This window comes from Paenibacillus sp. Pae15 (genome assembly GCF_024519685.1).
Taxonomy (GTDB): domain Bacteria; phylum Bacillota; class Bacilli; order Paenibacillales; family NBRC-103111; genus Paenibacillus_G; species Paenibacillus_G naphthalenovorans.
In genome coordinates this window covers 57672-115342 of the sequence record NZ_JALJRM010000008.1, presented here as the reverse complement: position 1 = coordinate 115342, position 57671 = coordinate 57672, and the positions used below count along the sequence as shown (strand labels likewise).

Below are 57671 nucleotides of genomic sequence, written 5' to 3'. Positions count from 1 at the left end.
GCTGTACAGCCGGGCAGAGCAGCTCTTGGATACTTGGGGGCTTGCGGACCGGAAGGACACCGTGGTCAAAAAGCTTTCCTACGGAGAGCAAAGGCAGGTCGAGATTATGCTGGGCATTGCGACGGAGCCCAAAGTACTGCTGTTGGATGAACCGACCGCCGGCATGTCCAACACGGAAACCCAGCATATTCTGAAGCTGCTGCAAAATATGCCCAGAGACCTGACGCTGCTGATCATTGAGCATGATATGGAGGTCGTATTCGGGCTGGCTGACCGCATTTCGGTTCTATATAACGGAAATATTTTCCTGGAAGGCGATCCTCAGATGATTAAGACGGATCTCAGAGTATATGAAATTTATTTTGGAAAGGAGGGGGCATAAGATGCTTCAGGTGGATAATATTCATTCCTATTACGGAGACAGCCATGTGCTGCAGGGCGTTTCCGTAAACGTGAAAAAAGGCTCGCTTTCCGTGCTGCTGGGACGTAACGGCATGGGAAAAACGACGACCATCCGCTCTATTATCGGTTTTACCCCTCCAAGACAAGGGAAAATCCGGTTTCAGGGAAACGAGATTCAGAAGCTGCCCTCGTACCGGGTGGCGCAGTTGGGAATCGGATTGGTTCCGCAGGGAAGAGGCGTGTTTCCCAATCTTACGGTAAAGGAAAATCTGACGATCGCCGCCCGGAACAGCTCCAGAAGAGGCTGGACATTAGACAGGATTTATGAACTGTTTCCCCGTCTGAAGGAACGGGCGTCCTCCATGGGAGGAAACCTCAGCGGGGGCGAGCAGCAAATGCTGACCATAGGCCGTGCGTTAATGACCAATCCCGATCTATTGCTGCTGGATGAACCGTCGGAGGGCTTGTCGCCGCTGATGGTGCAGGAGGTCGAGAACATTATCTCCGCCTTGAAGCAGGAAGGCCTTTCCATGCTGATGGTGGAGCAGAATATATCCATGGCTTTGCATGTAGCCGATTGGGTATATGTGATGTGTAAAGGGGAAGTCGTATTCGATGGGTCCCCCGATGATTTAAAGCGGAATGACGCAGTAAAGCACAAATATTTAGGCATGAGCAGTTAACCGGACGAGGAACGATGGGGAAGATGGTGTTCATCAGGACTTTCGCTGCTTTACCGCAGCCATAAAATAGGTTAGCCCATCATCGGAGGGATGTACTTGAATCAGCTGTTAGCCCATTTCTGCGCCATAGCGCCTTTTTGGAATTCTCTTTCGCAGGAAGATACGACGATCGGCGTATCGGATACCGAAAAGTTTCTGGAGTATATTCCTGGCCGAACCTTTACTTTAGGTCTTAAAGCCGGCGACCCCATTAAGCCGGGAGGCATTACCCATCGAACCCTGACCAGCGGGACGCGGCAAATCGGGTATGTGCCCAGGGAAGTGTTTGGCGTGCCCACCATTGCGATCGGCCTGCCTGTTTATGACGGGGACCGCCTTGTCGGGTGCATATCCACGGCGATTACACGCGAAAAGCAGGAGCAGTTATTTCATGCCGCTGAACGATTGTCGTCGTCCATGCAGCATTTAGCCGCCACTTCGCAGCAGTTCAGCGCCTCCTCTGCCGAAGTGGAACGGATTATTTCGCAAATCGCGGACCAAACCGTACGCTTAAGCCAAAATATTGACGGCATTGAAAGCATCACCAACCTGTTAAAGGAAGTATCGGTTCGGACTCATCTGCTGAGCATCAATACCAAGATTGAAACCGCTCACTTGGGCGACAAGGGCAAGGCGATGGGCGTAGTAGCCCAAGAAATCAACAAACTGTCCGCCGATACGAAGGAATCTTCAACATCGATTGCACATATGCTTGCTGAAATTGCGTCGGCCGTACAAATGATCAATGACCGAATGCAGATGGTCCACAAGATTGTATCCGAACAGCTGGATGGAATTGTAGACATCGCCAGAACGACAAGCGATTTAGCGGAGCATGCCGAGAAACTGCACCGGTTGTCCGAATTTGTTGCCGCCGACTAATGTGGGCTGTGCTCTCCACAGCTTCACGGTAAAGGGGGAAGGTAACCAGTGGATAAAACAGAAAAAAACGGGTGCACAGTATATCCGATCACCGTTTCAACGCCGTATGACGTGGGATACGTAAATATGTATTTAATGGAAGAAAACGGTAATCTTACCTTAATCGATGCAGGTATGGATTCCGATGAATGCTGGAATGCGTTCCATTTGACGCTGTCCCAAAACGGTTATTCCTTAAGCGATCTGTCACAAATTTGGATTACCCATAACCATCAGGACCATATCGGATTGGTCAATCGCATAACCGCACGGAGGGAAATCCCTGTTTACGCGCACCGGGAATCGATTCCCCGGCTAAAGAGAGACCCCGAATTTCTGTCGCTGCGCATTCGTTTTTTCGAAAAATTATATCGGTCGATGGGCTGCGGTGCGGCCGGAGATCAGCATATTCTCAAGCTGCAGGAGGCCGTCCGGCGGAATGAACAGTTTAAAATCCATGCGGAAATCATTCCGCTTTCCGATTCAGAATATCTGGGAAATGTTCAAGTGATAGAAGTTCCCGGACACGCTCCGGATCACATTGCTTTTTGGGATGCCCAAAGGCAGTGGTTGTTTGCCGGCGATCATCTGCTGAAGACGATCTCCAGCAACGCCTTCATTGAGCCGGACCTGGAAGGAAACCGGAAATTCACCTTGGTTGAATATACCCGTTCATTAAACAGATGCTTGTCTCTCCATGCGGACACCGTATTTCCGGGACATGGGGAGCTGATTGACGATCCCAAGGACCTGATTGAAAGAAGATTAACGCGAATCGGGCAAAAAGCAGAGAAAATACGGGAAATGATTCAAAGCGGCGGTTCGACGGCCTACGAGCTTGCTCAAAGCTATTATCCAACCAAGTATATCCACGTCTTTGCTCCAGTCATGTCCGAAATCATTGGCTTATTGGATTATTTAGAAATGAACGACCGTATTAAAAAGATATTGAAAAATGGCGTGTGGCATTATGAACTTCAGACCTCTTAAGTAAGAATAAATCCTTATTTAAGGGGTTTTTTTATGGGATAAAATGATCTTGACAGCGAAAAGAGTATATTATATTATTACGTTAAACGAACGAAAAATAAAAAAACATAATGAGGTGATAGTGATGCAGCAAGCTACATTGTTAAAAGAAAAGGTCAATGCGGGCTTCATGGTCGAACGGATAGAAGATATGGATGAGGAATATCTCAAAGCTTTGAAGCAGACGCTGGTGATTGTCGGCGACACGGAACTGCTTAGTGTTCCTCCTTTGTTAACCGTTTACAAACAAGCGCCTACGCTGAATAACAAAATTACGGCGCTGGCTATAATGCAGGATGAAATCGGCCACGCGCATATCGCTTACCGTTTATTAAAGGACCTTGGCGTAGATGTGAACGAGCTGCTTTATGATCGGCCGGCGAATAAATGGAAGAATCCTTATGCTTTCGACTTCAAGCTTTCGAACTGGATTGAACTGGGAGTCTTCAATGCGTTGTTCGACCGCGCAGGCTACACGCTCCTTGGAGATGCGTACGAATTTACATCCTATGGACCGTGGAAGCGGGCGCTGGTCAAGGTAGATAAAGAGGAATTGTTCCATCTGCGCAACGGGGAAATTATTATGAGAGCCGCGATGGATAACCCGGAAACCGCCAAGCAGGTACAGAAAGCCGTGGATTGGATGTTCCTGATGGGGCTGGAGTTCTTCGGTGTAGCGGATGAATTGAAGAGCCGTTCGGCTCAGCTGGATTATCGGCTCAAAGGCAGATCGAACGATGAGCTCAGGCAAAAATGGCTTTCTACCGCCGTTCCATTTTGCGAATCGATAGGGGTTAAGATACCGGCCCGCTGGAATGAGCAAATGCAAAAGTACGAGATTACCGTGCCATTTCCCTGTAAATTTGATGTTGAGAACAAAACATGGCTGCTGGATCAACCGGATACATGGGAAGGCGTCATCGCACGATTTAAAAAGAGAGGCCCGCAGAATGTGGAGTTCGTATCGCGTATCCAGCAAGGCGCCCACAAGATGGCGGCTCTCCGTAAAGAGGTGGGGTAGCATGCAGGATGTAAAGCAGGAGGTCAAGCGTTATTGGGAAGCTTTGAAAGAGGTAATGGATCCCGAATTTCCCGTTAGCGTCGTTGATATGGGGCTTATATACGAAATAGAAGAAACGGATGCGGTCGTCTCCGTTACCATGACGTACACGGCCGTCTCCTGCGCCTGTATGGAGTGGATCGAAGCGGATATCAAAAAAAGACTGCTGCAGGAACCGGGTGTGCGGGAAGTGCAAATCCATGTCGTGTGGAATCCGCCGTGGACCGTGGACCGTTTAAGCCCGGAAGCGCGCGAGAGAATGAAAAAATGGGGGGTTAGCGCCCGATGAGCCAAACAGGAACCCGATTTGAATATGAAGTGTTTACGCGGATCAAGAGAGGAGACAACCTGATCCATGTTGGAACGGTTGAAGCTCCGACGGATGAATTGGCCAAAGTATACGCGGGCTATATCTACGACGAGGAAGACTGGGTGGAGATGTGCGTCGTTCGCAGAGACAGCATCAAGTGGGTCATCCAGCCGGAGGGGCTACTTGTTAAAGAAGGAGCAGTGCGATATGAGTAACAAAACAGCCGGATTGGCCTCATTTATCGAAACCATCGAAACGATAGCGGATAATAAATACATTCTGGGAGATCTGTTGGTCGAAATCGGAGTCAGCGGCCCGGATCTTGAAGCGACCCTATCTACCATTGCCATGGCTCAAGGAGAGCTGGGACATGCGAGACTGCTTTACAACTGGGCGTTCGATTTGAAAGGAATCAAGAAACAGGAGATCGAACGCCAAACTGGTAAAGCGTTTACATCCGTGGTTGCCGTCGACAACTGGATTGACTTAATCGGTTCTTTATATGTGGTGAATGTAGGGCTGGAGCTTGTGCTTAAAGCCATGCTGAATGGACGCCATACCGATGTGGTTAACCGCATCAACAAGCTGTTGAGGGAGCAAAAAGAGCATATTATGTATTCCAGAGGCTGGGTGGAACAGCTTCTCAGGGATCAAGGCGCAGTCCCGCGCAAAATGGACGAAAGCATAAAAAAGGTATTTCCGGAGGTACAGGCTTGGCTGAAGGGGCTGGAGGATTCCAGTGCTTTGATTGAAGAGGGGTATCTAAAGCCCGGAGTCAGACTTGTGGCTCCCTTTCAGTCGCAAATCGGGAGTGTGCAGGCGCAAAGGGCTGAATCCGATGTCGTCTAAAGATGAAAAACAACCCCATTGTTCCTTTTGCAATTCGACGAATGTCGTGCTGTTATCCCGGTTTGGGACGGCGCAGCTGGTCAGGCAATATTACTGCAACGACTGCCGCAGCGCTTTTGAATATATCCGGTGGCAAAATGAGGATGCCCGGTGACGCGAGGTGTAAAGCCCGATGAAGGTACAGACGGTCGGAGTGGTTGGTTCAGGCACGATGGGCGCCGGTATTGCGCAAATCATCAGCCAAAACGGTTTTAGCGTTCTGCTGTACGATATCAACAAGGAGATTGTTACGCGGTCCTTAACACGCATTTATTCCCAGATTGATAAATTATTCGAAAAAGGCAAGCTGACCGAGTCGGAGTCACATGATGTAAAAACAAGAATTCGTACAACGGTTCAGCTGGCCGATCTGCAGGTGTGCCAAATCGTGATCGAAGCGGCTCCGGAAATCATGGAAATTAAACAAACTATTTTTCAGGATTTGGACCGGCACTGCCCGAACGAAACGATATTGGCTACGAATACGTCATCCTTCTCCATCACTGAAATTGCAGGGTTCACGGATCATCCGGAACGGGTTGCGGGATTGCATTTTTTCAACCCTGCCCCCTTGATGCCGCTCGTCGAGGTGATCAGCGGACTGCGGACCGGAGAGGACGTGATGGAGCGTCTTGCAGATTTTGCGCGGAGCATCAACAAGAGCCCTGTCACCTGTAAGGATACCCCGGGATTCATTGTTAACCGGATTGCACGCCCTTACTATAACGAAGCGTTGCGGATTATGGGCGATCAGATGGCATCCCCGGCACAGATCGACCGGATTATGACCAAAGCGGGGAAATTCCGTATGGGTCCTTTTGAATTGCAGGATATGATCGGCGTGGATATTAATTTTGCCACAACGGAATCTTTACACCAGGGATTTTTCGGCGATGCCCGATTTCGCCCGCATTATTACCAGCAAAGAATGGTACAGTCGGGACAGCTGGGCAGAAAGTCGGGGGGAGGGTACTACGAGTATGACAGATAGGCAGTACGTCGCTGTTGTAGGCACCAATTCACTTGCCGATGCGCTGAGAAAGCAGCTTAGTCCTGTGAACGGAGTGGAGGTCCTTGATCTTCAGGAGGCGAAGACGCGCTCCATTCCGCTCCATATCGTGATAGAAACATCGAACCTGGAGCTTGCGGAGAAAAAAGCCGGGCTTCAGAGCTTGGAAAAATACATTGCCGGCGATACGCTGATTTTGTCCTCGGTACTGGGGGCTACAGCGACTCAAGCGGCATCATGGCTGTCTCATCCTTCCCGGCTTGTAGGGTTTGCGGCGTTTGCCAACCTGGAACAAACAGAATTGATCGAGCTGTGCGCGGCGCTTCAGACGGATGCCGGGTACGCCAAACAAGCGGAAGCCTTCTTTACCGCCATCGGTAAAGAAACCGAGTGGGTGGAAGACGAAGTCGGATTAGTGTTCCCCCGCATATTGTCGATGATTGTGAACGAAGCCGCGTTTGCGTTGATGGAGAAAATCTCCTCGGCAGAAGAGATTGATACGGCAATGCGTAAAGGTACGAATTATCCGATGGGGCCGCTGGCTTGGGCGGATGAACTGGGATTGGATGACATTTATGCCGTGTTGTCCGGACTCCACCGCGATATGGGCGAAGACCGGTACCGGCCTGCTCCCCTGCTGCGTAAGCTCGTTCACGCCGGGTGGCTGGGGAAAAAGACAGGCAGAGGATTTTATGTCTATGCCAATCAAGATGCAAAGGAGTCGATCGTATGAGGGAGGCCGTCATTGTTGACGCTTTGCGTACCCCGATCGGTAAATATAACGGCTCGCTGCAACATGTGCGTCCGGATGACCTGGCCGCCATTGTGATTCGTGAATTGCTCAAGAGAAATCCGCTCGACCCCTCTTTGGTGGAGGATGTATTCTTCGGCTGTGCGAATCAGGCGGGGGAGGATAACCGCAACGTAGCCCGTATGGCCGTCCTGCTCTCGGGGATGCCGGAATCCGTGCCGGGCGTTACCGTCAACCGGTTGTGTGCTTCAGGATTGGAAGCGATTAACCAGGCGGCGGCTGCGATCCATTCGAACATCGGCGATATCTTTATCGCGGGAGGTACGGAAAGCATGTCCCGTGCGCCTTACGTCATGCTGAAGCCGAATTTGAGCGGCGAACGGGGCAACCAGACGATGTATGACACCACGCTGGGCTGGCGCATGGTGAATTCTAAACTGGCGGAACAATATCCTCCGGTCAGCCTGGGGGAGACAGCGGAAAATGTGGCCGAGCGTTATGGCATTTCCCGGGAAGAACAGGACGAATTCGCATTATCCAGCCAGCTTAAGGCGCAGGCGGCCATCCAAAGCGGCCGGTTTAAGAGCGAGATCGTTCCGGTCGAGGTGAAGCAGGGCAAACAAACCGTCATGTTCGATACGGATGAACATCCCAGAGGGGACACGACCCTGGAGAAGCTGGCTCAGCTCAAACCTGCTTTTAAAGTAAATGGAAGCGTAACCGCGGGTAATTCTTCGGGCATCAACGACGGGGCAAGCGCTCTGCTGATCATGGAGAGGCAAACCGCGGAAGGCTTGGGCCTGACCCCAATCGCCAAAATTGTGACCTGGGCGGCATCCGGAGTCGATCCGGCCTACATGGGCATCGGCCCGATACCCGCCGTAACCAAAGCGCTGAAAAAAGCGAATTTGACGGTGAGCCAGCTGGATCTGATCGAAATCAATGAAGCGTTCGCATCCCAATCGGTCGCTTGTGTCAAAGAGCTTGGCCTCGACATGAGCAAAGTCAATGTGAACGGGGGAGCGATCGCTCTAGGGCATCCGCTCGGATGCAGCGGCGCCCGGATCGTGACTACCATGGTGCATGAAATGACCCGCACCGATTGCCGCTATGGCTTGGCTACCATGTGTATAGGGGTAGGACAAGGACTCGCCACGGTGATCGAAAAACTCTGAGGAGGATTACGATGTTGAAAGAATACTATCCGCTCTTTATTAACGGCAAGTGGGAAGACAGCAGCAATGGCGAGGTATTTGAAACGCATAATCCCGCGACGGGAGAAGTGCTGGCGAAAGTGGCGAAAGCGACCAAAGCCGATGTGGACAAAGCGGTGGCGGCGGCCCGGGAGGCATTCGAGAACGGCAAGTGGTCCAAATTTTCTGCGGCCAGACGCGCACGAGTGCTGAATAAGATCGCCGACCTTCTGCGCGGCAGATTTAATGAATTGGTTCAGCTTGAGGTGCTCAACAGCGGCAAGACGGTAGACGCCGCCAAAGGGCAGATTAACCAGGCGATCGAAGACTTTGAATTTTATGCCGCCGCCGCCATTACGCAGAGCGGTCAAGTGAACCAGGTACCTAACGGATTTTTTAACTATACGGTAAAAGAACCGGTCGGGGTATGCGGACAAATCATCCCGTGGAACTATCCGTTCATGATGGCGGCCTGGAAAGTGGCGCCTGCTCTGGCTGCAGGATGTACGGTGGTGCTCAAGCCGGCCAGCTTCACTCCGATAACCGCGTACGTGCTGGCAGAGGTTTGCCATGAAGCGGGAGTTCCCGAGGGTGTCGTGAATGTCCTGACCGGCAGCGGCTCGGAAATCGGGCCTTACATGACCGAGCATCCCGGGATCGACAAGATCGCATTCACAGGCGAGACGGAGACCGGTAAAGATATTATGGCCCGCGCGTCCGTCACGTTGAAACGTGTGACGCTGGAATTGGGCGGCAAATCTCCGAACATCGTATTCGAAGATTGCGATATGGACGGCGCTGTGGACGGCTCGCTGTATGGGATTTTTTACAATACAGGTCAATCCTGTGAAGCCCGTTCCCGGTTGTTCGTTCATGAATCCATTTATGACAAGTTCATGGAGAAGTTCATTGAAAAGGCAAAGAAAATCCGCGTCGGTGACCCGTTTGCCGAAGGCGTGCATATGGGTGCGGTTATCTCCGCAAGCCATGAGAAGGTCATTGACGGCTATGTGAAGCTGGCTGTGGAAGAGGGAGCCGAAGTGCTTTATGGCGGTAAGCGCCCTGAAGGCCCCGAGTTTGACAAGGGACATTGGTATATGCCGACGATTATAGGCAATGTTCGAAATGACATGAGAGTCGCCCAGGAAGAAATCTTCGGTCCGGTCGTCGTCGTGATGAAGTTCAGTGATGAAAAAGATGTGATCAAGCAGGCGAATGATTCCATCTTCGGACTGGGGTCCGCGGTTTGGACCAAGGATCATGGAAGAGCCCATCGGGTTGCCGCCGCTATGCGTGCAGGCATTGTCATGATCAACTCTCCGATCTCCGCATTCCCGGGCACTCCGTTCGGCGGGTACAAACAATCCGGCTTCGGCCGGGAGCTATCGCTCGAAACGATGAATTTGTATACGGAAACCAAAAGCGTTGTCTCTTACGTAGGAAGCCGTCCGCTGAATCTATTCGGAATTCAATAATTTAAACCAACCTTTAGGAGGAATTCAAATGTCCAATTTGACGCTTAAAAAAGAAAACGGAATTGCAGAAATTCACCTTCATATCAATAAAACGAACTCTTACGGCCTGGAGTTCTACAAAGAGCTGAACGCCGCGATTGACGAAATCCGTTTCGATTCATCCATTAAAGTTGCGATTCTCATGAGCGATGTACCGAAGTTTTTCTCTGCGGGAGCGGATATTAACTTCTTGAAGGCGGCTGAACCCCGTTACAAAACCCAGTTCTGCTTATTCTGCAACGAGACACTGGATAAAATGGCGCGTTCTCCACAAATTTTCATTGCTTGCCTTGAAGGGCATACCGTTGGCGGCGGTCTGGAGATGGCGCTCGGCTGCGACCTTCGCTTTATGGGGGATCAAGCAGGTAAAATCGGTCTGCCGGAAATCTCGCTCGGGGTGCTCGCCGGAACCGGCGGGACGCAGCGCTTGGCGCGTCTGATCGGCTTCTCCCGCGCGCTGGACATGAATATCACAGGCAAAACGATCTCGCCGCAGGAGGCGCTTGACATCGGGCTGGTCAATGACGTATTCCCGCAGGAGCAAACGCGCGAAAAAGTGCTTGAGTATGCCGGAAAAATCGTCAACAGCGCATCCTACGCTGCAGCCAACATCAAGCTTTCCATCATGAATGGGAAGGAAATGCCGCTGAATGTGGCGATTCGTTACGAAGGCGAGCTGCAAAATCTGCTCTTCCGTTCCGACGATGCCAAAGAAGGCTTGAGCGCTTTTCTGGAAAAACGGGAAGCCAACTGGATTGGTGCATAGAACGAATTCAACTTGTATTGCGATATCGGCTGCCGTATGGCCGATATCGCCATTTTTTTAAAGGCAGGTGTTCCACTTTGATTCTGGCATTTAACGGGAAACAACCGAAGATCGCGGGCACTGCGTTTATTGCTCCTAATGCAACGATTATCGGCGATGTTACGATTGAAGACGGAGCGAGCATCTGGTTTGGCGCCGTGCTCCGGGGGGATTGCGGGCCGATCGTGGTAGGGGCGGGAACCAGTGTGCAGGATAACTGCGTCATCCATATGACCAATAGCGGTACCTTCATCGGGGAGGATGTTACCGTCGGACACGGCGCTATACTGCACAACTGCCGTATTGGCCGTAAATCCGTTATCGGGATGAATTCGGTCGTCCTGGATGATGCGGAGATCGGGGAAGAATCCGTTGTCGCGGCGGGCAGCATTGTGACCCCTAGAACCGTATTTCCGCCGCGTATTTTGATTACCGGCAATCCCGCCCGGAAGAAAAAAGACATTGAAGGCTCTTCTCTCTGGTGGGTCCAGGAAGCGTCGAAGGTGTACAAGGACTTGACGAAGCAATATCACAGCCAAGGAATCGGCATATGGAAAGAGGAGGATCAAGGATGAACCCAAAGCCAATCGTATGGGAGCAGCATGGACATATCGGCTGCATCAAACTGAACAGGCCCGATGAATTAAACACATTTCATTATGAAGCGCTCGTCAGTCTGGGGGAGATCATTGAAGAAATCGAGCAAAATCCCCGGGATATACGTGCGGTTATCGTTTCGGGAGAGGGCCGCGCTTTCTGTGCCGGAGCCGATTTGAAGGAGCGCCGAACCTTAAATGAGCAGCAGGTTCGGCGAAATGTAAGAAAAATCCGCGACGTTTTTTCGGCGTTGGGGCGATTGCCGCAGCCGACCATTGCCGCCATCAACGGTTTTGCTTTCGGCGGCGGGTTTGAACTGGCGCTGGCCTGCGATTTTCGATTCGCTGTCAAAGGCGTGCTCATGGGACTGACCGAAGTGAGCCTGGGGATCATTCCCGGAGCGGGAGGAACGCAGCGTTTGCCCAGGCTGATCGGACCGTCCAAAGCGAAAGAACTCATCCTTACCGCCCGCAAAATCAGTTCCGAAGAGGCGCTGGATTTAGGTATTTTAAACGGTCTCGCCGAGGATCGGGAGCAGCTTCTGGAGCTGTGCGAGCGGCTTGCAAACGAAATGCTGGCCAATGCTCCTCTTGCCGTTTATCAAGCTAAATATGCAATCGACCGGGGCTTGGGCGTTGACCTGCAGACCGGTCTGGATCTGGAATCCAAAGCGTACGAGGTCATCATCCCGACCAAAGACCGGATCGAGGCGCTGGAAGCGTTCCGCGAGAAGAGAAAGCCCAGGTTTACCGGTGAATAATTCAATATACAAGAAGCATTGAGGTGTATCCATCATGTCCAGAGCCAGGGTTAGCGGAGTGGGATCTTATGTCCCGGAAAACATACTGACGAATAGTGAGCTGGAGAAGATCGTAGATACTTCAGACGATTGGATAGTGGAGCGTACCGGCATCTCCGAAAGAAGGATTGCATCGCCTGATCAGGCTACTTCGGATCTGGCCTTTTTTGCGGCGGCGGAGGCGATCGGGGATGCCGGGCTGCAGGCCTCCGACATCGACCTGATCATTGTGGCTACGGAAACTCCTGATCATCCTTTCCCGCCGGTCGCTTGTCAGCTTCAGCATCGGTTAGGGTGCCGCAGCATTGCAGCGTTCGATGTTCATCTCGCCTGTACCGGATTTATTGCCGCTTTGCATGTTGCGGAGAAGTTCATCAAATCCGGGTCATGCAGGCATGCTCTGGTGGTCGGCGCCGATACGTTATCCAGAATTACAGATTACACGGACCGCTCCACTTGTATTTTGTTCTCCGACGGCGCCGGAGCTTTTGTGCTGTCTGCCGGCGATGAAGCCTCCCCGGATGGCATTATTCATTCCGCGATTCATTCGAACGGAGAATATTTTGATGCGGCGATCGTACCGGGAGGGGGCAGCAGGCATCCTCAGCCGCACAGTGAGGAAACCAAATACAAGATTTTGATGAACGGCAACAGGATCTTCCGGCTTGCCGTAACACTCATGAGCCAAAGCATTAAAGAGACGCTGGAGCACAGCGGCTTGACTTTGGATCAGGTGGACTGGGTGATTCCTCATCAAGCCAATCAGAGGATTATTGACGCCGTCGGAAGAACCCTGGACGTTCCGCACGAGAAGATGATCAGCACGATCCGATATTACGGAAATAACTCGGCGGCTACGGTCCCGCTGGCTATGGATCATTCCGTCAAAACGGGCAAAATCAAACGCGGCGATATGGTGGCGATGGCCGCTTTCGGCGGAGGATTGGGCTGGGGGTCCGCGTTATTGAAATACTAGAGGTGCGGCGGGCATTCGAACGTTATCATTCTTCATCACATGCCGGTGAAGAGATATACTGATTTAAGGCGGTGGCGGATTCTCTGTTACGCTGAAAATCAGCGTAACAGAGATCTGACGGCGATGGCCTTGGCAAGGGTTCCCAACCCTTGTCATATAGTCGTTTTTTTCATAGAACACAAGAGCCGTCCCTCGGTCATCCAGTTACTCCATCAGGTTGACTTATGGGACAGCCCCTTCTTCCTTTCTTTTTATGCGCCTTGAACTTGTCTGATTGGAAGCTTGTTCATTATATAGGCTCCGTCCTTCATGACCACATGGAGTTTGTCATGATCCTGGAGTATGGAGATATTATCGAGCGGGTTACCGTCTACGACCAGAATATCGGCAAGCTTACCCGCCTCAATCGTTCCGATTTTATCCTCCATCAGCATAACCTGGCCGCCGTATTTCGTGGCGGAGACAATGGCATCCATGGGCGTCATCCCGACCAGTTTGACAAAGTGTTCGAGATCCCGGGCATAGCCGCCGTGAGGGCACCATTTAAATCCATAGTCGCCGCCCGGCAATATTCGAACTCCGGCTTTGTAAAGGCGATTCATATTCGACAAGGCAATTTCCAATCCTTCCTTGTATCCGGTTGCATCTATAGCTTCCTGGCCGAAATATTGGGCCCCATGCTCTAATGTGGAGACAAGCCAGTTCAATGCGGGGACTACGAATAAACGGTCCTTATGTTCAACAAGCATTTCAAACGCTTCATCATCGATGAAATCGGCATGTCCGATAATGTCGACCCCGGCTTCTACACAAATCTTCACGGAATCGGATGAACGCGCATGAGTATATACCCGTTTTCCTCTGGCATGCGCTTCTTCGACCGCTGCCCGTACTTCCTTCAACGTATAGAGCGTCATTTCACTCCGGGCGTGCGGAGTCAGACTCTCGCCGCTTACATTCAGCTTAACCAGATCGGCTCCTTCCTTGAGCAAGCTTCTTACGGTTCGCCGAACCGCATCCTCGCCATCGGCAAAAATAGAGAGACCGGAAACATGGACATGATTCGGATGCAGATCGACAAAGCTTCCGGTTGCGGAAATCTCGGCTCCATTGGCCAGCATCCGGGGCCCGACAATCAGCCCCTGATTAATGGCATCCCGAAGGGCAATGTCTACCCGTCCTCTCGCGGCAGCGCTTACACAAGAAGTAAAACCGCTTTTAATCATCGTTTGAGCGTTTAAATAACAACCAAGCATGGTTTCCTCAAGAGGTTTGAAATCGATATCTTGAATATAAAGGGAGTTTTGCCATGTGAAGTGGGTGTGGGCTTCTGTCATACCGGGCATGATGGTTTTGCCGTCCAGTTCAATCACGTCGACATCGGCCGGATCGTAATGGGCGGGAAGAGAAAGATGAGTGCCTATCGAGGTGATTTGATGGCCTTCAATCAGGACATCCATTCCCGCCTGCGCATCTTTTCCCGTACCATCGATTAATAAACCGTTGCGGAGCAATACAGCTTTCATATTTGTAACCCCTTTCATGAAATGGAATAGCATGCGAATGAGATTTTATTCTTACAATCAGGGAAACCGGCATTAAAGTGTGGACAGGAAGTTGAGAAGGCTTTTGTTGACGGCATCCGGCATTTCGATCGTAGCCCAATGTCCGCAATTCGGTATAATTTCCAGCTGCGCTCTGGGGAAACGCCGGCTCATGAGCTTTGACATCGAAAGAGGACTCACCTTATCCTCATCACCGACAATAAGCAGAACGGGGGCCTCGACTTTGGAGTGGTCGATCGCCTGCGCTTGGGCAAGCGCTCTGCAGGAAGCCGCATACGCTTCCGGATGATTGCGCAGCAGCAGATCCTTGGCCAATCCGATTAAAGCGTTGTTCGTATGCTTGGAATAGGAAGAGAAACCGCCTTCGATAATGGCATCGGCAACAGCGTCCATTCCATTGGTACGGACCACATCGGAGCGATCGTAAATTCCTTTCCTGACCGCCTCCGAGGGCTCGGTAAGACCTCCTATGAGCGTCAGGCTTTTGACCATGTGCGGATAGGAGACCGCAAAATGCTGAACAACAAGGGTTCCCAGCGAATGGCCTGCCAAATGTGCCGCCTCAATGTTTTCGCGCAGCAGCAATTCCTTTAGATCAGAAACCCACAGCTCGATCGAATACTCGCACTGTGAAAGACCGGTTCGCCCGGACCCGCGCAAATCGTAGGAAAGCGTTCTATAATACCTGGAGCAAACCGTTGTCTGGCTGTTCCAGATATGGAGACTGCCTCCCAGGCCGTGGACGAAGACAATGACGTCACCGTCGCCTTTACTTTCATAGTTAACTTTCAAATCATTGACCTGGCCTAACATCTCATACCTCCCCGAAATCGTATTTTTCAAAATTGGTTATTCCAAAACAACAAATTGGTTTAACCAATATCTACCCCTATAGTAAACGACGCCTATCCTTCCGTAAATAAAAAAATAAAAAACAAGCTCCATGACAGAGACATGGCAGCTTGTTTAAGTGAAAAGCTATTGTTCCAGCATATTGCTTCTTACCGTTTTTAAATGCTCCAAAGCGACAATTTCCGCTCTGCGGGCATCACGTTCGCTTATCGCTTGATAAATTTCAAAATGCTGTGCACTGTATGTTTTCATTCGCTCCGGATTTAAGCTCTTTTCTTTCAATGTTCCCCATAGCTTTTCCGAACGAACGTTATTCACGATGTTCATAATGTAAAGGAGAAATGAATTTTTGGAGGAGACGGCGATCATATGATGAAATTGGCCGTCCAATTGTTCAAATTGGCGAATATCGGCATCTTCTATCGCTTGATTCAACTGATCCATATTTTGTTTTAATTGCTGTAGATCTTCTTGCGTGGCGCGAAGTGCAGCCAAATGTGCGAGATAGGGTTCGAAGGCCATTCGGACTTCAAACACCTCGGAAGGACTCGTCTGCTTCGAGATCTCGGCGAATAAGCCATCCATGCTTGAAAAATTGGCGTTTTTAACGAAGGTTCCTTGTCCGACATGGCTTTCAATGACACCGATGATTTCAAGTGCGCGCAGGGCTTCCCTGACTGTTGCCCGGCTGGTTTGGAATTTCTCTGCCAGCTCCCGTTCGGAAGGCAAGCGGTTTCCCACTTTTAGCGCGCCTTTTTCTATGTGATCTCTGATTTGATTTGCAATTTCAAGAAAAGCTTTATTTTCACCTACAGGAAAAAAGGCAAGTTCAAATTCCGCCATTACATAGTCTCCCCTCATGGTCTTACCAATGATGCTTTCAAATGAGTCCGGTTATTGAAATAATTATTAATTATATCTATAGTATGATCCTATCGTCAATTCGCTATAAGCAGCAAACGATTTGAATTTATATAAAAGACGCTTGACTAAAAGCGGGGGAATGCTCTAAGATATGAATACATTATTGGTTAGGCCAATTGTACGATTGGCCGCTCGACTATGATTAAAGACCAGGGAGGATTTAGCATGTACTTAACATCATTTACTCACGCCGGGCAATTAAAGTATGGCTTTCTAACGCAAAACGGACAATCCGTCGTGGATGCGCAAGAAGCGGAAAAGCGGCTTTTTGAGGAAACTTTATTGCCCGGAAGTTTAATTGAAGTGATTGAAACCGGGGAGGCCTATTCCCGTCTGAAAGAAATCAACCGTCTGCTCCAAGACGGCGGGGACCATGCCTTACCGCTCTCTGACATTGTGCTTGAAGCTCCTATTCCTTTCCCCAGACGAGATATCATTTGCCTTGGTCTAAATTATAGGGAGCATGCGCTTGAGTATACGGACGCTATGGAGGAAGCGAAACATATTCCTCAGCATCCGATTGTTTTCAGTAAAGCGACGACAACCGTCATTGGACCGAACAAGCCAATCAAAAGCCATTCGGATGTGACGAAACAAATCGACTATGAAGCCGAGCTTGCGATTGTGATCGGAAAGGAGGGCACGAATATTTCCGAAGCCGACGCCTATGATTATATTTTCGGCTATACGATCATTAACGATGTCACGGCGCGTGACCTGCAAAAAAAACACAGTCAATGGTTTTTGGGAAAAAGTCTCGATACCTTCGGACCTATGGGACCTTATTTAGTTACCGCTGACGAAATTCCGGCTCCCGTCAAATTGGATATTCAATGCAGAGTCAACGGAGAAATAAGACAACATTCCAATACCGAATATCTCATTTTTGACATTCCTGCCATGATTAAAACGCTCTCCAGCGGAATAACGTTAAAACCGGGCGATATTATTGCCACGGGAACCCCGAAAGGCGTGGGCCTTGGCTTTCAGCCGCCAAAATTTTTGAATCCGGGCGATCGGGTAGAAGTGGAAATTGAAAAAATCGGGGTATTAAGCAATGTCATATCTTAAAGAAAGGTGAATGTCATGTTGGATACGATTCTGCTTGCCGAAATGACCAGCGGTTACTCGGATGAGGAACTGCAAGCCATCGCAAAGGGCTTTTGCCCGAAGTGCTCGCCGTATAATATCAGGTACCGTATTCTTGAAACCTGTTATAGAGAAAAGCAAGGCATGGATGTACATCGGGTGAAATGCAGTAACATTGTTCAATGTGATTGGGATGAAAGCATACCCGCAGCGCGAGTTGATAATGGATTGGAAGGCTTCTTTGAATTATAGCCCGGAAGCATTTGCCAATGCATCGTACAATGAATCCGTTGGAAAGCCCCTCTTACGGCATAGGCCAAGAAGAGGGGCTTTTTGCCGCCCCTATGTCCCCGCCGCGGGGCAAAAATGGTATAATGGTTTTTGGCACCAGCGTTTCCGGTTTGAAGCAGTGAAAAGGGGGGAATATATGACCGTATTGCGCCGTTTGATGAGCCGTTTTTTCCATAGGAGGAGTATGCAGTATCAGCTTTTCATCACTTATTTAGGCATCAATCTGCTTCCTCTTCTTATCGTGGGAGCGCTTTCTTACCAAATTGCTTCTTTGGCGATCGTTCAGGAAGCGAGACGGAATAACGATCTTTTATTAGAAGCGATAAACAGAAACATCAACTTCTATATAAGAGAAATAGAGGATAAATCCACGATATTTTCCTCTGCTTTATTACAAAATTATATATTAATGGATAAATATGATAATTCCTGTGATATTTTCAGTCCGGAGAATCTGCTCAAGATCAGAAGGTATGTTACCTCCACCGTGGCATCGGGCGATGAGTATGTCAGTATAAGAGTTTATTCGGACAATGGCCGGCTTATTGACAAGGCGCTCCATAAAAATACATACACACATGCCTATAGTTCACCGGCAGAGCTGGCATGGCAGCAAAGAATGAAGGAAAACACAAGCGATGAGCTTATTTTCGATTTGCATCAGCTGGATATTAACGGGATCTACAGCTTCACCGCGTCCAGGGCGATTATGGATCCCAATACGAACCGGAGGATCGGCTATATTAGCTATGATAAAACGTTATCCTCCTTCTCATCCATGTTCAAACAAATCGAATACCGAAGCGGAGGCGTAACGCAGGTCATCAAGAAGGATGGGACCCTTCTGTATCATTCGAACAATGCTTTAATCGGCAAAAAGGCGGACAGAAGCCTGTTGGAACGCTTTAATCGAATCAGCGCCGATACCTTTATTGAACAAATAAAGGGCCAGGATGTTGTCGTCACCTTTAACAGAGCGGCGGGCGGCAGCTTGTACGTGGTAGGTTCGGTCCCGCTTTCTGCGCTGACCGAGGCGATCAAGGATTTACGCAATATGACGATCATCGTCAGCTGTCTGTCCATGCTTCTGGTGCTGATCCTGTCTTATTTCCTTTCCATTTACATGATCAAACCGATCAAGAAGCTGAACAGTTTAATGTCCAGGGTGGAGCGGGGAAACTTTAATGTCCGTACGGAAAACATGGTGAACGTCAGTAAAGAAATCAATCAATTAAACAACAGCTTTCATACCATGGTAGACACCATCAACCATTTGATTAAAATTCAATACGAAACGGAGCTTCATAAGAAGGACGCGGAGCTTAAGGCTTTACTGATGCAGATCAATCCCCATTTTCTCTACAATACGTTGGAGGTGATCAATGGGATTGCCGATTATGAAGGGGTAACGCAAATCTCTGAGATTACCCAATCGTTAAGTAAAATGCTGCGCTATAACATCGATTTGAATCGGGAGCATGTTCAACTTTCCGCCGAGTTGGAACATTGCCGGCATTTCTTTCTGATTTTGAAAAGCCGGTTTGAAGACCAATTGATCGTGGACTGGGATGTAGATCCGGAGGTAGGCTCCTACATGATCGTCAAAATGGTCCTGCAGCCGTTATTGGAAAACTCGATTAAGCACGGGGTGGAGAAGAAGCTGGGAAAAGGGTTTATCAAACTGTCCGCTAAAAAATACGAGAAACGGATCGAAATCGAAATAACGGATAATGGCGTCGGTTTTGATGCCGATAAATTGAAAGATTTTGAACAATATAAACGCCAGTCGTCCAACACTTATGCTGACTTTACTTCGGCAAGACATTTGGGACTCAAGAACGTATACACGAGACTGCGCATTGTTTTTGGGGATGAGGTTACCTTTCATATTAACAGCATACAAGGAGAAGGAACAACGATCACGATCAACATTCCGGCGGTGAAGCGCATCGATGACGGGGGGAAACTTGATGACGGGACAAAATAATCAGCATATCAACGTATTTATTGTAGAGGACGAAATTGCGGTCAGACGGAGTTTAATCGGTAAAATTCCATGGGGCTATTTGGGAATGAATCTGATGGGGCAGGCACAAAATGCTGAAGAAGCCTATGAGGCCATCCGGCTGGAGAGACCCGATATTATCCTGCTTGATATGCGGATGCCCGGTATGGGCGGTATGGCGTTTCTGGAAATATTGAAAAGACAGTTTCCGGCGATCGAGGTGATCGTATTAAGCGGATATTCCGATTTCGAATATGTGAAGCAGGCATTAAGGTGCGGAGCAACCGATTATTTATTAAAACCGATCATAAAAGAAGAGCTGGAGAAAGCGCTGATCCAGGCCATGGACAACATCAAGGCTGACAGGCAAAAAAAACAGGAGAGGATGCAGCAAAATCTGCTGCTCAATCAAAGCATCCCCTATTTCAAACGCAATTTGTTAAACACACTGGTACGGGGCGTTTATATGGATTGTTCGGAATTGCTTAAAAAACTGGCTTTATTGCATGTCAAGCTGCCATATCCTCATTACGTGCTTGCAATGATTAATATCATCGATTTCGAACAAATCAAGCGGCATTATCGAAGTGACGTTTCGCTTGTTTTTTTCGCTCTGGAGAACGTGATGACGGAAAGTACGGGATATGCTCAACGCTTTATCGGCTTTAAGAGCGAGCTGAGAGAAAACGAATATATTTGCCTGCTCGGATTCGAAGAAAAGGAAAACATTCGCCATCAAGTACAGGAAATATTCCGGAATACCATCTTGAATATTGAAAAGTACAATAAATGGCATATTCATATTTCGGTCAGCCAAGTGTTCAGCGAAATCACGGAGGTTCATCAAATATATAACCAACTCTCGTACGTATGGCATGAACAACAGGACGGTAAGGCATCGCGCCTTCTCTTTTATGAGGATCTTCAACCGGAGGCAGCCGATGCGGAGTCAAGCCTATGGAGCTCTGAAGCGGCTTTGGAATGGGACGAACTCATGGCGAAAAGGGATTGGAAAGGATTGATCCGTGCGATTCATCATCTTTTTTTGCAATTGAAGTCCCGGTATAATGACGATCTTCGGATGTATAAGAAAGCGGCCGCACGGATTTACCGGATGATGGAGGAAAAAGTGCAGCGGATGCCGCTTCGTTCGCATGGCCAAGCTGCTCCGGATCATCCGTCCTTTAACGAATGGGTGTCTAAGTATACGAATATTGACGATCTGAAGTACGGTTTGATCGCCTTGCTGAATGATGCGGATAGTCCGAAAAATAAAAACGGTCAAACCAAAAAGCTGATTGAACAGGCAAAGGAATATATTGATCACTACTTTTATGAAGATTTGTCGCTCGATTTTATGGCCCAGAAATTTTATATGAACCGTACCTACTTTAGCGAACTGTTCAAACAGGAGACGGGTTGTTCGTTCAAAAAATATTTGATTCAAGTCAGGATCGATAAGGCTAAGGAGCTTCTGGCGGGACAGAAAATGAAAGCGGTGAATGTGGCTTTATTGGTCGGGTTTAAGGATCCCGTTTATTTTTCGACCGTATTCAAGAAGTCGACGGGACTTTCCTTTAAGGAATATGCAGACCAAATATAACAACCGAAAAAATTCAATGTTTTTTCCGAAGTTTCTACATGTCCATATCGCGGAATTGAACATATAATCAAAATATCCTTAAACAAGGAGTGAAGAGCGATGGATGAACATCAATACGTTCTGCAAATGAAAAATATTTGCAAGACATTCCCGGGGATCGTAGCGCTGGACCAAGTCTCTTTACATATAAAAAAAGGCGAAGTGCATGCTCTGATGGGGGAGAACGGGGCGGGCAAATCCACCTTGATGAAAATCCTGGCCGGCGTGGAGCAGCCCGATAGCGGAGATATTATCCTGAACGGCCGAAAAGTGTTTTTTAACCGGCCGTTGGATGCGATGAATCACGGAATCAGCATGATTCACCAGGAATTGAATTCCATTTTGGATATGACTATAGCGGAAAATATTTTTATCGGGAGAGAACCGTGCTATAAGCTGGGCATTGTCAATACCCAAGAGCTGAAGGCCAGAACGCGCGAGCTGTTCCAGTCCGTGGGTATGGATATCAATCCGGATAAGAAGCTGGTCGAGCTGAGTGTAGCGGAAATGCAAATGGTCGAAATTGTGAAAGCGATATCATATAATGCAGACATTATCATTATGGATGAGCCGACATCGGCGATTACAGACCGCGAGGTCGATAAGCTGTATGAGATCATCAGGAAGCTGACCGGCCAAGGCAAATCGATCATTTATATCTCCCATAAAATGAACGAGATTTATAAGGTTTGCGATGCGATTACCGTGTTAAGGGATGGCCGGTATATCGCGACCCGCCCGACGGAGGAATTAAACCAGCAGCAGCTGATCTCCCTGATGGTCGGCAGAGATCTAAAGGACATGTATGTCAAGCAGTCTTCGCGTATCGGCGAAACGTACCTGGAAGTGAAGGGTTTGACCCGCAAAGGGAAGTTTAGCAATATCCATCTTCATGTACGACAGGGAGAAATCTTGGGCATCGCCGGATTAATGGGAGCGGGAAGAACGGAACTGGTGGAAACCATCTTTGGAGCTTATAAAGCCGACGCAGGCGAAATTTATGTCAAACAAAAGAAAGTCGATATGTCTAACCCCGGCAGTGCCATCTCCAACGGTATCTCGCTGGTAACGGAGGACCGGAAGCTTTTCGGGCTTAATCTCAAGTTTTCCGTCAAGGATAACACGACCTTGGCGAATCTGAAAAAGTTTACAAGGTTCAGGCAAATTATAAATTTCAAGGAAGAAAAGCAAACGGTTGATCACCTGATGAAATATTTAAATATTAAAGCCTCAAACCGCAATACCATGGTCAACACGTTAAGCGGAGGCAATCAACAGAAAGTAGTGCTGGCGAAATGGCTTTTGTGCAATCCGGACCTTCTGATTCTGGACGAACCGACAAGGGGAATTGATGTAGGATCGAAGGCGGAGATTTACAAAATCATCAGCCAACTGGCCAATGAGCAAAAAGCCATTATCATGATTTCGTCGGAAATGCCGGAATTGCTCGGGATGAGCGACCGCATTATCGTTCTTCACGAAGGAAAAATAACAGGAGAATTTCTGCGGGAGGAATTCGATCAGGAAAAGATCATGGCCTGTGCCGCAGGCTTTGAAAAAGAGCGAAGCATCGTTTGATTATCGTTAGGGGGAAGTCCGGTATGGTATTGAACAGGGAGTATATGGGCAGATTTCTGGCCAAATACGGTATTTATGCAGCCTTTTTATTGTTGGTTATCATCTTATCCATCACTTCATCGTCTTTTTTGACCGTGCAAAATATTTTCAATATTTTGAGGCAGGCATCCATTAGCGGAATTATAGCGGTGGGTATGACCTTCGTCATTATTCGAGGCGGGATCGATCTATCTGTAGGTTCGATTCTTGCCTTTTCGGCTGTGATCGCCAGCAGCTTTGCACAAGGCGATGCCTATCCTCTCATTGTGCCTGTTGCCTTAGGTTTATTGGCCGGGCTGCTGCTTGGAGGGATTAACGGAATCATCATTTCACGTTGGAATGTCGCTCCTTTTATCGTTACCCTGGGGATGATGACGGCTGCAAGGGGACTGACCATGGTGTATACCGACGGCCGACCGATCATCAATCTTAATGACAGCTATAACCGGATGGGGGGAGGATATGTGGCCGGGATTCCGATTCCGGTACTCATCTTTATTCTTGTGATTCTGCTGGGCATTTTTATCCTGCATATTACCAAGTTCGGGCGCCATGTGTATGCGGCCGGGGGCAACGAGCATGCAGCCAGATTGTCCGGCGTCAATGTGAATTATGTTCAAGTCGCGGTATATGCGGTCTCGGGTTTGGCTGCAGGGCTGGCCGGCATTCTTCTCTCCTCGAGGGTCATGACGGGTTCGCCTGTATTGGGAATAGGCTATGAATTGGATGCCATCGCCGCCGTCGTTATTGGAGGCACCAGTCTCGCCGGCGGAAGAGGAACAATCGTAGGGACAGTTATCGGTGTGCTGATTATCGGAATTATGAACAATGGGTTGGATCTGCTCAATGTGTCTTCCTATTACCAGCAGATTGTAAAGGGCGTTATTATTGTGCTGGCCGTACTTTTGGATAAGAAAAGCCATTAAGTGTATACGCGTCGCATGACGGTATAAATAAAACTTTACTGAATAATGGGGGTATAACGATGAACAAGATGAAAGCTTTATTCCTTCCGATGGTTCTGCTGGCCGGTGTATTGTCTGCATGCGGAGGGGGCGGTGGATCCGCATCAGGCGGAGCGGGCTCCGATGGAAACAGCGGAGAAAAGAAATTGACGATAGGCGTTTCCTATCAAAACCTGCAAAATGAATTTGCCATCAACATTCAAAACGCAGTGAGGGATAAAGCCAATGAGAAGGGAGTAGAGCTTCTGGAAGCGGATGGTCAGGGGAAATCCGAGAATCAGATTGCCCAAATTGAAAATTTTATCAACAGACAAGTCGACGCCATCATTCTTAACCCTTATGACAAGAATGGCGCCGCCCCTGCCGTAGATCTTGCGGTAGCTGCCAAAATTCCGGTGATTGTCGTCAACTCCCAAGTATCCAATCTGGATAAAGCGACAGCCTTTTCGGGATCGGACGATGTGGTCGCAGGTAAGCTTCAAATGCAGTTTATCGCCGATCAATTAGGCGGTAAGGGAAATGTGGTGATTATTCATGGACCGAATGGCAACTCTGCGGAGATCAGCCGGACGGAAGGCAATAAAGAAGTGCTGACCCAATATCCGGATATTAAGGTTCTTGCGGAGCAGACAGCGAATTGGGACCGTGCACAAGCGTTAAATCTGATGGAAAACTGGCTGCAAACGCATAAAGACATCGATGCGGTTGTCGCACAAAATGACGAAATGGCTCTGGGCGCATACAAAGCGATCGAGGCGGCCAAGAAAGCAGACGATATTCTGGTGGTAGGGATCGATGCCATTCCGGATGCGCTCAAATCTGTCGAAGCGGGGCAACTGGCCGCTACGGTATTCCAGGATTCGCACGGTCAAGGCAGTAAGGCGGTAGAACTGGCGATCCAGGCGGCTAAAGGCGAATCCGTCGAACACATGAACTACATTCCTTTCCAATTGGTGACAAAAGAGAATTTAAGCGAATTCAAAAAATAAGGGGATAACCAGTGAGGGTGGAGCAGAATGCAGGGGAAAATGAAAGCGGCTGTATTGGTAAAGCCCGGAAAGATTGAAATCCAGGAATGGGATATCCCCATTCCGTCCAAAGACGAGGCGCTGGTTCGGATCAAAGCGGTTGGCCTGTGCGGGTCGGATGTCCATTACTATGAGCATGGAAAAATCGGTCCCTATGTGGTGGGAAAGCCAATGATCCTCGGACATGAAGCGGCCGGTGAAATCGTTTCGTTAGGCAACGACGTCCGTCATCTAACGGTAGGCCAGAGGGTAACGATAGAGCCGGGGGTCACCTGCGGACGCTGTCATCATTGCAAATCGGGCCATTATAATTTATGTCCCAAGGTCGAATTTTTAGCTACACCTCCTTACGACGGCGCTTTTTGTGAATATATCGCGATCCGTGCCGACTTTCTGTATCCGGTACCCGATCACATGAGTTATGAAAGGGCCGCCCTCATCGAGCCTTTCTCCGTAGGCCTGCATGCTGTACGAAGAGGCCGTTTAAAGCCCGGAGAAACCGTTGTGATCATGGGTATGGGGCCGATCGGCATTCTTGCTTTGGCAGCAGCCAAAGCCGCCGGCGCCAAACGGATTATAGGCGTGGACCTGGAGCCGTTTCGTTTGGAACGGGCGCTGCAGATGGGGGCGACGGATGTGGTTCATCTTCGGAAAGAGGATGCGATCGAGGCGATCAACCGGATCACGCATGAACAAAAAGCGGATCTGGCGATTGAAACGGCGGGGAACGGAAAAGCGGCACAAGCTGCGCTGCGCTCCGTCCGCCGTGGCGGCCGGGTCGTTCTGGTGGGTCTTCCGCAGGAAAGCGAAACGCCTCTGAGCATCCCTTATATTGTTGATAATGAAATCGATATTTACGGCGTTTTCCGTTACTGCAATACGTATCCGACCGGCGTGGCCTTACTGGCCGATGATGATATTGATCTGGGGCCGGTCATCACCGATTATATGACTCTGGAGCAAACGGCTGCGGCTTTTGAAAAAGCGATCAAAGAGAAAAACAGCACGTTAAAGATCATCATTTGCCCATAATTGTTTTATATCGAAAGGGGATGCCCGATGAAAGCCGTTTATTATAATAAAGCTATGGATTTTTCCGTTCGTGAAACAGCCGATCCTGTGGTGAAGGATCATCAGGTTCTGCTTAAAGTTCATTCCTGCGGTGTTTGCCGCACAGATATTCACCTCCATCATGGGGAGTTTATGGCAGGCTTTCCCCTGATTCCCGGTCATGAGTTTGTGGGTGAAATTGCAGCGGTGGGCAAGGATGTGACCGGGTTTAAGCCCGGGGACAGGGTTTGTGCGGACAATACGGAGCTGTGCGGGCATTGTTATTACTGCAGGCGCAACCAGCCGCTTTACTGCGAGAACTTTTACTCGTTAGGCGTAAACGGTCCCGGAGGGTTTGCCGAGTATGTGGCGGTCAACCATGATAAAGTATTTCACTTAGGCGATTTGTCTTATGACCAGGGCGTTCTGGTCGAGCCGACGGCATGCGCCGTACACGGTTTGGATATGATGGATGTCAAACCGGGGGATGATATCCTCCTGTTCGGAACGGGACCGACGGGCATTATTTTGGCGCAGCTATTAAAGCATGCGGGCGCGGCAAATCTCGTTGTGGTGGCATCGGATGAACGAAAATTGGCCGTAGTCAAGGAACTGGGCGCTGATGAGACGGTTGTGATGAACCGCAGCGACTATGCGGCGCATGAAAGCAAGCTTTTTGAGAAATTTCCCAAGGGCTTTGATATGGTGATCGACGCTACAGGGGCAAAGGAAGTGATTCAGCAAATGCCCAAGTTCGCCAAAATGGGAGCCAAGATTGTCATTTACGGTGTAGCTTCTGTCAGCGATGAGATCACGATTAGTCCTTACGAGGTATTCAGGAAAGAACTGAAAATCATCGGATCCTTTGCGCAAACGCATTGCTTTGACCGTGCGATCGCCTTTATCCGTAACGGGATCGTGAAGACTGACGGATTGATTACTCACCGGTTCAAGCTTGAAGATTTCGGCAAGGCGATTGAGCAGGTCGAAACGGGAAGAGGCCATATCAAGGTTGTAGTCGATGTCCAATGATGGGATAGACGTTCATCGCATGTTGTTTTCCCGGTAAATCTGGAGAGCCACTGATCGGTAATTTTCAGTTGGCTCTCTTGTTGTTATCCGGCGATTCGAAGGCTACCTGCCGATTACCATTTTCTGCTGCCCAGCAATTTTTCGCCTAATGGTGTAAGTACAGCCCGGTCATATTTGGTCCGCTCCCAATGGCGGGGATCTCCCGGGAAGGCATATCCTTCAGGCGTCAGTCTTTCGCTCCAGGAAGCGATTCTCGATTGAATCAACGCTTCATTATGCTCCTGTGCAGGGAACATGGAAATGTATTGGGCCAGACGCGGTTTGGTGGAATGGTTTGGACGGATGCCATGCGGCTGCATGCTGTTGAATATCAGCAGATCACCGGCTTTGGTCACCACTTTGGTCGGGGTGTATCCGGTTGTATCCGGTTTATACGGATCCCGGTCCGCAGGCTGTGTTTTTACCCATTCATGAAAATCCCTGTATAGTTCGGGAATGCACTGGAAACCCCCCATTTCAGCGTCCGTGTCGACAAGGGATAGAACCCCCTGCACATTTACGGGAATCGGGTTCAACGAAGTGTTGACGTCCCAGTGAATGAAGCTTTTGTACTCATGCCCCGGTTTTATCGGGAGATTGAGGTTGCAGCGGTCAATGCTTACCCATAATTTTTCCGTACCCCATATATCGACAAAGGCGTGGTATACTTTTTCATACATGCGGTTGTCCCACAAATACTGATGATTATAGAGCTCCACCATACCGGTATTCATCAGTTCTTTCATTTGCATTTCCCGCCGGGGAGCGGTGTACCAGGTAGAAGGATCCTTAGGGTCCTTTTCTTCAAACTCCCAAATCAGATCGACTAAACGATCGATATGCTCCTTCGGGACGGCTTCTGAAACAATCACGTAACCGTTTTCTTTCCAGAACTTCCAATCCTCTTCACTGAGCACTTTGAGAGGCTCGTTATTCACGCGTTGATTCAATGGAATGGTAATTTCAAGGATATTGTTCAGCACTTCTTCTTTTTTCATAGCGTTATCCTCCTTCATTTGGGCTGCATTGTGAAATGCTCTTGCAGTGTCAGGTTAATGTATGAAACGCATTTCATGTCAAGGGGAAAATTTTAAAAATGTTAAAATGAATCTGGGGGGAGGGAAGTGGCTGATGCCGAATATTAAACAAATTGCTAAAATCGCCGGGGTTTCCGTATCTACAGTTTCCCGTGTAATCAATCATCATGCGTATGTAAGCGAAGACAAACGCAGGGCTGTCATGGAAGCGATCGTGCAGTTAAACTATTCGCGCAATCTGAATGCCGTTCATCTCAGCAAAGGAAAAACGAATATTATAGGCGTCATGGTGCCGAGTATAAATCACGCGTATTTTTCCAGATTGATGGAGGGCATCTCGAGCGAAGCCCTCATGAAAGATTACCAGCTCATGGTTTGCCAAACCAATTATAACCCCATCAGCGAAGGCAAAGTTCTGGACATGCTGAAAATGAAACAGATGGACGGCATTATCATAGGCTCGAAAACACTTGCGTGGGAACAAATCGAACCCTTTACCGAATACGGTCCCATTGTAGCGTGTGAGGATGCGGGCACGTCAGCGATCTCCTCTGTTTATCTGGATCATTACGATTGTTTCCGGCAGGGAATGCGTTATTTAATAGAAAGAGGACACCGACAGATCGGATTCTGCCTGGGCAGGGCCGACAGCGCTAACAGCCTGAAGCGCCGGAGAGCATATGAGGATGCGTTGGCAGCGATTCACGAGGCCGTTCGGGAAGAATGGATGTTTTATCAATGCTTACGCATTGAAGACGGTTTGGCCGTAGTGCACCAATGGCTTCGGATGAGAGAACGGCCGACGGCGCTTTTGGTGACAAGCGACCAAGTGGCGGCAGGGATTATTACGGAGGCCCGAAAGAATGGGATCAGAATACCGGAGGATCTTGCTGTCATAGGATTTGACAATCAGCCGATCGCCCAAGTGTTTGATCTGACGACGATAGATAATCAGCTGTTTGAAATGGGGAGTGCAGCATTTCAGATGGCTTATGATCACATCACGAAGAAAAGAACAAAGCCCGAAAACAGGGAGCTCGGGTATCTATTGATTGAGCGTTCTACCGTTTGAACTTGTCATCGCCACAAGGAAATACGAACACACATTTGTATCCAATAAACACAAACGTGTGTTCGTAAATAAGCCATCGTGTAAAGAACGCCAACCAGGTTGTCACCCATGAGGCAATACAATGTCGATTCGGGTGCCTTTATTCAATTCACTATGAATATTTAATTTTCCGTTATGAGATTCGATAATTTTATAGCTGAGCATTAAACCCAGTCCTGTGCCTTGCTCCTTGGTAGTATAAAATGGCTCCCCGATTTTTTTCAACCGGTCTTCAGAAATGCCGATTCCCTGGTCGATGAATTTGATGTACACTTCGTTCTGCTCCTGAGTGATGCTGCATTCTATGGTGATGTCCCCGCCGCGGGGCATGGATTCAACGGCATTTTTCAAGATGTTGATAAATACCTGTTTGATTTGGTTTTCGTCGCAATTGATGGCTACCTGCTCATTCTCATAGAGCACGCGGATATTAACGTTATTGAGAATGGCTTGCGTATTCATTAAGGAAATGACGTGCTCGAGAATGGTGCTCAATTTTACTTTTTTGAATTCAATCGGATTCGGTTTGGCTAAATACATGAATTCGTTGACAATCTCATTGATGCGGTCCAGTTCGGAGATCATAATTTCATAATAATCTTTATATGAATCGTTCTTTTCTTTCAACAGCTGGGAGAATCCTTTAATCGAGGTCAGCGGATTACGGATTTCATGGGCTACACCTGCTGCCATTTGACCTACGAGGGACAGCTTTTCGGATCTTCGCATGAATTCTTCCGTTTTCTTTCTCTCCGTGACATCCCGAAATACACTTTGAATCATGGATTCCCCCATGTATTTGTAAATATGGATGGCCGACGACTCTACTTCTACAATATTTCCGTCTAACCGGACTAACTTGAATTCGAAAAATCCGGTACTGTGATCGTTGTTCAGGACGGTATCCAGTCTTCTGCGCACTTGTTCCTGGTCATGCGGATGAAACTGTTCAATAAACGAATGTCCGATCAAATCCAACGGGTCCTTTGTGGCGAACAATTTGAGTCCCGCATCATTCACATAAATAATGGTATCATCCTTGTGAAGCATGATCGGCTCCGGAGAAAGCTTAAGCAGCCGCTGATACTGCCGCTCCGTTACCTTTCTGTCCGTAATATCCAGAATCGTCCCGATCAGTGCGGGCTTGCCCCGAAAAAGCGTTAACGTTGAATTTCCCTCCAACTCCACAATCGAGCCAGCCTTGCTTATCCCCCGAACTTTATAATCCCGATTCATGACATCCTTGGCGTCAGGCTCTTGACCATACGTTAATTTATTGATCATATAGTCCCGCTCTTCACGGACGAATAAGTCAACCAAATCCAGTGTCGCCATTTCACTCTGCGTATATCCGAAAATATTGGAGAACACCGGGTTGGCATATACGATTTTCCCGTCCTGGTACAAATACACACCGACTAAGGCGTTTTCCACCAGGCACCGGTAAAGCGCCTCGGCCTCCAGCAGGGCTTTTTCCGCATCGATTCTTTGGGTGATATCGATACAGGAGGCGATGACTTCTATGACGGCGCCGTCTTTCTTGATCGGTTTTAAGGAGGCCAGATACGTTAGGCCGTTTTCCTCGCCTTCATATATGACATTTTCTTCACCCTGCCAGGCTCGTTCGTAAAATTGTTCTTTGAAAACTGCCGTCTCCGGCGGCAAAAATTCTTTCAGTTCCCTTCCGACGATTTTCTCGGGAGAAAGTCCCAACCGGTAAATGAGATCGCCGTCGCATAGCGTATGAATAAACCGACCATCGAATTTTTTGAATTTAAAGCTCATCCCTTGCTGATACCGTATTGTTTGTTTATGCTCTTGCTCAATCAAATCCAGCTTTTCCAAATAATCATGCGGGATGACTTCTCTCATGAAGAGAACTGCCGGATGATGATGTTCAGGAGGTAAAGCCTTCATCCGAACGATGACAAGGCTCCCGTCTTTCCGCTGTATCGATAAGTGATCAACCTCGACAATGTTGGCAGGAGGTACCTTCAAAACATCCAAATGGTTTTGAAAGGGCAGAGGATGTCCTATCAATTCATCTTCGTTCCATCCGAATAGCCTAGTGAAGGAAGGATTGGTTTTAAGCACGAATCCCTTATTATCCAATATACATAGAGCATCGAAAGAATGGATAAAAAGTGAATCCATAGGAAAAGAAGAATCTATCTTACGTATCGATTCCACAAAAACACTACCTCCATATTTTCGATAATCAGCTTATTTACTGTAATTAGCAATATTTCGACATGTCCTATTTTTTTCCTCCCCGATATCGTGCATGCGGACAAAAAATTATGTAAAGGCAATCCGCCGGTATACACGGAAAGAACGTCATATTGAAACGCAAATGCGAATAAACATGTGTAAAGCATGATCCTTGTCCGACCTTTACGCGATTTGGATACTAAAGCGAGAGGAAGAACCAGACCATGGAAGACATATCTCCAATCGTTTCCATCTTGGGGATCGGTACGGCCGTCCCCGCTTTCCGGATGGATCAGGCCGATGTATCACAAAGGTTGGCCGAAGCCTTAAGGGAGCAACCCCATTCCGCCCGCTGGGCCAAAAGAATATTCAGGCAGTGCGGAGTGGAAACGCGTTACACATGCGAGCCGAACCTGATCGAACCCGCATCCGGGTGCCGTTATTTCTCCAGCGCTTCCATAGAAGGCGTCCCTACCACTGCCGAGCGTATGGCAACGTATAAGAAAGAGTCTGTTCCATTGGGCCTGGAGGCGGCAAGAAAAGCACTATCGGACAGCGGTATGACGGCGTCCGGCATCACCCATTTGATCACGGTCAGCTGTACCGGTCAATTTCTGCCGGGCATGGATGCCGCTTTGGTTCAACAGCTGGGGCTGGCGTCTACGGTTAACCGGCTTCCGCTGCAATTTCTGGGCTGTGCCGCCGGATTGAAGGCCATTAATCTATCGAGGCAGATCGTCTCGGGTACGCCGTCCGCCAAAGTGCTCATCGTCTGCGTAGAGCTGTGCACGCTTCATTTTCAGCCCTCCGGCGACAAGGAGGCTCTATTCGCCGCTTCTTTCTTCGGTGACGGAGCTTCCGCCTGCATTGTAGGCTGCGCCGGAGCCGGCCATAAAGGCATTTTTCAGCTGGGCGGCGATTATTCCGTACTCATGCCCGAATCCGCTGATGAGATGGTGTGGGAGGTGGGGAATTATGGCTTCCACCTTTACCTGTCCCCTAACATTCCCCGGCTGATTGGCAGATGGCTTCCCGCTGTGTCGGGACATCTGACCGCCGGGGAAAACAGGCCCGAGCTGTGGGCGATTCATCCTGGAGGGCGCGGGATTATCGATGCGGTCCAGGACGTGTACGGGCTTACGGATGAGCAGGTCGATTCCAGCCGTGCCGTACTTCGCCGTTATGGCAATTTGTCCTCCGCTACGATGCTTTTCGTGCTTGACGACATGAGGCGGCGGCTGCAGGATCGCCGCTCCGGGCTGGCAAGCGGGATGGCTGTCGCGTTCGGTCCCGGCCTTACGGCCGAAATGACCCGAATCACTTATTTGCCGTCAGTTGTCGGGCAGGAACAGCTCATAGGTGATGCCCGTTGATGAAAAGGTTGAAACAGCGGGCCACCGAGCCGGAATTGATGGATGACTTTTCTCAAGGGGGACCTGAGCTTTGCGAAGCTTTGCGCCATTTGCGCAGGCTGAATCGAATCCTCGGCGCTTCGGCACCCACACTCTATGGAATCCGGAGGTTGTGGACGGAAGCGGACAAGCCGGAACGCTTGTCTATCCTGGATATCGGCTCGGGCTCGGGTGATATCAATCGGAAGGTTCTGCGATGGGCGGACACGAACCGGATCCAGCTGAAGATCACGTTAGTGGACATCACGGAAGAAGCTTGCGAAGAAGCAAGGATGTATTATCGCGGCGAACCCCGGGTTCAAGTGCTGCACGGCGATGTGTTCAAGCTCCCGGAAGCGTGCGCGGATCTGGTTACGGGAACGCAGTTTGTTCATCATTTTGCTTCGGATGAGCTGCCCGAGGTTGTCCGAAGTATGCTTAAGGCCTCCCGTATCGGAGTCGTCATCAACGATATTCACCGGCATTGGCTCCCTTGGGCGGCGGTGTGGATTACGGCCCGTCTTATTTCGCGCAACCGGTATATTGTCAACGATGGTCCCTTGTCCGTGGCCAAAGGGTTCCGTCCGGCGGATTGGGACCATCTCGGCAAAGCGTTAGGCGCATCTGAATTATTTTATGCCTGGAGACCGCTGTTTCGGTATGCGGCTGTCATCCGTAAAGACAGGGTCCAGTTCAACCGACGGAGCTGAGGATGATGAAAACAATCCGCGATGTGGCGGTGCTTGGGGCCGGAATCGCCGGCAGCAGTCTGGCCAAGGCTATGGCTGACAGGGGCTGGGATACGGTACTGATCGACCGTCATTCCTTCCCGCGTCATAAAGTATGCGGAGAATTTCTTTCCCCGGAATCGCAAAGCACGTTGAAGGCTCTTGGTTTGGGCGAGCTGGTCGAATCGCTTCATCCAAGCATGATGACCCGGGTTCGCCTGATCCTGAGCCATGGGGCGGTCCTGGACATTCCGCTGCCTGACCGGGCGTTAGGGATAAGCCGGTATGCATTGGATCAGGCGCTTCATAGCGCCGCCATCCGTTCAGGCGTGGATGTGCAGACTGCAGCCGCAGTCACATCCGTGTCCCAAAGCGGCGGAGGGTATACGATTGAAATCAGCAGGGAAGGGGAAAAAACGGTCTGTGAAGCGCGTGCCGTGATTGCGGCGTGGGGAGCCAACCCCCGATCAGGACTTCCGGGTCATCCTTCGAACCGATCCGCAAAAAATACGTTTATGGGTGTGAAATCGCACTATCGGGGGATAGCCATGGACGCGGCGGTAGAGCTTTATTTTTTTCCCGGAGGATACTTGGGACTTGCCCCCGTCGAAGGAGGAATCGTTAATGCTGCGGCGCTCCTGAAGCGGGAAGCCTTTCGGGTCACGGGCAAATCGATACCGGAGATCATAGAGGCCGCCGGCCGGAAAAATCCGAAGCTTGATGCCAAGCTGGCGCAAGCTGTTCCGGTTCCCGGCACTCAGGCCGCCGTTGCCCCGGTCAAGCTCAACCGCCGGCCGGTCGCTTGGGATGTGATTCCCCGTGTGGGGGACGCTTCATTAATGGTGCCGCCGCTTTGCGGCGACGGCATGTCGATGGGCCTACGGTCGGCCCGATTGTGCGCAACCCTTGCCGACGGATATCTCCGCGGGGAGATGTCCCTTTCTGAATGGGAACGCGAGTATATGCTATCGGTCCGGAAGGAATTTACGGGTCCCCTCAGGTGGGGACGTCTGCTCCAATCGCTGCTCGGGTTCCCCGCAGTACCCCGCCTCCTGCTGGGGTTAGCGCATCTTGCGCCGGAATTGGCGTATGAGATGGTTCGGGCGACCCGGTTAAATGAAACGGATGTATAGAAAGAAAGCATCCGATCCATGCGCAGAGGAGCTTGGTTATGGGGTACCGAATGCTTGCCGTCCTGTCTCATCGTTATCCCAAAACGGTTATTCTGTTTTGGTTCTTGTTCGCGGTCTTTTTCGGAATGTATGCTGCCAAGCTGCCTTCCGTTTTGAAGGATCACGGCTTGCTTCCGGACGGAGCCTATGTCAAGGTTCAACGTATGCTATCCGCTGATTTCCACATCCCTGAGGATCCCGTCATGCTTGTGTTTGAGAAACAGGATTCCTTATCCCCTGCGCGATTCCGCCAGTTCATTCAGCATACCCTGGACCGGCTGCAGGGAATCCGCGGGTTGACCGGCGTGATTTCCCCGCTGATGAACGAGGGGATGCTCAAGAATAATGCTGCCTACGCACTGCTTGTTTTTGAACAACAATCCTATGAAATGAAGCCGGTGCTTGAGGAAATTCATGCACGCCTGCCGGACCACAGCGGAGTCACGGTGAAAATGACGGGGAAACCGGTGGTCCAGGCGGACGTCAACGCGGCCAGCCAACATGATTTGAAAAAGGCGGAGCTGATTGGAATTCCTGCGGCGTTCCTGATTTTATGGTTTGCTTTTGGCGGAATCGTTTCCGCCATGATTCCCATTATCATAGGAATGTTTGCAGTTACAGGCACCATGGGGATCATGTATTGGCTGGGGACCCGTATCGAGCTCTCCAACTTTGTGCTGAACGTCATCCCTATGGCGGGTCTGGCGCTGAGCATCGATTTCGCGCTGATGCTGGTCAGCCGATACCGGGAGGAGCTGGAAAGAGCTTCTGCCGGGCAGGCGCTGGCCACAACCATGCAAACCGCCGGCAGAGCCGTTTTATTTTCGGCAGCCTGCGTTTTTCTGGGCTTGATGGGGATATGCTTTATCCGTCTCCCGATGTTTACTACCGTAGCTTTAGGAGCGATGGTGGTAGTGGCGGTTTCAGTCCTGTTAACCATCACTCTGCTTCCGGCGCTTCTAACTATACTGGGGCCTGTCATCCGATCGGAAAAAAAGGCAAAATCCATTTCCGGGGAAATAAAGTTTTGGAATTCTTTATCGCTTTTTGTCATGAAGAGGCCATTTCGGATGGCGTTTTTGGCTTCGCTTGTGTTAATCGGCTGTCTTCTGCCTTTAACCCAAATGAAATTAGCCATTCCGGATGCCTCCTCGCTGCCTCAAAGCTATGATTCGCGCACGGCCGCCGAGACTTATCAAACCCACTTCGCACTCACGTCTGCCTCGCATGTTTACATTGCAGCCCAAGGGAGTACGCATACTCTGACCAAAAAAGACTGGTTCAATACCTATGCGCTGATTCAAAGTTTGGAAAGCGATCCGGGCGTGCTGCGGGTGGATTCCGTGTTTTCCAGCCTGCGCATGCCGCCCGAACAGGCATACTCCCTGTTTCAAAGACCGATGATCAGAGAAAAATATGAGCCGGTGCTGAAGCGGTATGTGAAACAGCATCGAATGCTTATTCATGTGACCCTGCAGGGCGGTCCGTCGTCGAAGGAAGCGATGGATTGGGTCCGGCGTTGGGAGCAGAAAGGAATGTCAGGGGAAATCCGGTTCCTGTTGGGAGGAGAGGCAAAGTACCAGCAGGAGGTTTTTGATGAAATCTTTGACAATATCAAACACGTACTGCTGTTTATTTTCATTACTCAATTTGGTGTGCTGCTCTTCGCGTTCCGTTCGGTTCTCATTCCGCTCAAAACGATTCTGATGAATCTCCTAAGCCTGGGAGCATCGTTCGGCATCCTGGTATGGATATTTGAAGAAGGACGCCTGGGGATGGAGCCGTACAGCATTGCCATCATGATTCCCGTATTTATTTTCGGACTGGCTTTTGGCATCAGCATGGATTACGGGGTGTTTCTTCTGTCGCGCATATCGGAGGTGTACCGGCAAACGCAGGACAACGACCGCGCCATTCTGGCGGGACTAACCTCAACCGGCAGAATCATCACCTCGGCCGCCGCGATCATGATTGCGGTTACCGCACCCTTTGCATTCGGGGAGGTGGTCGGGGTCCAACAGCTGGGGATTGGCATTGCCGCCGCAATCTGGATTGATGCGACACTGATCAGGTTCATCCTGGTCCCCTCTTTTATGAAATGGCTTGGCAGGTGGAATTGGTGGGCGCCCCGGTGGCTGCAATAAGGCCGAAAACATGCAAAAGACCGGATTTTAACGTTGCCATTTGACTGATGGAGCGCTGGAGAGCTCCGACAGGCAAATGGCTTCTTTCTGTTTACTTGAACGAAGGCAGCGGGCCGATTGCTTCTATAGGGTATCCTATATCAGCCGTTGCGTTCCCAATCCACCATGAATAGAGTGTTATATTTGACGAAATTGTGTAAAAAACATATAAAGATTGTGTAATAGATAAATTTATATTGTGTACTATACATTAATTGATGTACACTATATTAAAGCGAACCAAAGGAGGCAGTTACAGTATGGTCTTGGACTTTAAGGCTGTTCAACAGCAGCATGCTAACAACGCACATCACAACTTGTCCGTATCAAAATTAATTGAAACGGCATTGCAGAGAAAGGAAGGAGTACTGGCTTCCTCCGGAGCATTACGGGCATTGACGGGAAAGTATACCGGCCGCTCTCCTAAGGATAAATTTGTGGTGCAGGAACCGTCAGTAATGGACCATATTGCTTGGGGCGCCGTAAATCAGCCTATATCACAGCTTCAGTTTGAGAGGCTGTATCAAAAAGCGCAAAAATATATGGCGGAGCGGGAGCTGTTCATATTCGACGGATTTGCAGGAGCCGATTCAAAGTACAGGCTTCCCATTCGTGTCATCAATGAGTACGCTTGGCATAATTTATTTGTTCGTCAGCTGTTTGTCCGTCCGACGAAAGAAGAACTGCAGGCCCATCAGCCGGAGTTTACCGTGATCGCCCTTCCGGGATTGAAGGCCGACCCCGCCGTTGACGGTACCCGTTCCGAAACTTTCATCTGCGTTTCTTTTGAAAAGAAAGTCGTCCTGATCGGCGGCACCGAGTATGCCGGCGAGATGAAAAAATCCATTTTTACCGTACTGAATTATCTTCTTCCGTTCCAAGGCGTTCTTCCGATGCACTGCTCGGCTAACGTCGGAGAGAATGGGGACACCGCTCTATTCTTCGGGCTGTCGGGCACAGGGAAAACGACGCTTTCCGCCGACCCGAACCGCCGTTTAATCGGAGACGATGAGCACGGCTGGTCGGATCAGGGCGTGTTTAACTTTGAGGGCGGTTGTTATGCGAAATGCATAGGCCTCTCGGAAGAAAAGGAACCGCAAATTTGGCAGGCCATACGTTACGGTTCGGTGTTGGAAAATGTCGTTTTGGATGAAGACACCGGAATTGCCGATTACAGCGACAATCAGATTACGGAAAACACGCGCGCCGCTTACCCTGTCGATTATATTCCCGGCGCACTGATCCCGGGGGTTGCCGGACATCCGAACGTGATCATTTTCTTGACGGCCGATGCGTTTGGTGTGCTTCCTCCGATCTCCAAGCTGACGAAGGAACAAGCCATGTATCACTTCTTGTCGGGCTACACTTCGAAGCTGGCCGGTACGGAGAGAGGGGTAACGGAGCCGGAAGCGACGTTCTCCACCTGCTTTGGAGCCCCTTTTCTTCCTTTGCGTCCAAGCGTGTATGCGGAGATGCTGGGGAAGAAAATCGAGGAGCACAAAGCTAGAGTGTACCTGGTCAATACCGGTTGGTCCGGCGGGCCTTACGGCGTAGGGAAACGGATGAACCTTGCTTATACCCGTGCTATGGTGTCCGCCGCGATCAATGGCAGCATTGAACAAACGACATTTGTCGCCGATCCGGTCTTTGGCGTGCTTTGCCCCGAATCCGTTCCCGGCGTTCCAAGCGAAGTGCTGGTACCCAGAAACACATGGGAGGATAAAGCGGCGTATGAAGCGAAAGCGGCGGAATTGGCCGAGCGCTTCATCCAAAATTTCGAGAAATTTTCCGATATGAGCGAGGAGATTAAATCGGCAGGTCCTCGGAGAAAATAAACCTGTTACCCAAAACTGTGCTGCGTGAGCGGCACAGTTTTTTTTTCGCAGCAGAAAATAAGTATTCAAATTATCATAGAAAAATAAAGGGGGTCATTGTATAATGTTAACTACTACGCATGAAAAAAGTGGAGGAACGTTGCGGCTGTTAACTTCGCCCTCAACAATTTTTTGTTGAATGTTTTCTTCATTACGTTCCCATTCATATTTTACCAATTTATCATCCATGACAAAATGAAAAAAAGAACGGCGGCAAGGGTAAAGTGCACCCCTTAGAATAGACATTGGAAACCCCCCTAGGGAAATCCGATGAATTCTAGGGGGTATTTTTTATGGCAATCAAAGGACAGAAGTTCAAAACATATTCAGAAGAAATGAAGGCAGAAGCTATTCGTCTACATGCAGAAGAAAAGTGGACCTATGGGCAGATCAACGAACACTTGGGGATTCAGGATAAACAACGGATGAAGAAATGGATGAAGAAATACCGGGAAAATGTCTCGGAGAGGCAACTGTCATGATAACGCCTCAATGGAAAGCTTCTTCTCGCATCTCAAAACGGAAGGGCTCTATCCCAAGAATGGAATTGAAGCTATGGACGAGCAGGGGGGATATTTAAAAATCTCAGCGGGTAAAGAAAAAGACAATGTCATTCTGCAGATAAACCTTAACCGTTTCAAAATAAAAGAAGGAGCCGGAAAACCGACTCCTTCTTTGGCTGCACGAATGATCATTTGACTATATATAGAATCAACGCAATATAACCGAGAACGATAGCGATAATATAATAAATGGACAGATTTTTAAAAATGCTGCCTGTTCTTTTGTCATAACCGGGATTTCCTTCTTTGTTTTTTTTGGACAGGCCGATCATGATCGTGGCTATCGTCCCAATTAACATAATCGTTAAGAAAATAATGTAATAAATGTAGAGAGGCATTGCATTCACCATCCAGCTCCTAGTCTTATACTTGGATCGTAACAAGAAAATGTTGTGTTGTAACCATCCAATCGGAAGCGTCTTATCCCGTCCATTGGGATCAGCAATGCTTCAATCCTTCTGCAAAGGCACGAATTCCCTTGTGTATGCTTTCCGGGTCAGGCCTTGAAAATGAAAAACGGACATAACCGGGCTTTGAGCCATAGACGCTTCCCGGGACAAAAATAACGCCGCGTTTAATCCCTTCTTCCAACAGCCTGAAATCATCCACTTTTTTGTGTATGCTGCACCACATATTCAATCCTCCTTGAGGTAAGGAGTAATCCACCTCGCCTTTCAAATATTCATCCATGGCTGAAGCAAGGAGATCCCGTTTGCGAAGCAGTGCTTTTCTCAAGGAGGCCACATGATCTTCAAAATCGGTCTTCGAACCTAAAAATTGCGCTGCAATCCACTGCGGAATGACGCTTAAACCAAAATCCATTTGCTGGCGGGCATCCGCCAGGCGATGCACCACCGATTGCGGGGCCACCATCCACCCGATCCGCAAGCCGGATGCGGCAATTTTGGACAGTGATCCAATGTAGAGCACATTTCCGGCCGTATCGTACGCCTTCAAAGGCTTAGGCGCATTGCCGTCAAAGGATGTCAGGCTGAAGGGATCGTCCTCGACGATGGGAATCCCCAAATCCGCGGCGGCGTCCAGCAGCTTCATCCGATGCGCCGGGTTTAGCACCGTTCCGGTAGGATTTTGATAATTCGGGTTTAAAAAAATCATGCGTACACGATGCCGGCGGTATAAAGACAAGAGATCATCGGGCTGGATCCCGTCGTCTTTGACCGGCAAACGGAGCAGCCGCAATCCTGCCGATTGAAACATAGGCAGGGAATAGCAATAGGAAGGATCTTCAATGGCCACCGCATCCCCGGCACTAAGCAAGCATTGAGTAATTAAAAATAAAGACTGCTGCGATCCGGAAGTAATGAGAATCGAAGACGAGGTTGAACCGATCCCGTGGTACGTTTGCAAAAAGGACGCCAGCGTTTCTCTTAATGGCAAATAGCCTTGAGGGTCGTCATAGCCCCAATGGTCAAGATAAGGTTTTTCCTGCCACAGTTTTTGAAAGGCCTGATTGGGGAACAAATCCGCCGAAAGCTCGCCGCTGGCAAAATCGATAATGTCCGGGTTTTTACGAATCTCTTCCCGAATACGCCGAATGAAAGGAATATTCGGTAAAAAAGCGCCGCTCTCTTCATATAAGCGCCAATTTGCGGCATGCTTCGGGGTAAATCCCCATTTATCGCCGCTGACTCTGGTTCCGAAGCCGACGCGGCTTTCGATGAGTCCGGAGGCGCGAAGCTCCTCATAAGCTTGCACGATCGTACTCCGATTGACTTGAAGCTGGCTCGCTAGCTTTCTTTCGGATGGCAAAACGCTGCCCGGAGGGTATTCGCCATAGTTTATTCTGCGTTCCATAAATTCGGCAATTTGCTGATATAACGGTTTTTTGCTTGTGCGATCGGGCTTCCACATAGGGACACCGCCTAACTGTTGAATCGACTGATTCAGTCATATTATTTGGTATCTTAACATAAATCATGCTTCCAATTTGGTAATAATTTATGAATTCCTGATTCGGCATGCTGCGGATTGGATGGGGATAAAGGAGGAGGATTGGCTGTTTACCATTTCTTCACGCACGTTATGATAGAAGTACGGACTTGAAGGAGTAAATACGATAAACGGAGGTCATTCCTATGGAACGTACGGTACGTGTAGCGGTGGTTCAGTCGGCTCCTGTTCTTTTTGACAAGGCCTCAGCGATGCAGAAAATAGCGGAGTGGACGAAGGAAGCGGCAAAGCAGCAGGCCCAATTGGTGGTTTTTCCGGAAACGTTCGTCTCAGGCTACCCTAGAGGATTTACGTTTGGGACCCGGGTGGGGAGCCGAACGGATTCGGGCAGAAAGGATTGGGCGAGATATTGGGAAAGTGCTGTAGAAATTCCGGGTGAAGACATGGATTTTCTTGGACAAATAGCATATGATGCCGGAGTCTACCTGATTGTCGGCGTCGTAGAACGCGAAGCCGAATTCGGCAGCTCGACCTTGTATAACTCCATGGTATATATAGGACCCGACGGACGGCTGCTCGGCAAACACCGCAAGCTGATGCCCACGGGCGCAGAGCGGCTGCTGTGGGGATCGGGAGACGGCAGCACGCTAACGGTGATTCAAACGCCATTCGGGAGAATCGGCGGATTGATCTGCTGGGAAAACTACATGCCTTTGGCGCGAACCGCGATGTATGCCAAAGGGATTGATCTGTTCATCACTCCGACGGCGGACGCACGCGATACCTGGCAGGCAACGATTCAGCATATCGCCTTGGAGGGCCGCTGCTTCGTGTTATCCTCTAATCAGTATGCCACAAAAAACACATACCCCGATGATTTAGCCTGCCTGGACGAGCTTTCCGGGCAGCCCGACGTGCTGTCCCGGGGCGGGAGCGCGATCGTAGGGCCGTTAGGCGAATATGTAATCAAGCCGTTATGGGATGAGGAAGGGCTGTTGGTCGCCGATTTGCCGTTGGACCAGATCGTCCAAAGCCGGTACGACTTTGATGTCATGGGACACTACAACCGGCCGGATATATTTCAGCTCACGGTGAATGAAAAAAAGCGGAGTATCGTTGAGTTCCAACGTTAAATAAAGGGAAATTCAAGGCGTGGCAAAAAGCTTGGTCCAAGCAGAGACTGCAGGACCAGGCTTTTGCTTTTTTTTGGCGATATGTTTTCGTTTATAGAATTCATATTGAACAGACAAAACCGGTATGGATTTCTGGAGATCTGCGGCCGGTATGGTTCAACTTGCCAAGGGGAATGGTAAAACAAAGAAGAAGTCCGTTGACAAATATACTATAGGGGGGTATACTAAAATCGGTAACAGGTAAACCTGACAAAACCAATATATATGAAAAAATGCAACATATACGAAAGCGGGTGTTTGGTATGGATTCCGCAAGTACCGGAACGAAGCAAACTTCTTTACTGATTACAGGAATGACCTGCGCCGCTTGCGCCAATCGCATTGAAAAAGGATTGAATAAACTGGATGGCGTTTCGAAAGCCACTGTTAATTTTGCGATGGAAACGGCTCATGTGGAGTTCAATCCGCTTGAAGTGTCTATCGAAGATATGCAGCAGAAGGTGGATAAGCTCGGCTACAAGGCTGTTCCGAAGCAGGAGGAGGAGGACGACGGCACGCGCCGTCAGCAGGAGCTCAAGCGGCAGAAGGTGACGCTGCTCATTTCCGCCATATTGTCCTTTCCGCTTCTATGGGCCATGGTCACTCACTTTTCGTTCACTTCATGGATCTGGATGCCTGAGGTTTTTATGAATCCATGGTTTCAATTGGCGCTTGCGACACCGGTCCAATTCATCATCGGTAAACCCTTTTATACCGGCGCTTATAAAGCGCTCCGCAACAAAAGTGCGAATATGGATGTTCTCATTGCTTTGGGTACCTCCGCGGCTTATTTTTACAGTTTGTATTTGACGGTTGATTGGGCGACAAACGCTCATGGCGGACAGCACGCGCCGGCCATGTATTATGAGACCAGCGCTGTACTTATCACATTGGTAATTCTCGGGAAATGGTTTGAAGCCCTGGCCAAAGGGCGGACATCCGAAGCGATCAAATCGCTTATGGGACTGCAGGCCAAGACCGCTTTGGTCGTCAGAAACGGCCAGGAAATGACTATTCCTGTAGAAGAAGTCGCCGTAGGCGACATCGTTCTGGTGAAGCCCGGAGAGAAAGTGCCGGTAGACGGTGAAGTCATCGAAGGGAGATCGTCCGTGGACGAGTCGATGCTTACCGGCGAAAGCATTCCTGTCGAAAAGAGACCAGGGGATCGCGTAATCGGAGCAACGATAAACAAGAATGGCATGCTTCAAATCAAAGCAACCCGGGTCGGCAAGGAGACGGCGCTTGCTCAAATCATTAAAGTGGTGGAGGAAGCGCAGGGCTCGAAGGCGCCGATTCAGCGGATTGCAGACGTGATTTCCGGAATTTTTGTTCCCGTTGTAGTCGGAATTGCCATTATCACTTTCGCCGTATGGTATATCTGGATGGAACCCGGCCATTTGGCCGGAGCTTTGGAAAAAGCCATTGCGGTACTGGTTATTGCCTGCCCATGTGCGCTTGGGCTTGCCACCCCTACCTCCATTATGGCCGGTTCCGGCCGTGCGGCGGAGCTGGGCATTTTGTTTAAGGGCGGAGAGCACCTGGAATCCACGCACCGGATTGAAACCATCGTATTGGATAAAACGGGTACGGTGACCAAGGGCAAACCGGAACTCACGGATGTGATTCCATCCGGGATCGATGAAACGACGTTATTAAAGCTGGTTGGAGCCGCCGAGAAAAATTCCGAGCATCCGCTTGCCGAGGCTATCGTAACGGGAATTTCAGCGAAAGGCATTTCACTGGGGCAGACCGATGAATTCGAAGCCATTCCGGGTTTCGGGATTCGAGCCGTAGTCGAAGGTAAAGAAGTATTGGCCGGAACCCGAAAGCTGATGGCCAAATACGATGTTGCGATCGCAACTGCGGCGAATACGATGGCGGATACGATGGAAAAGCTGGAGCAGGCAGGCAAAACGGCGATGCTCGTCGCAATCGACCGGCAGTATGCGGGTGTTGTCGCGGTGGCGGATACGATCAAGGATACGTCCAAAGAGGCGGTTGCCCGCTTAAAGCAAATGGGAATTCACGTCATCATGATTACCGGCGACAACGAACGTACGGCGAAAGCCATCGCCAAACAAGCAGGTATCGAGGATGTCATCGCGGAAGTGCTGCCCGAAGGAAAAGCACGGGAAGTGAAGAAGCTGCAGGAACAAGGCAGGAAGGTGGCGATGGTCGGAGACGGCATCAACGATGCCCCGGCGCTCGCGGTTGCAGACATCGGCATGGCCATCGGCACAGGAACGGACGTGGCGATGGAAGCGGCGGATGTTACCTTGATGCGCGGAGATTTGAACAGCATTGCCGACGCCATAGCGATAAGCAGAAAAACGATGGCCAACATCCGGCAAAATTTGTTCTGGGCCCTCGCTTATAACACGCTGGGGATCCCCGTTGCAGCCATCGGCCTGTTGGCACCATGGGTGGCTGGTGCGGCCATGGCCTTAAGTTCGGTATCCGTTGTTCTTAATGCGCTGCGTCTGCAAAGAGTCAACATCTCATCGGCGGAATAATTCCAAAGCCCGGCATCGCTTGATTTTCAAGGCGATGCCGGGCTTTGCTATGAAGCGCATCATGACTGGTATTGCACTGCCGATCGCTACAAAAATTACAAAAACCGGTTACAAAAGCTGAATTAATTTACGTTGAATACGAAAAAACAAAACGGGCGGCGGGTCCGCTATAATCAAAAATGTAATCGCTATCATTAAAGGAAGGGTGTTGGTCTTGTGTGCAAGCAAAGGAGGAAAGACGCGGATGATTTATTCATTAGGCGATGTTAAGCCGCAGCTGCATCCCACCGCATACACGGCACCGGGGGCTCAGTTAATAGGCGATATTACCATCGGGGAGGAGTCAAGCGTTTGGTTCAATTCGGTACTGCGCGGGGACAATGCGCCGATTGTGATCGGCGATCGAACCAATATCCAGGACGGCTGTACGCTTCACGTGGACCCCGGACTGCCGCTGCACATTGGAAACAAGGTATCGGTCGGACACAACGTAATTTTACACGGATGCACGATCCATGACGGAGCGTTGATCGGCATGGGGGCTATTGTTATGAATCATGCAGAAATCGGGGAGCAGGCTCTGATTGCCGCCGGTACCTTGATTACAGAAAAGAAAAAAATCCCCCCTGGAGTGTTGGTCATGGGGTCTCCCGCTAAAGTCGTCCGGGAACTGAATGAGGAGGATTTGCGAATGCTTCAGTTCGTATCCGATCATTATGTCGGACAGAGCCGAAGATATATGGCAGAGAACATGATCAGCCAATAGGTAAACGCTTACAATTAAATCAATCGTTATAAACATACAGCTTGGTAGGACGCCCTTTGCTGGAATATTTCAATTCGAGCATAATCTCATCTATTTCACACAGATATTCCAGATACTTTCTTGTTGTTATTCGCGACAGCATCAATTGATCGGCAATGTCCTGAGCGGATAACGGCTGCCCGGAATTTGCGAGCGTGTCCCGGATCATTTGCAGCGTAATCGGATCAATGCCTTTAGGTACTTCCGTTTCTTCACCGCCCGACCGCTTAGGATTGGATTTTGTGTATAACGAATCGAGCAGCTGTTGATTCAGGTTCGTATGCTGACGGAAGAGCAGATGTCTTTTTTTCAAGGTTTCCAATGCGGAACGGAAGCGGTCAAAATCGAACGGCTTAATAATATAGTCCACAATCCCGAGCCGCATGGATTCTTCAATAATTTGGGGGTGATCAGCGGCCGTGATCAAAATGACATCGACTTCAATGGATTGGCGGCGAATTTCACGCAGTAGCTCCAAGCCGTTCATGGAAGGCATGTAGATATCAAGAAGAATCACATCCGGAGCAAGCTCTACAATCCGATCCATTGCTTCTTGACCGTTTCTGGCGCTGCCGACACATTCCACCAAATCGATTTTGTTGAGGTACTTTTGATTGATGCTCGATACCATAGGATCATCTTCAATAATCAACACTTTAAGTAACAAGGTGAGCCCTCCTGTATTTTGCTATTTCAATCAACGTTTGGGGATGCTTATCCAAAAGACGGTTCCAAGATCCGGTGAGGAAGTGACATTCAGCTCTCCGTGCAGTACGTGATCGATATGGTTCTTAACCAGATACAGGCCGTAGCCTCTGTCGGCATTTTTGGTTGAATAGTTCTTCTTGAAAATAAACGGGATCCGGCTTTCCGGAATTCCATGGCCGTTGTCTTCCACCATGATGACCCATTGGTCCTGCTGATCAAGCAAGGTGACCTCGATTTGTCCATCGGCAATGCCTTTGACAGCATCAAACGCATTGTCAATTAAATTGCCGAGAATCAGGATCATGCTGTTGGAAATCTCCTCAGGCAATGGCGGCAGATGGCTTCCGGGATCGATTTTTAACGAGATGTTCCGCTCCTCGGCTTGCTGGATCTTTCCCAGAAGGAGAGCGGAGGTTTTGGGATCCAATATTTTTCGTCCCAAAAATTGAAGCAGCTTTTGTTGGCTGTTGGTGGTTTGCAGTATGAACGACTTCGCTTCTTCATATTCCCGCAGCTCCAACAAACCGTGAAGGGTGTGAAGCCGGTTCATAAATTCGTGAGTCTTGGCACGCAGGCCCTCCATGTATTGCTTCACGCCGGTCAGTTCTTCCGCCAGGCTTCGCATTTCGGAGGTATCTCTGAACGTAGAAACGGCGCCGACGACCTCATTGTTTACGATAATGGGAGCGCGGTTGACGATCACGGTGACGCCGTTGACGGTATGTTCCGTATTGTATTCTTTTTCTTTCGTATCCATGACTTCGCTTAATCTGGATGAAGGTATGATCTCCGTTACATGCTTGCCGAGCGCATCGCTGTCAAACGACAGGATCTTGCGGGCCGTTTCATTGATCAAGGTGACTTTCCGGTTTTTATCAACGGCAATGACTCCTTCATGCAAACAGTCCAAGAGGGCTTCGCGTTCCTTCACAATGTTAGCGATTTCATCGGGCTCCAGACCATACATCGTTTTCTTGATGCTCCTGGCCAGCAGGATGGAGAGAAGAATTCCGAGTGCCAAAGCGATGCACAGAAAATAAATGACGGAAATAAAGTACGAATTTACGATTTTGTATATGTTGTTGTTGAACATGCCTACGGCGATGACGCCGATGACTTTGCCGTCTTTTTTGACGGGTACGAATGCCCGGATCGACGGCCCGGAAATACCGACGGCCTTGGAAATATATTCTTCGCCGGCAAGGGCGGGTCCTTCATCGCCTCCTGTAAATCTTTGGCCGATCAACTCCTCATTGTTATGCGTATAGCGTATGCCGTTGGAATCGAGGATCGTAATAAAACCCACTTTGGTTTTCTCTCTTATTTCCCGTGTCCGCGGTTGAAGGTATGAGTGAGGATCGCCAAGCTCCATCGCTTCTCTGATGTCCGGCAATTCGGCTATCAGTTTGGCGGCATCGAGCGCGCTGTCCCCGACGGCGTCTTCTACAAATTGAACAATGATCAAATTAAAAAGATAGCCGATACTTACCAGAATCGTCAGTACCACTGTGAGCACTAATCCGATGATGCGAAGCTGCAACGGGAGTTTACGCTTGATGAACGGCAAAACATCTCTCCCCTTTTAGAAGATGATTTCAATATTATATTCGAAATTTTCATAATAATATACTATTTTTATAGGTTAGGAGTGTTGCAATATGCTTCCTTTAGAAGGAATTCGTGTTCTGGATGTATCGCAAATTATGGCAGGACCTCACTGCACGATGATTTTGGGCGATTTGGGAGCCGAAATCATTAAGGTGGAGAAAAAGGCCGGAGGAGACGATTCCCGGCAGCTGGGGCCCTTCATCAACGGGGAATCGACAAGCTTTTTCCAAATTAACCGCAACAAAAAAAGCATAGCGCTCGATTTGAAAAGCGAAGAAGGAAAACAAATCTTTTATAAATTAGCCAAAACGTCGGATATTATTGTGGAAAATTACCGTCCGGGCGTTACCAAGTCGTTAAAAATCGATTATGACACGATAAAAGAAATCAATCCGGGCATTGTGTACTGTTCGATTTCCGGTTACGGCCAAACGGGTCCTTACGCTCACAAGGGCGGATTTGACCTGGTGCTTCAAGGCATGACGGGGCTGATGAGCATGACCGGCGAACCGGGCAAAAAACCCATGAAATCGGGGATTGCCGTTTATGATATCGGTGCGGGCATCACGGCAGCCTATTCCATCCTGGCCGCTTATATTTATAAGCAAAAGACAGGCCAGGGGCAGCATGTGGATGTTTCCCTGGCGGAGATCGGACTGCCTTGGTTTACCTGGGAGGCCGCCGCTTATTTTGCCACCGGCAAAATTCCCGGACCGTCGGGCTGGAGGCATCGTTCGGTCGCTCCGTATCAGTCGGTACAAACCAAAAACGGCTATATCATGGTCGGCTGCGCAAACCAGAGAACGTGGGAAAAGCTGTGCACCGATGTGATCGACAAACCGGAATGGATCACCGATCCGCGGTTTAAGACCAATACGGACCGCATCAACAATGTTGAAGAATTGGAAGCGCTGATTGAGGAAGTGATGGCTTCCCATGATTCGGCTTACTGGCTTGATAAATGCGAGAAAGCGGGCGTTCCATCGGGGCCGATCAATAATTTTGCCGAAGCGATGCAGGACCCTCATTATCTGGCCCGGGACATGATCCAGGAAGTGGAGCATCCGGTGATCGGCAAAATGAAAATGATCGGGATTCCGACGAAATTTTCGCTTACTCCCGGCAAAATCCGAATGCCGGCTCCAACGTTGGGCCAACATACGGACGAAATTTTACAATCGATCGGTGTGGAAGAGGAACAAATCCAGTCGATGCGGCAAAATGGCGTTATTTTGTAATGATTCATTTTATAAGTAGAGGGAGGATGCATATGTCAACGCAATACGTTTATATGGAGAAAAATAAGGATGTAGCTACGGTCTATTTTAATCGCCCCGAGAAACGAAACGGGCTTAATTACGAGATGTGGGTTGCGATTGCCGAATTGATGGATGAATGTGAACAGGATAAAGCGGTTAAAGTGGTTGTGTTTCGCGGAGTGGATGAGACGGCTTTCTCGGCCGGGGCCGATATCAGCGAATTCAAGACGCTGCGGTACACTGCGGAAGGAGCGGACAAATATAACCGGGCGACATTGATTGCCGAGGAGAAAATCATGCGCCTCAGCAAACCCACTATTGCGATGATCCAGGGCTTTTGCGTAGGCGGCGGCTGCGAAATCGCCGTGGCCTGCGACTTTCGATTCTCCGATCCAAACGGCAAATTCGGCATTACTCCGGCCAAGCTCGGTTTAGTATACAACTTGCCGGGAACCAAAAATGTGGTGGATCTGGTCGGGCCGGCCAAAGCCAAGGATATTTTGTACACAGGCCGATTGCTGGAGGCGGAAGAGGCGTTCCGTATCGGTTTGATTGACCGTATCTACCCCGCGGAGGAAATTGTGGAGAAAACGTATGAATATGCGGCATTGATCTGCAAAAATGCGCAGTTTGCGGTTAGAGGTTCGAAGTATATTATCGGCAAGGTGCTGGAAGGGGAAACAGAGGATACTCCGGAGATCGCCAAGCTCGTATTGGATTCCTTTGAAACGGAGGATTACCGTGAAGGCGTCGCCGCATTCCTGGAAAAAAGGCGTCCGGCGTTCAAATATTCGTGATGGCCTAGCCTTCGTCGTATAACCCGTGATTAGCGTTAATAGTAAGTTGAAAAGGTTTACGAAAACAAAACAAGGGGAGTTGTGATGCTATGAAGAAGCCTATAAGTGTTTTATTGTCGTCGGTGATTGCCCTTTCTTTAGTCTCTGCTTGTTCGAGTCAGCAAACCGCTGCTCCGGCTGCTCCTGGCACAGGTGGCGGTGCCAATACGGAAAACCAACAAGGAAGTGCAGCTCCGGCTGGATTTGTTCCCACCAAAGATATTGAATTCGTAGTGCCCTACAGCCCTGGTGGAGGAAGCGATATTAATGCCCGGACTTTGGCACAGGTGATGAAAAATGAAAAGCTGGTAGACAAAAATATCATGATTGTCAACAAACCCGGCGGTACCGGGGCTATTGGAAATGCCTATACATTCAGCAAGAAAGGGGACGCTCATACGATTATGACCTGGGTATCCGGCCAACAGGCCGCCACCGTGGTCAACAATGCGCAAGTCACTTTGAAGGATTTGACGCCTATCGCTACACTGGCGGTAGATTCCTTTCTGGTTCTTGTCAAAGCGAGCAGCCCGTACAAGACCTTTGACGATTTAGTCCAAGCGGCCAAAGCCAATCCGGAAAAGATCACGATAGGCGGAGCCGGAGCAACCCAAGAGGATTATCTGATTTACCATATGATCAATAAGCATGCGGGAGCGAAATTGAAATATGTGACGTTCAACAGCGGCGGCGAGGCCATGACGGCCTTAATGGGAGGCCATATCGATGTGGTTTCCAGCAATCCGAATGAAGTCATTGCCCAGATTGAGGCCGGAGAGCTCAGGGCTCTGGCTACAACATCGGAGGAACGGCTGTCCAGCCCGTTGGATAACATCCCGAGCTTCAAAGATGTAGGTTACCCCGAGATTCAACTGACACAATTCCGGGCCGTCGCAGGTCCTCCGGATATGCCTAAGGAAGCCGTGAAGTATTGGGAGGAAGTCTTCAAGAAGGTAAGCGAATCCAAGGATTGGCAGGAAAACTATATCAAAAAAAATCACTTGAAGAGCGAATATAAAAACGCGGAAGAAAGCAAAGCGTATTTTGAAGAAGCCTTGAATTTGTATCTTGAAATTCATAAAGAGGCAGGAACGATTAAGTAACGTACAGGCAGGCAAAAGGCTTTACCCAAAGCCTTTTGCCTTCCCAAAGATCATGGCTTAGAACAGTGTAGTGGAGGTGCTGGACCGGGATGGGAAGAATCGTATCTGCGGCGATTGCTTTATTTGGCGTTTTTTGGGCTTATCAAGGCTGGTTTCATCATGAGATTTGGGTCGATAAAGGACCTGGCGGCGGATTTTTGCCGTTTGTCATAGGATTATTAACGGCCGTGTTAAGTTTATTTGAGGTTTTCAAAAATGAACCGTCGTCTTCCAAAATAGAGAAAAAACATGTCGTACCGGTGATCGCCACTTTGGTAATGATCGCAGCTTTTGAAGTGTTCGGCATGATCCTGACCTTCGGCTTGTTCGTTATAGCCTGGCTGGCATTTCTGGAGAAATATCCGATGCTCAAGGCCGCGACGATTGGAATCGGCACAACGGCCGTCGTTTATTTTGTATTCAAGCATTTTCTCCACGTCCCCTTCCCGACGGGCTATTTGGGAATTTAAATGAAAGGATGATCGTATGGGGATCTTACAATCGCTTCTGGATGGGTTCGTTGTTGCTTTATCGATCCAAAATATATTAGCCGCAGTCGTCGGCGCGGTTCTGGGCATCCTCGTTGGCGGACTTCCGGGTCTGGGTTCCGTTACCGGTGTTGCCCTGCTTCTGCCGATCACGTTCACGATGGACCCGACAACGGGGATCATCATGCTGGCGGGCATTTATTACGGGTGTATGTACGGCGGTTCCTACACGGCTATTCTGGTCAATATTCCGGGAGAATCCTCGTCGATTACCACAGCGCTTGACGGTTACCCGCTGGCCAGAAAAGGGCTGGCCGGCAAAGCGTTGTTTACATCGAACATGTCTTCGTTTATAGGCGGGACGATCGGCATTATTTTCCTGACCTTTATGGGTCCGGTATTGGCCAAAATCGGCTTATCCTTCGGCCCGCCCGAAATTGCATGCGTGATTCTATTGGCTTTATGCTCGATCAGTCTGCTGTTTGGGGAAAATCAAAGAAAAGGGCTGATCGCGGCTTTTATCGGGATACTGCTGGCGACGATCGGCGTAGACCCGACCCTGGGACAATCGCGTTTTACCTTCGGATCGGTCAATCTGTTGAACGGTATTTCATTTGTCGCCCTGATTATCGGGATGTTTGGTTTTTGCCAAATTATTGAGCTCATGCTGCAAAAAATACACGCGGAGTACAATGCCAAAATTACGATTCGAGAAAGCATACTGGACAAGAGTGAAGTGAAAAGAATTTTGGCCCCTTCCATCCGGACAGGTATTCTCGGGAGCTTTATCGGGATTTTGCCGGGAGCGGGAGCGACCACAGGCTCTATGTTCTCTTATATTCTGGAGAAGAAGGTAGGCAAAAATAAGGAGCAAATGGGCAAGGGAGCCCTCGAGGGCGTTGCGGCTGCAGAATCGGGCAACAATGCGACGGCCGTCGGCGCGTTCGCCCCCCTGCTTTCCTTGGGAATTCCCAGCTCCGGCACTACGGCTGTATTGTTAGGCGGATTGATTATGTGGGGGTTAAAGCCGGGGCCGCTGCTGTTTACAACCAATCCCGATTTTGTCTGGGGTTTGATTTCGTCCATGTACATCGGAAACCTGATCAGTCTGGCGGCCTCTCTCGCTATTATCCCGCTGTTGATTTATTTTATCCGTATACCGAATGCCATTATGATTCCGCTGATCATTATCTTCTGTGTATTGGGGGCATATACGGATCAAAACAACATGTTCGATGTTTGGGTGATGCTGATTGCCGGAGTAGTGGCTTTTATTTTAAGCATCAACCGTTATCCGATCGCACCGCTGTTGATGGCCTTTGTTCTTACGCCTATGTTTGAAACGGCCGTTCGCCAATCCTTCGATATCAGCAACGGCGATCCGGCCATCTTTGTCAGAGGTCCGATTAATATCACCATCCTGACCTTGATTGTGCTGTTTATCATCGCGCCCCTTATCGTAAACTATTGGATCAGAAACAGAAAGTCGGTGCAAAACCATAAAACGGTCGGCAAGTAACAGCCCGGTTTCCTATGGGTTGAATGTCTAATACAGTACACCCGTCATCGGAGGTTCCAGATCGGGTGTTTTTTTCTCTGATTTGGTATCCCGCTGCCCTATTGTCTAAATTCCCATAGAAATTGTATGAATTAAGTATTGACGGTATTTTTCAAGAGGAGTATAATTAATATACAGAATGAAAAGGTTTTCAGAAAATTTTCATTATACCCATTTTGCTTGGCGAGGTAACGCGGCATGAGATCAAACATTAAAGATGTAGCCAAGTTGGCGGACGTTTCGATCAGTACGGTTTCCAGAGTATTGAACTCGCCGAATCTGGTAGCCGAAGAGACCAGGGACAAAGTGTTCAAGGCGATAGCGGAGCTCAACTATACGCCGAATGCATTGGCCAGAGGCCTGATTCATAAGCGGACGCAAACCTTGGGCGTGCTTATTCCCGACATCTCCAATTTATTTTACGCGGAGATACTGCGGGGGATGGAGGATACGGCGCACCGGCTGGACTATAATCTCATTTTGTGCAATACGGATAACAACAAACCCCGTCTGCTGGCAAGTTTAAAAGTGCTGAAGGAAAAACAAATCGATGGTCTGATTTTTACAAGTGAACCCATCTATCCGGACTACAACGAGCTGTTCCAGCAGCTTCAGATCCCTGTCGTTTTGGCGGCCACACACAGCCTGGAATTTGAAATTCCATCGGTAAAAGTGAACGATGAACAGGCGGGATTTGAGGCGACCGAATATTTGATCCGCAACGGGCATCGCCGAATAGGAATGATTGCAGGATCCATGATGGATCCGGTTACCGCTGTTCCCAGACTGCAGGGGTTCATGCGGGCATTGCGCACCTACAATATCGAGGCCGATTATGAGACCTGCGTACAAAACGGCAACTACCGCTTTGAGGACGGTTATGAAGCCATGGGCAGGCTGCTGCAAAAATCTCCGGATCTCACGGCTGTCTTTGCGTCGAGCGATGAACGGGCATTGGGGGCTATTTCTTATTGCCACGAGCACGGCATTAAGGTTCCCGACGATCTGTCCGTGATTGGTTTTGATAATACGCGGCTTGCGGTGATGTGTTTTCCCAAATTAACCACGATCGCACAGCCTCTCTACCAAATTGGCCAATTGGCCGTGGAGAAGCTGGATAACTTGGTTCAAGGCAAACAGGTTGGCGAATTAAGAACCTATATTGCTCATGAACTGGTGGAGCGGCAATCTGTGGCAAAAATTTAAATGGAGGATAGCCGCAGGACTGAAAAGCTTTTCATTCATGAATAGCATAATTTTAATGTTATTAATGCATTTATTAAGAGAAATGACTTTTCTTATGGATGAAAAGCTTTTCATTAAAATCATTTGGCTATGGGGGGATGCAAGGGAGTTTATCGGAATGGGTCGTGCTTCTGAGGGTTTACTGAACATGAAACAATGAAAGAATGTATGGTACAGAGGAGGAAAAAAATGAAGTTGTGGAAAAAATCCTTAGTATTCGGATTGGTTATGACGAGTATGATTACTCTGAGCGCTTGCGGAGGCGCACAGGATAACGGTTCAAGCAGCAATCCATCCGGCAGTGACAACCAGTCATCGGCTGCAAATGAGGGAAATAAGGCAGAGAAGGTGAAGATTGTTTTTGCCCAGGGGAACGATCAGACCCCCGCTACAAAAAAATTGATCGATGCTTTTCATGCCAAGCATCCGAACATTGAAGTGGAGCTGCGCGATTTTCCTAACAATTCAACGCAGATGCACGATCAATACGTTACCATTTTAGGCGGACAATCTTCTGAAATCGACGTGATGAACCTCGATGTCGTCTGGCCTGCCGAATTCGCCCAAGCCGGCTTTTTGCTTCCGCTCGACCGTTTTATCCAGGAGGATAAGATTGATCTGAGCAACTATTTGCAGGGCGGCATAGACGCCGGTTATTTTGCCGGTCAGCAATGGGCGCTTCCGCGTTATAACAATGCCGGCTTGTTATACTACCGTAAAGATCTTGTGAAATCGCCGCCGAAAACCTGGGATGAGCTTATTCAGCAAGCCAATGAGCTGAAGGGTCAAGGCGGGACGAAATACGGGTATGTTTATCAGGCCAAGCAATACGAGGGTCTTGTCGTTAACTTCACCGAGCTGGCTGCTGCTTATGGCGGACAAGTATATGACGACAAAGGGAACGTTTCCATCAACAGCGCAAATACCATTAAAGGACTGAACAAGCTGATCGAAATCTCGAAATCGGGATTTGTGCCGACTGATATCAAAACCTTCACCGAGCTTGAAACACGTAACGCTTTTATAGAAGGCGCGGCTGTGTTTGCACGCCATTGGCCGGCTTTGTATGCCCAGGCGATCGATCCGAAAGTGTCTAAAATTGCCGATAAGGTAGGCATCGCTCCGCTTCCGGCCGGAGATGTGAAGTCTGCGGCGGCGCTGGGCGGATGGTTTGCCGCGATCAATAAATATTCGAAACATCCGCGTGAAGCGTGGGAGTTCTTGAAATTCATGGTGGGCCCGGAAGGCCAAAAAATTATTGCGATCGACAGTACGCAGACACCGACCTATTTGCCGCTCTTTGATGATCCGGATGTGCAAAAAGCAAGCCCGCTGTTTGCCAACCGCGAGTTTGTAGAGGGACTTAGCGCTGCTGTTCCGAGACCTATTACGCCGCTGTATGCCAAAATTTCCGATATCATCCAAGTCGAAGTATCCAAGGCCATCGCCGGCGAACAAACTGCCGAACAAGCTGTACAAAACATGGAACAGAAAATCAAAGCGGCGAAATAAACGCACATCATATCAACCTGAATACGGTCGGGAGCCGTCTCCATATGGCTCCCGACTGTTCAAAAGCTTAATGGAAGTGGGTGTTCCATGAACCCGGGAAACAAGAACAAAGCCCGCCGGTATTGGTTTTCGGAGAAACATGCGGGGTACTATTTGGTGCTGCCGGCGTTCATCATGATTTTCCTGATTGCAGTCTGGCCCGTAGCCCGTTCGTTTTGGATCAGCCTGTACGACGTCCGCCTGAACGATCCCGCCAAATCGGCCATGCACAACAGCTATTCCATTGATATGGAACGGTACGTGGGTACGATTAACGTTTTGTTCAATGTACTGGACAATGAAGCGCGCAGCGCCGCCGGCACCGCGAAAGAGGATATCCGCCGGATTGCCGCCGATGTTAAGCAGTTGGCTGGAAAGTTGAACGAGGAGAGCATTGTCAAGGAACGTTATGATCAGGTGGATCAGCTGCTGTATGATTTCAAGCCGGTGCCTGATGCTTTGAAATATGCTGAAATCGATAATCAAACCGCGGTCGATGTCCGCTCGGGACTGACCCGAATCGAAGAGCGTCTTCACCAATTAAAGTCTCAAGATGCGTTAAAAAGACCGGATGATTCCATCGGTTTGGTCAAGGCGTTTCAGTCTTCATTTGTAGAGCCGAACTTTATCGGGCTGGAGCATTATCGTTACTTTCTGACGGACCGGCGAATGTGGGATTCGCTTGCCAATACGACGCTGTTTAGCGTGTTTTCCGTCTCCATCGAACTGGTGCTTGGACTGATGATCGCCCTCCTGATCAACCAACCCTTCAAGGGCCGCGGGCTTGCCAGGGCCGCTATACTGATTCCCTGGGCAACGCCGACGGCCATTTCGGGAATGATCTGGTCCTACATGTATGACGGCCAAAGCGGCATTTTTGCGAAATGGCTGACGGATCTCGGCATCATTTCCGACATGGGGATGCTAATGTCCACGAAAGCCGGGGCGTTATTCGCCGTCATTTTTGCCGATGTGTGGAAAACGACTCCGTTTATCGCGCTGCTGCTCTTCGCCGGACTTCAGACCATACCCGATTCCTTGTATGAAGCGGCTCAGGTAGACGGCGCCACCAAATGGCAGCGGTTTTTCCGGATCACGCTGCCCATGTTAAAATCGACGATTCTGGTAGCGCTCCTGTTCAGGACGCTGGACGCCTTCCGGGTATTTGACCTGATTTATGTATTAACCGGCGGCGGACCGGCGAACTCTACGGAGTCCATCTCTATTTATGCATATAAAACGATGTTTGCCCAGCTTAATTTTGGAGCGGGATCGGCTTTGTCGGTCATTGTGTTCCTATGCATTGCGATCATTTGCATGATCTACGTTAAAATTCTCGGTTCGGATATCATCGCCAAGCGCGGGGGATAGGGGGAAGCACATGCGCAAAAAAGCGGGTTTCGGATTTCACATATTGTTGTTCATGTTTATATTTGCGGTGTTGTTTCCATTTCTATGGACCTTCCTCGCATCTATAAAATCTCCGTCAGAGCTGTTCGGTGAATCTGCTTTTCGGATCATTCCCCAGCA

56 protein-coding genes and 1 pseudogene (2 of these 57 cut by a window edge) are annotated in these 57671 nt (G+C 49.3%); 46 read left to right on the top strand and 11 right to left on the bottom strand.

Going from position 1 to position 57671, the window contains the following annotated elements; all coding sequences use genetic code 11:
* From NR121_RS09215 to NR121_RS09135, 17 genes are all read left to right on the top strand, one after another.
* Positions 1 to 382: the 3' end of an ABC transporter ATP-binding protein gene (locus NR121_RS09215; protein ID WP_062409567.1), read on the top strand. Its footprint begins 401 nt before the window's first position; 382 of the gene's 783 nt are visible here — the last part of the coding sequence; the start codon falls outside the window, past its left edge; it ends in the stop codon at positions 380 to 382.
* A 1-nt stretch (position 383) separates the two neighbouring features.
* Positions 384 to 1085: an ABC transporter ATP-binding protein gene (locus NR121_RS09210; protein ID WP_062409566.1), complete on the top strand. Its 702-nt coding sequence runs from the start codon at positions 384 to 386 to the stop codon at positions 1083 to 1085.
* A 96-nt stretch (positions 1086 to 1181) separates the two neighbouring features.
* Positions 1182 to 2006: a methyl-accepting chemotaxis protein gene (locus NR121_RS09205; protein ID WP_062409565.1), complete on the top strand. Its 825-nt coding sequence runs from the start codon at positions 1182 to 1184 to the stop codon at positions 2004 to 2006.
* A 48-nt stretch (positions 2007 to 2054) separates the two neighbouring features.
* Entirely contained in the window at positions 2055 to 3035 is a 981-nt protein-coding gene (locus tag NR121_RS09200; protein ID WP_256831104.1) for an MBL fold metallo-hydrolase, read from the top strand.
* A gap of 124 nt (positions 3036 to 3159) precedes the next feature.
* Positions 3160 to 4095 carry a Phenylacetic acid catabolic protein gene (locus NR121_RS09195; RefSeq protein WP_054817427.1) on the top strand — a complete coding sequence of 312 codons (936 nt, stop codon included), beginning with the start codon at positions 3160 to 3162 and terminating at the stop codon, positions 4093 to 4095.
* A gap of 1 nt (position 4096) precedes the next feature.
* A complete protein-coding gene (locus NR121_RS09190; protein ID WP_062409563.1) occupies positions 4097 to 4423 on the top strand; it encodes a metal-sulfur cluster assembly factor in 327 nt (108 codons plus the stop codon).
* The gene (locus tag NR121_RS09185; protein WP_054817428.1) at positions 4420 to 4659 is read left to right on the top strand and encodes a hypothetical protein; all 240 of its coding nucleotides are present in this window, start codon (positions 4420 to 4422) and stop codon (positions 4657 to 4659) included. The genes NR121_RS09190 and NR121_RS09185 overlap by 4 nt, the downstream gene beginning before the upstream one ends.
* Positions 4652 to 5293, top strand: a complete 642-nt coding sequence (locus tag NR121_RS09180) for a Phenylacetic acid catabolic protein (RefSeq protein WP_054817429.1) — start codon at positions 4652 to 4654, stop codon at positions 5291 to 5293. Before NR121_RS09185 ends, NR121_RS09180 begins: the two co-directional genes overlap by 8 nt.
* Entirely contained in the window at positions 5283 to 5447 is a 165-nt protein-coding gene (locus tag NR121_RS09175) for a PaaD-like zinc ribbon domain-containing protein (RefSeq protein WP_171005986.1), read from the top strand. The genes NR121_RS09180 and NR121_RS09175 overlap by 11 nt, the downstream gene beginning before the upstream one ends.
* Positions 5448 to 5465: 18 nt before the next feature.
* Complete coding sequence (locus NR121_RS09170) at positions 5466 to 6323, top strand: 3-hydroxyacyl-CoA dehydrogenase NAD-binding domain-containing protein (protein ID WP_062409562.1); 858 nt, start codon at positions 5466 to 5468, stop codon at positions 6321 to 6323.
* Positions 6313 to 7074 (top strand): 3-hydroxyacyl-CoA dehydrogenase family protein, encoded by a 762-nt coding sequence (locus NR121_RS09165; protein ID WP_062409561.1) that lies wholly within the window; start codon positions 6313 to 6315, stop codon positions 7072 to 7074. The genes NR121_RS09170 and NR121_RS09165 overlap by 11 nt, the downstream gene beginning before the upstream one ends.
* On the top strand, positions 7071 to 8267 hold the full coding sequence (locus NR121_RS09160) for a thiolase family protein (RefSeq protein WP_062409560.1): 1197 nt from the start codon (positions 7071 to 7073) through the stop codon (positions 8265 to 8267). Before NR121_RS09165 ends, NR121_RS09160 begins: the two co-directional genes overlap by 4 nt.
* An 11-nt stretch (positions 8268 to 8278) precedes the next feature.
* Positions 8279 to 9760, top strand: a complete 1482-nt coding sequence (locus NR121_RS09155; protein ID WP_256831102.1) for an aldehyde dehydrogenase family protein — start codon at positions 8279 to 8281, stop codon at positions 9758 to 9760.
* 28 nt (positions 9761 to 9788) lie between these two features.
* Positions 9789 to 10565 carry an enoyl-CoA hydratase/isomerase family protein gene (locus NR121_RS09150; RefSeq protein WP_074729494.1) on the top strand — a complete coding sequence of 259 codons (777 nt, stop codon included), beginning with the start codon at positions 9789 to 9791 and terminating at the stop codon, positions 10563 to 10565.
* A 77-nt stretch (positions 10566 to 10642) separates the two neighbouring features.
* Positions 10643 to 11179, top strand: a complete 537-nt coding sequence (locus NR121_RS09145) for a gamma carbonic anhydrase family protein (protein ID WP_062409557.1) — start codon at positions 10643 to 10645, stop codon at positions 11177 to 11179.
* Positions 11176 to 11961, top strand: coding sequence for an enoyl-CoA hydratase-related protein (locus tag NR121_RS09140; RefSeq protein ID WP_256831101.1), 786 nt, complete (start codon positions 11176 to 11178; stop codon positions 11959 to 11961). The genes NR121_RS09145 and NR121_RS09140 overlap by 4 nt, the downstream gene beginning before the upstream one ends.
* Positions 11962 to 11995: 34 nt before the next feature.
* Entirely contained in the window at positions 11996 to 12976 is a 981-nt protein-coding gene (locus tag NR121_RS09135) for a beta-ketoacyl-ACP synthase III (protein WP_054817431.1), read from the top strand.
* Between the two features lie 251 nt (positions 12977 to 13227).
* Here the strand turns inward: NR121_RS09135 and NR121_RS09130 are convergent, their stop codons facing one another.
* The 3 genes from NR121_RS09130 to NR121_RS09120 all read right to left on the bottom strand — a co-directional run bounded on the left by NR121_RS09130 (position 13228) and on the right by NR121_RS09120 (position 16236).
* Positions 13228 to 14502: a metal-dependent hydrolase family protein gene (locus NR121_RS09130; RefSeq protein ID WP_256831100.1), complete on the bottom strand. Its 1275-nt coding sequence runs from the start codon at positions 14500 to 14502 to the stop codon at positions 13228 to 13230.
* 72 nt (positions 14503 to 14574) lie between these two features.
* The gene (locus NR121_RS09125) at positions 14575 to 15354 is read right to left on the bottom strand and encodes an alpha/beta fold hydrolase (protein WP_256831099.1); all 780 of its coding nucleotides are present in this window, start codon (positions 15352 to 15354) and stop codon (positions 14575 to 14577) included.
* Between the two features lie 165 nt (positions 15355 to 15519).
* Positions 15520 to 16236, bottom strand: coding sequence for a FadR/GntR family transcriptional regulator (locus NR121_RS09120; protein WP_054817433.1), 717 nt, complete (start codon positions 16234 to 16236; stop codon positions 15520 to 15522).
* 246 nt (positions 16237 to 16482) lie between these two features.
* Between NR121_RS09120 and NR121_RS09115 the strand changes: the two genes are divergently transcribed.
* The 9 genes from NR121_RS09115 (at position 16483) to NR121_RS09075 (ending at position 27036) form a co-directional block, all read left to right on the top strand.
* Entirely contained in the window at positions 16483 to 17388 is a 906-nt protein-coding gene (locus tag NR121_RS09115) for a fumarylacetoacetate hydrolase family protein (protein ID WP_062409552.1), read from the top strand.
* A 15-nt stretch (positions 17389 to 17403) separates the two neighbouring features.
* Positions 17404 to 17658: a hypothetical protein gene (locus tag NR121_RS09110; RefSeq protein WP_256831098.1), complete on the top strand. Its 255-nt coding sequence runs from the start codon at positions 17404 to 17406 to the stop codon at positions 17656 to 17658.
* Between the two features lie 223 nt (positions 17659 to 17881).
* Positions 17882 to 19684, top strand: coding sequence for a sensor histidine kinase (locus NR121_RS09105; RefSeq protein ID WP_062409550.1), 1803 nt, complete (start codon positions 17882 to 17884; stop codon positions 19682 to 19684).
* A complete protein-coding gene (locus tag NR121_RS09100) occupies positions 19668 to 21305 on the top strand; it encodes a response regulator transcription factor (protein ID WP_256831097.1) in 1638 nt (545 codons plus the stop codon). Before NR121_RS09105 ends, NR121_RS09100 begins: the two co-directional genes overlap by 17 nt.
* Before the next feature lie 99 nt (positions 21306 to 21404).
* Positions 21405 to 22922, top strand: a complete 1518-nt coding sequence (locus tag NR121_RS09095; protein WP_256831096.1) for a sugar ABC transporter ATP-binding protein — start codon at positions 21405 to 21407, stop codon at positions 22920 to 22922.
* Positions 22923 to 22945: 23 nt separating this feature from the next.
* Positions 22946 to 23887 carry an ABC transporter permease gene (locus tag NR121_RS09090; protein WP_256831095.1) on the top strand — a complete coding sequence of 314 codons (942 nt, stop codon included), beginning with the start codon at positions 22946 to 22948 and terminating at the stop codon, positions 23885 to 23887.
* 59 nt (positions 23888 to 23946) lie between these two features.
* Positions 23947 to 24915: a sugar ABC transporter substrate-binding protein gene (locus tag NR121_RS09085; protein WP_054817438.1), complete on the top strand. Its 969-nt coding sequence runs from the start codon at positions 23947 to 23949 to the stop codon at positions 24913 to 24915.
* Between the two features lie 27 nt (positions 24916 to 24942).
* The gene (locus NR121_RS09080) at positions 24943 to 25986 is read left to right on the top strand and encodes an NAD(P)-dependent alcohol dehydrogenase (RefSeq protein ID WP_137670825.1); all 1044 of its coding nucleotides are present in this window, start codon (positions 24943 to 24945) and stop codon (positions 25984 to 25986) included.
* 27 nt (positions 25987 to 26013) lie between these two features.
* Entirely contained in the window at positions 26014 to 27036 is a 1023-nt protein-coding gene (locus NR121_RS09075; protein WP_054817439.1) for a zinc-dependent alcohol dehydrogenase family protein, read from the top strand.
* Positions 27037 to 27149: 113 nt separating this feature from the next.
* On the opposite strand, the gene NR121_RS09070 is transcribed toward NR121_RS09075, so the two are convergent.
* A complete protein-coding gene (locus NR121_RS09070) occupies positions 27150 to 28073 on the bottom strand; it encodes a phytanoyl-CoA dioxygenase family protein (protein ID WP_137670824.1) in 924 nt (307 codons plus the stop codon).
* 133 nt (positions 28074 to 28206) lie between these two features.
* On the opposite strand from NR121_RS09070, the gene NR121_RS09065 reads away from it, so the two are divergent.
* On the top strand, positions 28207 to 29184 hold the full coding sequence (locus NR121_RS09065; RefSeq protein WP_054817441.1) for a LacI family DNA-binding transcriptional regulator: 978 nt from the start codon (positions 28207 to 28209) through the stop codon (positions 29182 to 29184).
* A 102-nt stretch (positions 29185 to 29286) separates the two neighbouring features.
* Here the strand turns inward: NR121_RS09065 and NR121_RS09060 are convergent, their stop codons facing one another.
* A complete protein-coding gene (locus NR121_RS09060) occupies positions 29287 to 31095 on the bottom strand; it encodes a PAS domain-containing sensor histidine kinase (RefSeq protein WP_256831091.1) in 1809 nt (602 codons plus the stop codon).
* Between the two features lie 42 nt (positions 31096 to 31137).
* A pseudogene (locus NR121_RS25300) lies at positions 31138 to 31377 on the bottom strand (PAS domain S-box protein); the annotation flags it as partial.
* Positions 31378 to 31658: 281 nt separating this feature from the next.
* Here NR121_RS25300 and NR121_RS09055 point away from each other — a divergent pair.
* The 5 genes from NR121_RS09055 to pckA all read left to right on the top strand — a co-directional run bounded on the left by NR121_RS09055 (position 31659) and on the right by pckA (position 38743).
* Complete coding sequence (locus NR121_RS09055; protein WP_256831090.1) at positions 31659 to 32807, top strand: type III polyketide synthase; 1149 nt, start codon at positions 31659 to 31661, stop codon at positions 32805 to 32807.
* A complete protein-coding gene (locus NR121_RS09050) occupies positions 32807 to 33535 on the top strand; it encodes a methyltransferase domain-containing protein (protein WP_054817444.1) in 729 nt (242 codons plus the stop codon). The genes NR121_RS09055 and NR121_RS09050 overlap by 1 nt, the downstream gene beginning before the upstream one ends.
* A gap of 2 nt (positions 33536 to 33537) precedes the next feature.
* Positions 33538 to 34686: an NAD(P)/FAD-dependent oxidoreductase gene (locus NR121_RS09045; RefSeq protein ID WP_249929638.1), complete on the top strand. Its 1149-nt coding sequence runs from the start codon at positions 33538 to 33540 to the stop codon at positions 34684 to 34686.
* Positions 34687 to 34724: 38 nt separating this feature from the next.
* Positions 34725 to 36869, top strand: a complete 2145-nt coding sequence (locus NR121_RS09040) for an MMPL family transporter (protein ID WP_256831089.1) — start codon at positions 34725 to 34727, stop codon at positions 36867 to 36869.
* Between the two features lie 299 nt (positions 36870 to 37168).
* Positions 37169 to 38743, top strand: coding sequence for a phosphoenolpyruvate carboxykinase (ATP) (gene pckA, locus NR121_RS09035; protein ID WP_062409540.1), 1575 nt, complete (start codon positions 37169 to 37171; stop codon positions 38741 to 38743).
* A 93-nt stretch (positions 38744 to 38836) separates the two neighbouring features.
* On the opposite strand, the gene NR121_RS09030 is transcribed toward pckA, so the two are convergent.
* Positions 38837 to 39028, bottom strand: coding sequence for a hypothetical protein (locus NR121_RS09030; RefSeq protein WP_062409539.1), 192 nt, complete (start codon positions 39026 to 39028; stop codon positions 38837 to 38839).
* Between the two features lie 47 nt (positions 39029 to 39075).
* Here NR121_RS09030 and NR121_RS09025 point away from each other — a divergent pair, with 47 nt between their 5' ends.
* A complete protein-coding gene (locus NR121_RS09025) occupies positions 39076 to 39264 on the top strand; it encodes an IS3 family transposase (RefSeq protein ID WP_054817445.1) in 189 nt (62 codons plus the stop codon).
* Between the two features lie 73 nt (positions 39265 to 39337).
* Complete coding sequence (locus tag NR121_RS09020) at positions 39338 to 39481, top strand: hypothetical protein (RefSeq protein WP_162492397.1); 144 nt, start codon at positions 39338 to 39340, stop codon at positions 39479 to 39481.
* Here NR121_RS09020 and NR121_RS09015 read toward each other — a convergent pair.
* Together NR121_RS09015 and pdxR are read right to left on the bottom strand one after the other, a co-directional pair.
* Positions 39474 to 39695 carry a hypothetical protein gene (locus tag NR121_RS09015; protein ID WP_235594148.1) on the bottom strand — a complete coding sequence of 74 codons (222 nt, stop codon included), beginning with the start codon at positions 39693 to 39695 and terminating at the stop codon, positions 39474 to 39476. The two genes, NR121_RS09020 and NR121_RS09015, sit on opposite strands and share 8 nt — an antisense overlap.
* An 88-nt stretch (positions 39696 to 39783) precedes the next feature.
* Positions 39784 to 41217 (bottom strand): MocR-like pyridoxine biosynthesis transcription factor PdxR, encoded by a 1434-nt coding sequence (pdxR, locus tag NR121_RS09010; RefSeq protein ID WP_062409538.1) that lies wholly within the window; start codon positions 41215 to 41217, stop codon positions 39784 to 39786.
* Positions 41218 to 41441: 224 nt separating this feature from the next.
* Between pdxR and NR121_RS09005 the strand changes: the two genes are divergently transcribed.
* The 3 genes from NR121_RS09005 to NR121_RS08995 all read left to right on the top strand — a co-directional run bounded on the left by NR121_RS09005 (position 41442) and on the right by NR121_RS08995 (position 45707).
* Positions 41442 to 42389, top strand: coding sequence for a carbon-nitrogen hydrolase family protein (locus NR121_RS09005; protein WP_062409537.1), 948 nt, complete (start codon positions 41442 to 41444; stop codon positions 42387 to 42389).
* A 302-nt stretch (positions 42390 to 42691) separates the two neighbouring features.
* On the top strand, positions 42692 to 44941 hold the full coding sequence (locus tag NR121_RS09000) for a heavy metal translocating P-type ATPase (RefSeq protein ID WP_256831088.1): 2250 nt from the start codon (positions 42692 to 42694) through the stop codon (positions 44939 to 44941).
* Between the two features lie 244 nt (positions 44942 to 45185).
* Positions 45186 to 45707 (top strand): gamma carbonic anhydrase family protein, encoded by a 522-nt coding sequence (locus tag NR121_RS08995; RefSeq protein ID WP_074730077.1) that lies wholly within the window; start codon positions 45186 to 45188, stop codon positions 45705 to 45707.
* 19 nt (positions 45708 to 45726) lie between these two features.
* On the opposite strand, the gene NR121_RS08990 is transcribed toward NR121_RS08995, so the two are convergent.
* Both NR121_RS08990 and NR121_RS08985 read right to left on the bottom strand, forming a co-directional pair.
* Positions 45727 to 46413 carry a response regulator gene (locus NR121_RS08990; RefSeq protein WP_054817447.1) on the bottom strand — a complete coding sequence of 229 codons (687 nt, stop codon included), beginning with the start codon at positions 46411 to 46413 and terminating at the stop codon, positions 45727 to 45729.
* 30 nt (positions 46414 to 46443) lie between these two features.
* A complete protein-coding gene (locus NR121_RS08985; protein WP_082660843.1) occupies positions 46444 to 48021 on the bottom strand; it encodes an ATP-binding protein in 1578 nt (525 codons plus the stop codon).
* A gap of 91 nt (positions 48022 to 48112) precedes the next feature.
* Between NR121_RS08985 and NR121_RS08980 the strand changes: the two genes are divergently transcribed.
* From NR121_RS08980 to NR121_RS08940, 9 genes are all read left to right on the top strand, one after another.
* Complete coding sequence (locus NR121_RS08980) at positions 48113 to 49300, top strand: CaiB/BaiF CoA transferase family protein (protein WP_062409533.1); 1188 nt, start codon at positions 48113 to 48115, stop codon at positions 49298 to 49300.
* 32 nt (positions 49301 to 49332) lie between these two features.
* The gene (locus NR121_RS08975; RefSeq protein WP_074730079.1) at positions 49333 to 50118 is read left to right on the top strand and encodes an enoyl-CoA hydratase-related protein; all 786 of its coding nucleotides are present in this window, start codon (positions 49333 to 49335) and stop codon (positions 50116 to 50118) included.
* Positions 50119 to 50207: 89 nt separating this feature from the next.
* A complete protein-coding gene (locus NR121_RS08970) occupies positions 50208 to 51260 on the top strand; it encodes a tripartite tricarboxylate transporter substrate binding protein (RefSeq protein ID WP_062409531.1) in 1053 nt (350 codons plus the stop codon).
* A gap of 89 nt (positions 51261 to 51349) precedes the next feature.
* Positions 51350 to 51769 (top strand): tripartite tricarboxylate transporter TctB family protein, encoded by a 420-nt coding sequence (locus tag NR121_RS08965; RefSeq protein ID WP_062409530.1) that lies wholly within the window; start codon positions 51350 to 51352, stop codon positions 51767 to 51769.
* Positions 51770 to 51785: 16 nt separating this feature from the next.
* On the top strand, positions 51786 to 53306 hold the full coding sequence (locus NR121_RS08960; RefSeq protein ID WP_062409529.1) for a tripartite tricarboxylate transporter permease: 1521 nt from the start codon (positions 51786 to 51788) through the stop codon (positions 53304 to 53306).
* Positions 53307 to 53543: 237 nt separating this feature from the next.
* Complete coding sequence (locus NR121_RS08955; protein ID WP_062409528.1) at positions 53544 to 54551, top strand: LacI family DNA-binding transcriptional regulator; 1008 nt, start codon at positions 53544 to 53546, stop codon at positions 54549 to 54551.
* Positions 54552 to 54779: 228 nt separating this feature from the next.
* Entirely contained in the window at positions 54780 to 56102 is a 1323-nt protein-coding gene (locus NR121_RS08950) for an ABC transporter substrate-binding protein (protein WP_062409527.1), read from the top strand.
* A gap of 87 nt (positions 56103 to 56189) precedes the next feature.
* Positions 56190 to 57512 carry a carbohydrate ABC transporter permease gene (locus tag NR121_RS08945; protein WP_174351107.1) on the top strand — a complete coding sequence of 441 codons (1323 nt, stop codon included), beginning with the start codon at positions 56190 to 56192 and terminating at the stop codon, positions 57510 to 57512.
* Between the two features lie 10 nt (positions 57513 to 57522).
* Positions 57523 to 57671, top strand: partial view of a carbohydrate ABC transporter permease gene (locus NR121_RS08940; RefSeq protein ID WP_062409525.1) — the start only. 679 nt of this gene lie beyond the right edge of the window; the window shows 149 of its 828 coding nt (coding positions 1-149); its start codon is at positions 57523 to 57525; the stop codon falls past the right edge of the window.

What these genes read in the sequence shown, in the direction of transcription:
- NR121_RS09210 (WP_062409566.1), top strand. Translation starts at nt 384, where the DNA reads ATGCTTCAGGTGGATAATATTCATTCCTATTACGGAGACAGCCATGTG.
- NR121_RS09195 (WP_054817427.1), top strand. Translation starts at nt 3,160, where the DNA reads ATGCAGCAAGCTACATTGTTAAAAGAAAAGGTCAATGCGGGCTTCATG.
- NR121_RS09190 (WP_062409563.1), top strand. Translation starts at nt 4,097, where the DNA reads ATGCAGGATGTAAAGCAGGAGGTCAAGCGTTATTGGGAAGCTTTGAAA.
- NR121_RS09185 (WP_054817428.1), top strand. Translation starts at nt 4,420, where the DNA reads ATGAGCCAAACAGGAACCCGATTTGAATATGAAGTGTTTACGCGGATC.
- NR121_RS09180 (WP_054817429.1), top strand. Translation starts at nt 4,652, where the DNA reads ATGAGTAACAAAACAGCCGGATTGGCCTCATTTATCGAAACCATCGAA.
- NR121_RS09175 (WP_171005986.1), top strand. Translation starts at nt 5,283, where the DNA reads ATGTCGTCTAAAGATGAAAAACAACCCCATTGTTCCTTTTGCAATTCG.
- NR121_RS09170 (WP_062409562.1), top strand. Translation starts at nt 5,466, where the DNA reads ATGAAGGTACAGACGGTCGGAGTGGTTGGTTCAGGCACGATGGGCGCC.
- NR121_RS09165 (WP_062409561.1), top strand. Translation starts at nt 6,313, where the DNA reads ATGACAGATAGGCAGTACGTCGCTGTTGTAGGCACCAATTCACTTGCC.
- NR121_RS09160 (WP_062409560.1), top strand. Translation starts at nt 7,071, where the DNA reads ATGAGGGAGGCCGTCATTGTTGACGCTTTGCGTACCCCGATCGGTAAA.
- NR121_RS09155 (WP_256831102.1), top strand. Translation starts at nt 8,279, where the DNA reads ATGTTGAAAGAATACTATCCGCTCTTTATTAACGGCAAGTGGGAAGAC.
- NR121_RS09150 (WP_074729494.1), top strand. Translation starts at nt 9,789, where the DNA reads ATGTCCAATTTGACGCTTAAAAAAGAAAACGGAATTGCAGAAATTCAC.
- NR121_RS09140 (WP_256831101.1), top strand. Translation starts at nt 11,176, where the DNA reads ATGAACCCAAAGCCAATCGTATGGGAGCAGCATGGACATATCGGCTGC.
- NR121_RS09135 (WP_054817431.1), top strand. Translation starts at nt 11,996, where the DNA reads ATGTCCAGAGCCAGGGTTAGCGGAGTGGGATCTTATGTCCCGGAAAAC.
- NR121_RS09130 (WP_256831100.1), bottom strand. Translation starts at nt 14,502, where the DNA reads ATGAAAGCTGTATTGCTCCGCAACGGTTTATTAATCGATGGTACGGGA.
- NR121_RS09125 (WP_256831099.1), bottom strand. Translation starts at nt 15,354, where the DNA reads ATGTTAGGCCAGGTCAATGATTTGAAAGTTAACTATGAAAGTAAAGGC.
- NR121_RS09120 (WP_054817433.1), bottom strand. Translation starts at nt 16,236, where the DNA reads ATGGCGGAATTTGAACTTGCCTTTTTTCCTGTAGGTGAAAATAAAGCT.
- NR121_RS09115 (WP_062409552.1), top strand. Translation starts at nt 16,483, where the DNA reads ATGTACTTAACATCATTTACTCACGCCGGGCAATTAAAGTATGGCTTT.
- NR121_RS09110 (WP_256831098.1), top strand. Translation starts at nt 17,404, where the DNA reads ATGTTGGATACGATTCTGCTTGCCGAAATGACCAGCGGTTACTCGGAT.
- NR121_RS09105 (WP_062409550.1), top strand. Translation starts at nt 17,882, where the DNA reads ATGCAGTATCAGCTTTTCATCACTTATTTAGGCATCAATCTGCTTCCT.
- NR121_RS09100 (WP_256831097.1), top strand. Translation starts at nt 19,668, where the DNA reads ATGACGGGACAAAATAATCAGCATATCAACGTATTTATTGTAGAGGAC.
- NR121_RS09095 (WP_256831096.1), top strand. Translation starts at nt 21,405, where the DNA reads ATGGATGAACATCAATACGTTCTGCAAATGAAAAATATTTGCAAGACA.
- NR121_RS09090 (WP_256831095.1), top strand. Translation starts at nt 22,946, where the DNA reads ATGGTATTGAACAGGGAGTATATGGGCAGATTTCTGGCCAAATACGGT.
- NR121_RS09085 (WP_054817438.1), top strand. Translation starts at nt 23,947, where the DNA reads ATGAACAAGATGAAAGCTTTATTCCTTCCGATGGTTCTGCTGGCCGGT.
- NR121_RS09080 (WP_137670825.1), top strand. Translation starts at nt 24,943, where the DNA reads ATGCAGGGGAAAATGAAAGCGGCTGTATTGGTAAAGCCCGGAAAGATT.
- NR121_RS09075 (WP_054817439.1), top strand. Translation starts at nt 26,014, where the DNA reads ATGAAAGCCGTTTATTATAATAAAGCTATGGATTTTTCCGTTCGTGAA.
- NR121_RS09070 (WP_137670824.1), bottom strand. Translation starts at nt 28,073, where the DNA reads ATGAAAAAAGAAGAAGTGCTGAACAATATCCTTGAAATTACCATTCCA.
- NR121_RS09065 (WP_054817441.1), top strand. Translation starts at nt 28,207, where the DNA reads ATGCCGAATATTAAACAAATTGCTAAAATCGCCGGGGTTTCCGTATCT.
- NR121_RS09060 (WP_256831091.1), bottom strand. Translation starts at nt 31,095, where the DNA reads ATGAGAGAAGTCATCCCGCATGATTATTTGGAAAAGCTGGATTTGATT.
- NR121_RS09055 (WP_256831090.1), top strand. Translation starts at nt 31,659, where the DNA reads ATGGAAGACATATCTCCAATCGTTTCCATCTTGGGGATCGGTACGGCC.
- NR121_RS09050 (WP_054817444.1), top strand. Translation starts at nt 32,807, where the DNA reads ATGAAAAGGTTGAAACAGCGGGCCACCGAGCCGGAATTGATGGATGAC.
- NR121_RS09045 (WP_249929638.1), top strand. Translation starts at nt 33,538, where the DNA reads ATGATGAAAACAATCCGCGATGTGGCGGTGCTTGGGGCCGGAATCGCC.
- NR121_RS09040 (WP_256831089.1), top strand. Translation starts at nt 34,725, where the DNA reads ATGGGGTACCGAATGCTTGCCGTCCTGTCTCATCGTTATCCCAAAACG.
- pckA (WP_062409540.1), top strand. Translation starts at nt 37,169, where the DNA reads ATGGTCTTGGACTTTAAGGCTGTTCAACAGCAGCATGCTAACAACGCA.
- NR121_RS09030 (WP_062409539.1), bottom strand. Translation starts at nt 39,028, where the DNA reads ATGTCTATTCTAAGGGGTGCACTTTACCCTTGCCGCCGTTCTTTTTTT.
- NR121_RS09025 (WP_054817445.1), top strand. Translation starts at nt 39,076, where the DNA reads ATGGCAATCAAAGGACAGAAGTTCAAAACATATTCAGAAGAAATGAAG.
- NR121_RS09020 (WP_162492397.1), top strand. Translation starts at nt 39,338, where the DNA reads ATGGACGAGCAGGGGGGATATTTAAAAATCTCAGCGGGTAAAGAAAAA.
- NR121_RS09015 (WP_235594148.1), bottom strand. Translation starts at nt 39,695, where the DNA reads ATGGTGAATGCAATGCCTCTCTACATTTATTACATTATTTTCTTAACG.
- pdxR (WP_062409538.1), bottom strand. Translation starts at nt 41,217, where the DNA reads ATGTGGAAGCCCGATCGCACAAGCAAAAAACCGTTATATCAGCAAATT.
- NR121_RS09005 (WP_062409537.1), top strand. Translation starts at nt 41,442, where the DNA reads ATGGAACGTACGGTACGTGTAGCGGTGGTTCAGTCGGCTCCTGTTCTT.
- NR121_RS09000 (WP_256831088.1), top strand. Translation starts at nt 42,692, where the DNA reads ATGGATTCCGCAAGTACCGGAACGAAGCAAACTTCTTTACTGATTACA.
- NR121_RS08995 (WP_074730077.1), top strand. Translation starts at nt 45,186, where the DNA reads ATGATTTATTCATTAGGCGATGTTAAGCCGCAGCTGCATCCCACCGCA.
- NR121_RS08980 (WP_062409533.1), top strand. Translation starts at nt 48,113, where the DNA reads ATGCTTCCTTTAGAAGGAATTCGTGTTCTGGATGTATCGCAAATTATG.
- NR121_RS08975 (WP_074730079.1), top strand. Translation starts at nt 49,333, where the DNA reads ATGTCAACGCAATACGTTTATATGGAGAAAAATAAGGATGTAGCTACG.
- NR121_RS08970 (WP_062409531.1), top strand. Translation starts at nt 50,208, where the DNA reads ATGAAGAAGCCTATAAGTGTTTTATTGTCGTCGGTGATTGCCCTTTCT.
- NR121_RS08965 (WP_062409530.1), top strand. Translation starts at nt 51,350, where the DNA reads ATGGGAAGAATCGTATCTGCGGCGATTGCTTTATTTGGCGTTTTTTGG.
- NR121_RS08960 (WP_062409529.1), top strand. Translation starts at nt 51,786, where the DNA reads ATGGGGATCTTACAATCGCTTCTGGATGGGTTCGTTGTTGCTTTATCG.
- NR121_RS08955 (WP_062409528.1), top strand. Translation starts at nt 53,544, where the DNA reads ATGAGATCAAACATTAAAGATGTAGCCAAGTTGGCGGACGTTTCGATC.
- NR121_RS08950 (WP_062409527.1), top strand. Translation starts at nt 54,780, where the DNA reads ATGAAGTTGTGGAAAAAATCCTTAGTATTCGGATTGGTTATGACGAGT.
- NR121_RS08945 (WP_174351107.1), top strand. Translation starts at nt 56,190, where the DNA reads ATGAACCCGGGAAACAAGAACAAAGCCCGCCGGTATTGGTTTTCGGAG.